General features: G+C 40.3%; 59 protein-coding genes (2 of these 59 only partly in view). 19 read left to right on the top strand and 40 right to left on the bottom strand.

The window, feature by feature from the left end; translation table 11 throughout:
• Positions 1–21, top strand: partial view of a type II toxin-antitoxin system death-on-curing family toxin gene (locus tag FD968_RS01825; protein ID WP_251367601.1) — the final stretch only. The gene continues 351 nt to the left of window position 1, outside the view; 21 of the gene's 372 nt are visible here — the last part of the coding sequence; the start codon falls outside the window, past its left edge; it ends in the stop codon at positions 19–21.
• Between the two features lie 60 nt (positions 22–81).
• On the opposite strand, the gene FD968_RS01820 is transcribed toward FD968_RS01825, so the two are convergent.
• Positions 82–399 (bottom strand): hypothetical protein, encoded by a 318-nt coding sequence (locus FD968_RS01820; protein WP_215367103.1) that lies wholly within the window; start codon positions 397–399, stop codon positions 82–84.
• A gap of 169 nt (positions 400–568) precedes the next feature.
• Positions 569–1,858: a serine hydrolase gene (locus tag FD968_RS01815; RefSeq protein ID WP_215367102.1), complete on the bottom strand. Its 1,290-nt coding sequence runs from the start codon at positions 1,856–1,858 to the stop codon at positions 569–571.
• Positions 1,859–2,036: 178 nt separating this feature from the next.
• Here FD968_RS01815 and FD968_RS01810 point away from each other — a divergent pair, with 178 nt between their 5' ends.
• From FD968_RS01810 to cobA, 3 genes are read left to right on the top strand one after another with little or no spacing between them, the layout of a single operon-like run.
• Positions 2,037–3,764 carry a nitrite/sulfite reductase gene (locus tag FD968_RS01810; RefSeq protein ID WP_215367101.1) on the top strand — a complete coding sequence of 576 codons (1,728 nt, stop codon included), beginning with the start codon at positions 2,037–2,039 and terminating at the stop codon, positions 3,762–3,764.
• Entirely contained in the window at positions 3,761–4,354 is a 594-nt protein-coding gene (locus FD968_RS01805) for a DUF934 domain-containing protein (protein WP_215367100.1), read from the top strand. The genes FD968_RS01810 and FD968_RS01805 overlap by 4 nt, the downstream gene beginning before the upstream one ends.
• A gap of 7 nt (positions 4,355–4,361) precedes the next feature.
• Positions 4,362–5,213, top strand: coding sequence for a uroporphyrinogen-III C-methyltransferase (cobA, locus tag FD968_RS01800; protein WP_215367099.1), 852 nt, complete (start codon positions 4,362–4,364; stop codon positions 5,211–5,213).
• On the opposite strand, the gene FD968_RS01795 is transcribed toward cobA, so the two are convergent.
• A complete protein-coding gene (locus tag FD968_RS01795; protein ID WP_215367098.1) occupies positions 5,136–5,498 on the bottom strand; it encodes a sirohydrochlorin chelatase in 363 nt (120 codons plus the stop codon). The two genes, cobA and FD968_RS01795, sit on opposite strands and share 78 nt — an antisense overlap.
• A 111-nt stretch (positions 5,499–5,609) precedes the next feature.
• On the opposite strand from FD968_RS01795, the gene FD968_RS01790 reads away from it, so the two are divergent.
• Positions 5,610–6,638 carry a calcium:proton antiporter gene (locus tag FD968_RS01790; protein WP_215367097.1) on the top strand — a complete coding sequence of 343 codons (1,029 nt, stop codon included), beginning with the start codon at positions 5,610–5,612 and terminating at the stop codon, positions 6,636–6,638.
• Positions 6,639–6,902: 264 nt separating this feature from the next.
• Positions 6,903–7,385, top strand: a complete 483-nt coding sequence (locus tag FD968_RS01785) for a recombinase RecT (protein WP_215367096.1) — start codon at positions 6,903–6,905, stop codon at positions 7,383–7,385.
• 57 nt (positions 7,386–7,442) lie between these two features.
• Here the strand turns inward: FD968_RS01785 and FD968_RS01780 are convergent, their stop codons facing one another.
• The 3 genes from FD968_RS01780 to tviB form a co-directional block, all read right to left on the bottom strand.
• On the bottom strand, positions 7,443–9,401 hold the full coding sequence (locus tag FD968_RS01780) for a nucleoside-diphosphate sugar epimerase/dehydratase (protein ID WP_251367600.1): 1,959 nt from the start codon (positions 9,399–9,401) through the stop codon (positions 7,443–7,445).
• A gap of 127 nt (positions 9,402–9,528) precedes the next feature.
• Positions 9,529–10,566 (bottom strand): NAD-dependent epimerase/dehydratase family protein, encoded by a 1,038-nt coding sequence (locus FD968_RS01775; protein WP_215367095.1) that lies wholly within the window; start codon positions 10,564–10,566, stop codon positions 9,529–9,531.
• A gap of 2 nt (positions 10,567–10,568) precedes the next feature.
• Complete coding sequence (gene tviB, locus FD968_RS01770) at positions 10,569–11,843, bottom strand: Vi polysaccharide biosynthesis UDP-N-acetylglucosamine C-6 dehydrogenase TviB (protein ID WP_215367094.1); 1,275 nt, start codon at positions 11,841–11,843, stop codon at positions 10,569–10,571.
• A 188-nt stretch (positions 11,844–12,031) separates the two neighbouring features.
• Here tviB and FD968_RS01765 point away from each other — a divergent pair, with 188 nt between their 5' ends.
• The gene (locus FD968_RS01765; protein ID WP_215367093.1) at positions 12,032–13,408 is read left to right on the top strand and encodes an O-antigen ligase family protein; all 1,377 of its coding nucleotides are present in this window, start codon (positions 12,032–12,034) and stop codon (positions 13,406–13,408) included.
• The gene (locus tag FD968_RS01760) at positions 13,386–14,246 is read left to right on the top strand and encodes a hypothetical protein (RefSeq protein ID WP_215367092.1); all 861 of its coding nucleotides are present in this window, start codon (positions 13,386–13,388) and stop codon (positions 14,244–14,246) included. The genes FD968_RS01765 and FD968_RS01760 overlap by 23 nt, the downstream gene beginning before the upstream one ends.
• Here FD968_RS01760 and FD968_RS01755 read toward each other — a convergent pair.
• The 16 genes from FD968_RS01755 to FD968_RS01680 all read right to left on the bottom strand — a co-directional run bounded on the left by FD968_RS01755 (position 14,224) and on the right by FD968_RS01680 (position 29,788).
• A complete protein-coding gene (locus tag FD968_RS01755; protein WP_215367090.1) occupies positions 14,224–15,018 on the bottom strand; it encodes a bifunctional 2-polyprenyl-6-hydroxyphenol methylase/3-demethylubiquinol 3-O-methyltransferase UbiG in 795 nt (264 codons plus the stop codon). The two genes, FD968_RS01760 and FD968_RS01755, sit on opposite strands and share 23 nt — an antisense overlap.
• Entirely contained in the window at positions 15,002–16,312 is a 1,311-nt protein-coding gene (locus FD968_RS01750; protein WP_215367088.1) for an O-antigen polymerase, read from the bottom strand. Before FD968_RS01750 ends, FD968_RS01755 begins: the two co-directional genes overlap by 17 nt.
• A gap of 47 nt (positions 16,313–16,359) precedes the next feature.
• A complete protein-coding gene (locus FD968_RS01745; protein ID WP_215367086.1) occupies positions 16,360–17,208 on the bottom strand; it encodes a class I SAM-dependent methyltransferase in 849 nt (282 codons plus the stop codon).
• Positions 17,199–18,203, bottom strand: a complete 1,005-nt coding sequence (locus tag FD968_RS01740; RefSeq protein ID WP_215367084.1) for a glycosyltransferase — start codon at positions 18,201–18,203, stop codon at positions 17,199–17,201. The genes FD968_RS01745 and FD968_RS01740 overlap by 10 nt, the downstream gene beginning before the upstream one ends.
• Complete coding sequence (locus FD968_RS01735; protein ID WP_215367082.1) at positions 18,166–19,572, bottom strand: hypothetical protein; 1,407 nt, start codon at positions 19,570–19,572, stop codon at positions 18,166–18,168. The genes FD968_RS01740 and FD968_RS01735 overlap by 38 nt, the downstream gene beginning before the upstream one ends.
• A gap of 112 nt (positions 19,573–19,684) precedes the next feature.
• The gene (locus tag FD968_RS01730) at positions 19,685–20,407 is read right to left on the bottom strand and encodes a sugar transferase (protein ID WP_215367080.1); all 723 of its coding nucleotides are present in this window, start codon (positions 20,405–20,407) and stop codon (positions 19,685–19,687) included.
• Positions 20,408–21,316: a transketolase family protein gene (locus tag FD968_RS01725; RefSeq protein ID WP_215367078.1), complete on the bottom strand. Its 909-nt coding sequence runs from the start codon at positions 21,314–21,316 to the stop codon at positions 20,408–20,410. It abuts the gene before it with no gap.
• Positions 21,317–21,319: 3 nt separating this feature from the next.
• On the bottom strand, positions 21,320–22,129 hold the full coding sequence (locus FD968_RS01720) for a transketolase (RefSeq protein ID WP_251367599.1): 810 nt from the start codon (positions 22,127–22,129) through the stop codon (positions 21,320–21,322).
• Positions 22,130–22,888 carry a TylF/MycF/NovP-related O-methyltransferase gene (locus FD968_RS01715; RefSeq protein WP_215367076.1) on the bottom strand — a complete coding sequence of 253 codons (759 nt, stop codon included), beginning with the start codon at positions 22,886–22,888 and terminating at the stop codon, positions 22,130–22,132.
• A gap of 9 nt (positions 22,889–22,897) precedes the next feature.
• Positions 22,898–24,007: a DegT/DnrJ/EryC1/StrS aminotransferase family protein gene (locus FD968_RS01710; protein ID WP_215367074.1), complete on the bottom strand. Its 1,110-nt coding sequence runs from the start codon at positions 24,005–24,007 to the stop codon at positions 22,898–22,900.
• Between the two features lie 18 nt (positions 24,008–24,025).
• Complete coding sequence (locus FD968_RS01705) at positions 24,026–24,844, bottom strand: SGNH/GDSL hydrolase family protein (protein WP_215367072.1); 819 nt, start codon at positions 24,842–24,844, stop codon at positions 24,026–24,028.
• A 306-nt stretch (positions 24,845–25,150) separates the two neighbouring features.
• Positions 25,151–26,380, bottom strand: a complete 1,230-nt coding sequence (locus FD968_RS01700) for an SGNH/GDSL hydrolase family protein (protein ID WP_215367070.1) — start codon at positions 26,378–26,380, stop codon at positions 25,151–25,153.
• A complete protein-coding gene (locus tag FD968_RS01695) occupies positions 26,367–28,208 on the bottom strand; it encodes a carbamoyltransferase (RefSeq protein WP_215367915.1) in 1,842 nt (613 codons plus the stop codon). Before FD968_RS01695 ends, FD968_RS01700 begins: the two co-directional genes overlap by 14 nt.
• Before the next feature lie 13 nt (positions 28,209–28,221).
• Positions 28,222–28,371 carry a DUF5989 family protein gene (locus tag FD968_RS01690; protein WP_215368154.1) on the bottom strand — a complete coding sequence of 50 codons (150 nt, stop codon included), beginning with the start codon at positions 28,369–28,371 and terminating at the stop codon, positions 28,222–28,224.
• A 9-nt stretch (positions 28,372–28,380) separates the two neighbouring features.
• A complete protein-coding gene (locus FD968_RS01685) occupies positions 28,381–28,791 on the bottom strand; it encodes an SxtJ family membrane protein (RefSeq protein WP_215367068.1) in 411 nt (136 codons plus the stop codon).
• Between the two features lie 22 nt (positions 28,792–28,813).
• Positions 28,814–29,788 (bottom strand): glycosyltransferase family 10 domain-containing protein, encoded by a 975-nt coding sequence (locus FD968_RS01680; RefSeq protein WP_215367066.1) that lies wholly within the window; start codon positions 29,786–29,788, stop codon positions 28,814–28,816.
• Positions 29,789–29,805: 17 nt separating this feature from the next.
• Between FD968_RS01680 and FD968_RS01675 the strand changes: the two genes are divergently transcribed.
• Together FD968_RS01675 and FD968_RS01670 are read left to right on the top strand one after the other, a co-directional pair.
• Entirely contained in the window at positions 29,806–30,561 is a 756-nt protein-coding gene (locus FD968_RS01675; RefSeq protein ID WP_215367064.1) for a glycosyltransferase family 2 protein, read from the top strand.
• A 34-nt stretch (positions 30,562–30,595) separates the two neighbouring features.
• A complete protein-coding gene (locus FD968_RS01670; protein WP_215367062.1) occupies positions 30,596–32,992 on the top strand; it encodes a glycosyltransferase family 41 protein in 2,397 nt (798 codons plus the stop codon).
• Positions 32,993–33,086: 94 nt separating this feature from the next.
• Here the strand turns inward: FD968_RS01670 and FD968_RS01665 are convergent, their stop codons facing one another.
• Complete coding sequence (locus FD968_RS01665; protein ID WP_215367060.1) at positions 33,087–33,827, bottom strand: hypothetical protein; 741 nt, start codon at positions 33,825–33,827, stop codon at positions 33,087–33,089.
• Positions 33,828–33,968: 141 nt separating this feature from the next.
• Between FD968_RS01665 and FD968_RS01660 the strand changes: the two genes are divergently transcribed.
• The 7 genes from FD968_RS01660 to FD968_RS01630 all read left to right on the top strand — a co-directional run bounded on the left by FD968_RS01660 (position 33,969) and on the right by FD968_RS01630 (position 40,657).
• Positions 33,969–34,688: a glycosyltransferase family 25 protein gene (locus FD968_RS01660; protein ID WP_215367058.1), complete on the top strand. Its 720-nt coding sequence runs from the start codon at positions 33,969–33,971 to the stop codon at positions 34,686–34,688.
• Between the two features lie 85 nt (positions 34,689–34,773).
• On the top strand, positions 34,774–35,541 hold the full coding sequence (rfbF, locus tag FD968_RS01655) for a glucose-1-phosphate cytidylyltransferase (protein WP_215367056.1): 768 nt from the start codon (positions 34,774–34,776) through the stop codon (positions 35,539–35,541).
• Positions 35,538–36,626: a CDP-glucose 4,6-dehydratase gene (gene rfbG, locus FD968_RS01650; protein WP_215367054.1), complete on the top strand. Its 1,089-nt coding sequence runs from the start codon at positions 35,538–35,540 to the stop codon at positions 36,624–36,626. The genes rfbF and rfbG overlap by 4 nt, the downstream gene beginning before the upstream one ends.
• A gap of 5 nt (positions 36,627–36,631) precedes the next feature.
• The gene (gene rfbH, locus FD968_RS01645) at positions 36,632–37,975 is read left to right on the top strand and encodes a lipopolysaccharide biosynthesis protein RfbH (protein WP_215367053.1); all 1,344 of its coding nucleotides are present in this window, start codon (positions 36,632–36,634) and stop codon (positions 37,973–37,975) included.
• Positions 37,976–37,986: 11 nt separating this feature from the next.
• Entirely contained in the window at positions 37,987–38,808 is an 822-nt protein-coding gene (locus tag FD968_RS01640) for a transketolase (protein ID WP_215367051.1), read from the top strand.
• Positions 38,805–39,725, top strand: coding sequence for a transketolase family protein (locus FD968_RS01635; protein ID WP_215367049.1), 921 nt, complete (start codon positions 38,805–38,807; stop codon positions 39,723–39,725). Before FD968_RS01640 ends, FD968_RS01635 begins: the two co-directional genes overlap by 4 nt.
• Positions 39,725–40,657, top strand: coding sequence for an NAD(P)-dependent oxidoreductase (locus FD968_RS01630; RefSeq protein ID WP_215367047.1), 933 nt, complete (start codon positions 39,725–39,727; stop codon positions 40,655–40,657). The genes FD968_RS01635 and FD968_RS01630 overlap by 1 nt, the downstream gene beginning before the upstream one ends.
• Before the next feature lie 11 nt (positions 40,658–40,668).
• On the opposite strand, the gene FD968_RS01625 is transcribed toward FD968_RS01630, so the two are convergent.
• The 7 genes from FD968_RS01625 to FD968_RS01595 form a co-directional block, all read right to left on the bottom strand.
• Entirely contained in the window at positions 40,669–41,670 is a 1,002-nt protein-coding gene (locus tag FD968_RS01625) for a glycosyltransferase family 10 domain-containing protein (RefSeq protein WP_215367045.1), read from the bottom strand.
• The gene (locus tag FD968_RS01620) at positions 41,667–42,605 is read right to left on the bottom strand and encodes a glycosyltransferase family 2 protein (protein WP_215367043.1); all 939 of its coding nucleotides are present in this window, start codon (positions 42,603–42,605) and stop codon (positions 41,667–41,669) included. Before FD968_RS01620 ends, FD968_RS01625 begins: the two co-directional genes overlap by 4 nt.
• 15 nt (positions 42,606–42,620) lie before the next feature.
• The gene (locus FD968_RS01615) at positions 42,621–43,625 is read right to left on the bottom strand and encodes a GDP-mannose 4,6-dehydratase (protein WP_215367041.1); all 1,005 of its coding nucleotides are present in this window, start codon (positions 43,623–43,625) and stop codon (positions 42,621–42,623) included.
• Positions 43,622–44,311, bottom strand: coding sequence for an SDR family oxidoreductase (locus tag FD968_RS01610; protein ID WP_215367040.1), 690 nt, complete (start codon positions 44,309–44,311; stop codon positions 43,622–43,624). Before FD968_RS01610 ends, FD968_RS01615 begins: the two co-directional genes overlap by 4 nt.
• A gap of 4 nt (positions 44,312–44,315) precedes the next feature.
• Positions 44,316–45,536 carry a DegT/DnrJ/EryC1/StrS aminotransferase family protein gene (locus FD968_RS01605; protein ID WP_215367038.1) on the bottom strand — a complete coding sequence of 407 codons (1,221 nt, stop codon included), beginning with the start codon at positions 45,534–45,536 and terminating at the stop codon, positions 44,316–44,318.
• A gap of 8 nt (positions 45,537–45,544) precedes the next feature.
• The gene (locus FD968_RS01600; protein WP_215367036.1) at positions 45,545–46,327 is read right to left on the bottom strand and encodes a cytidylyltransferase domain-containing protein; all 783 of its coding nucleotides are present in this window, start codon (positions 46,325–46,327) and stop codon (positions 45,545–45,547) included.
• A gap of 76 nt (positions 46,328–46,403) precedes the next feature.
• A complete protein-coding gene (locus tag FD968_RS01595; protein WP_215367035.1) occupies positions 46,404–48,227 on the bottom strand; it encodes an N-acetylneuraminate synthase family protein in 1,824 nt (607 codons plus the stop codon).
• Positions 48,228–48,703: 476 nt separating this feature from the next.
• Here FD968_RS01595 and FD968_RS01590 point away from each other — a divergent pair, with 476 nt between their 5' ends.
• Positions 48,704–49,207, top strand: coding sequence for an alpha-1,2-fucosyltransferase (locus FD968_RS01590; RefSeq protein WP_215367033.1), 504 nt, complete (start codon positions 48,704–48,706; stop codon positions 49,205–49,207).
• A 2-nt stretch (positions 49,208–49,209) separates the two neighbouring features.
• Here FD968_RS01590 and FD968_RS01585 read toward each other — a convergent pair whose 3' ends face one another.
• The 5 genes from FD968_RS01585 to FD968_RS01565 all read right to left on the bottom strand — a co-directional run bounded on the left by FD968_RS01585 (position 49,210) and on the right by FD968_RS01565 (position 54,827).
• Complete coding sequence (locus FD968_RS01585; protein ID WP_215367032.1) at positions 49,210–50,019, bottom strand: hypothetical protein; 810 nt, start codon at positions 50,017–50,019, stop codon at positions 49,210–49,212.
• A gap of 45 nt (positions 50,020–50,064) precedes the next feature.
• Positions 50,065–51,141 carry an acyltransferase family protein gene (locus tag FD968_RS01580; RefSeq protein ID WP_215367030.1) on the bottom strand — a complete coding sequence of 359 codons (1,077 nt, stop codon included), beginning with the start codon at positions 51,139–51,141 and terminating at the stop codon, positions 50,065–50,067.
• Positions 51,125–52,138 carry a GDP-L-fucose synthase gene (locus FD968_RS01575; RefSeq protein WP_215367028.1) on the bottom strand — a complete coding sequence of 338 codons (1,014 nt, stop codon included), beginning with the start codon at positions 52,136–52,138 and terminating at the stop codon, positions 51,125–51,127. The genes FD968_RS01580 and FD968_RS01575 overlap by 17 nt, the downstream gene beginning before the upstream one ends.
• 25 nt (positions 52,139–52,163) lie before the next feature.
• Positions 52,164–53,291 (bottom strand): GDP-mannose 4,6-dehydratase, encoded by a 1,128-nt coding sequence (gene gmd / locus FD968_RS01570; RefSeq protein ID WP_215367026.1) that lies wholly within the window; start codon positions 53,289–53,291, stop codon positions 52,164–52,166.
• 66 nt (positions 53,292–53,357) lie between these two features.
• Positions 53,358–54,827: a mannose-1-phosphate guanylyltransferase/mannose-6-phosphate isomerase gene (locus tag FD968_RS01565; protein WP_215367024.1), complete on the bottom strand. Its 1,470-nt coding sequence runs from the start codon at positions 54,825–54,827 to the stop codon at positions 53,358–53,360.
• A 183-nt stretch (positions 54,828–55,010) separates the two neighbouring features.
• Between FD968_RS01565 and FD968_RS01560 the strand changes: the two genes are divergently transcribed.
• A complete protein-coding gene (locus FD968_RS01560) occupies positions 55,011–55,157 on the top strand; it encodes a hypothetical protein (protein ID WP_215367022.1) in 147 nt (48 codons plus the stop codon).
• Between the two features lie 44 nt (positions 55,158–55,201).
• Here the strand turns inward: FD968_RS01560 and FD968_RS01555 are convergent, their stop codons facing one another.
• From FD968_RS01555 to FD968_RS01535, 5 genes are all read right to left on the bottom strand, one after another.
• Positions 55,202–55,741 carry an HPP family protein gene (locus FD968_RS01555; RefSeq protein ID WP_215367020.1) on the bottom strand — a complete coding sequence of 180 codons (540 nt, stop codon included), beginning with the start codon at positions 55,739–55,741 and terminating at the stop codon, positions 55,202–55,204.
• 154 nt (positions 55,742–55,895) lie between these two features.
• On the bottom strand, positions 55,896–56,174 hold the full coding sequence (locus tag FD968_RS01550; protein WP_215367018.1) for a high-potential iron-sulfur protein: 279 nt from the start codon (positions 56,172–56,174) through the stop codon (positions 55,896–55,898).
• Between the two features lie 156 nt (positions 56,175–56,330).
• Positions 56,331–56,546, bottom strand: coding sequence for a hypothetical protein (locus FD968_RS01545; protein WP_215368153.1), 216 nt, complete (start codon positions 56,544–56,546; stop codon positions 56,331–56,333).
• A 6-nt stretch (positions 56,547–56,552) separates the two neighbouring features.
• Positions 56,553–57,335, bottom strand: coding sequence for a GTP cyclohydrolase I (gene folE, locus FD968_RS01540; protein ID WP_251367598.1), 783 nt, complete (start codon positions 57,333–57,335; stop codon positions 56,553–56,555).
• A gap of 17 nt (positions 57,336–57,352) precedes the next feature.
• Positions 57,353–57,671, bottom strand: the 3' portion of a protein-coding gene (locus FD968_RS01535) for an MAPEG family protein (protein WP_215367016.1). 53 nt of this gene lie beyond the right edge of the window; 319 of the gene's 372 nt are visible here — the last part of the coding sequence; the start codon falls outside the window, past its right edge; its stop codon occupies positions 57,353–57,355.

The raw sequence follows: 57,671 nt of genomic DNA, 5'->3' as shown, positions 1-57,671 counted from the left end.
AGCGTAAGCAAGCCCTCATAGCCCAAAACAATCAAAATCTTCTCTCAAGCAACCCCTTTTTATAATTAAAAAACGATCAAATCACCACCAAGACCAATTGGCCTCATGCTTGTGGCTAGCTTCAAAGACGGGATCAAAATCATGGTTTCCGAGCCATTGCCGCATCACTCTGTCGTTTCTGGTGCGCCGACGCCGATCAAATATCTTGCGATACCATCGCGGCGCCCCACTTCCCATAGTGATTTCTTTGTCAGAGTGAAAGATAGCAATTGCTTTTCTTCCAGCGGGCGAGTGTTGATCATGACGAATACTTGGGCCTCCTTTAATAAATAAGTCCCAATCTTTTAAAACCCATACATATTCATGCCGCTGATTTTTACGTCTAACTGTTCGTGACATAACAAATTCCTCAAATTCTTGTTAAAAAGTTATGTCATATCGATCTCCAGAAATAAATGTGTTGGATAAAAAAATTAGCGCAAGCATTTTTAGTGCTTGCGCTAATTTTAAAGAAGGGAATATCCACTCAATTGGAGTGGTCAGGTTTAGCTGTTCTTATAACTTTTCATTACTTCTCCAATGCGCCATAAATCACAGCATTCAATTGCTCACGATGTACCTTACGTATTTCGCCTGGCGCTACACCCATCATGACCACCACCATTTGTTCTTTAGGGTCTGCCCAAAAGATGGTTCCGTATGCGCCGTTCCAGGTGAAATCGCCAACGTTGCCGTTAATCGCTGACAAGCCTCTATCAGTGCGAACTGCTACACCCAAACCGAAGCCATAACCTACGCGACCTGGCTCAGTACCGCCGACATTATTTTTAATATCTTTGTTTAAGTGGTTTGATGTCATAAATGCTACTGTCTGCGGACCCAATACTTTCTTACCTTCAAGACTGCCACCATTGAGCAGCATTTGACCAAAGCGAATGTAGTCACCCGCAGTGGAATAGGCACATGAGCCACCGCAATCAAATTTCACCTTCTGTGTATGAATATCAACCTTTTGTGGCTTACCAGTAAGCGGGTCAATCGGCAAGGGTTGCGCTAAGCGAGCACGATCTTTTTCAGCCAAGTCAAAAGTGGTATTTGGCATTCCGACTTTATTCCAAATACGCTCCTGCATGACTGCGCCCAAAGGTTTACCGGCAATCTTTTCCTCAATGATGCCGAGCACATCCAAACCAAAACCATAATCCCATGCAGTGCCTGGCTCATAGAGCAATGGTGCACTGGCTAACTTATCAATAAATTCTTGGGCATTGTATTGAACGGCTGCGGGCGCTGAGCCTGCTGGATAAAACTTATGTACTGGTGTTGCGCCACGACCGCCATAAGTGAGACCATTGGTATGGCGCATGAGATCTTGAACAGTAATGGGATTTTTTGCTGATACGGTAGTGAGATTGCCGTCAGCATCAATCTTGCCTACTTTCATGTCTTTAAATTGCGGAAGCCAATTAGAGATCGGTGCATTGAGCGGCAACTTCCCTTCTTCATAAAAAGTGAGTCCGCCTACAGCAGCCATCACCTTAGTCATCGATGCCAAATTAAAGATGGCATCCGTTGTCATAGGTTTGTTGTTGGCTTTATCCAAATATCCATAAGGTTTAAAAATGACTAACTTGCCATTCTTGGCAACCGCCAATACGGCACCGGGCATATTGTTAGCAGCAATTTGATCAGCAAAGAACGCATCAATTCGTTTGAGACCTTCCTGGGTAAATCCTTGGCCAGGAGTGCTACTGAGAGGCAAAGGTGCTTTTGAGGTATCTGCGGCAAAACCTGCACCAGTCGTCATTAGTCCGAAGCTGAGGGCGGCGGCCAAGCCAATTTGTTGGAATTTTTTCATGCTGTCTCCGTTTTTGATGTTTTGGGGCCTAGCTTGCGCCCTCTTTTTTAAGATTTAGGCCTATTGAAGCAGACTTTTAGGGATCGGGGTCTATTTCCAGCCTATATATCTCTAAGTTATATAAGATCAATTTTTAAGTATTTGGATGAATATAGAATAACCCTGACAATCGTGGGCTATGTATAAATATGACCACATTGACCAAACCCTTGTAGATCAGAGGGTTGCACAATTTAGAGACCAGGTGGCTAGGCGTCTTGATGGCAGCCTTGCGGAAGAAGAGTTTCGGCCCTTAAGACTGCAGAATGGCCTCTATCACCAGCGTCATGCCTATATGCTGCGGGTTGCCATTCCTTATGGTCTATTTAATTCCAAACAATTGCGCACCATGGCGCTCATTGCCGAAAAGTACGACCGTGGTTACGGTCACTTCACGACTCGTCAAAACATTCAATTCAACTGGGTCACACTAGAAGACACTCCCGATATTTTGGCAGAGCTTGCCAAAGTAGAGATGCACGCCATTCAAACTTCAGGTAACTGCATTCGTAATATTACGAGCGATGCATTTGCTGGTGTCGCTGGTGATGAATATGTTGATCCACGACCTATATGTGAATTACTCCGTCAGTGGTCAACACTACATCCTGAATTCGCACACTTACCGCGTAAATTTAAGTTTGCCATCAATGGCGCAAAAGAAGATCGCACTATATTGCTTTGCCATGATGTTGGTATTGAACTCAAGAAAAGTCCGAGCATCAATCATGGTGAACTGACTGCAGATATCTATGCAGGTGGCGGTATGGGTCGCACACCAATTTTAGGCTCACTGATCAAAACAGATTTGCCATGGCAGCTACTACCAAGCTACCTCACAGCCCTCTTGCGGGTCTATAACCGCTTTGGGCGTAGAGACAATCTTTACAAGGCTCGCATCAAGATCTTGGTTAAGGCTTTAAGTCCTGAAGAGTTTGCTCGACAAGTTGAAGGTGAATGGATCCATATCAAAAATGGTGAAGACAATTTCACTAAAGCCGAGTGGGATCGTGTTGCAAAACACTTTACCAAGCCTGCTTATAAAAGCTTGCCAAAACTCTCCAATGAGCAAGTGATCAATACCGCTAGTGAAACAGATAGAGCAGCATTTGCAAGATGGTTAGAGCGCAATGTGAAGCCTCATCAAATTCCTGGTTATGCCAGCGTGGTTTTGTCACTCAAACCGCATGGCTCCGTAGCGCCTGGTGATGCCACTACCGCACAGATGTTAGCAATTGCCGATTTATCAGATCAGTATAGTTTTGGTGAATTACGAGCAACCCATGAACAAAACTTAGTATTGGCTGATGTTGAGCAATCTAAGCTCTATGAACTTTGGCAAGAAGCCAAAAGGCAAAAAGTAGCATTGCCAAATATTGGCTTACTTACCGATATCATCGCCTGCCCAGGCGGTGACTTCTGCTCTCTAGCTAATGCCAAATCCCTCCCAATTGCTAAAGCCATTCAAGAGCGTTTTGATGACTTGGATTACCTATTTGATCTTGGTGATATCAGTTTGAACATTTCGGGATGCATCAACTCCTGTGGTCATCACCATGTTGGCAATATCGGCGTCTTGGGTGTCGATAAAGATGGTGAAGAGTGGTACCAAATTACCTTAGGTGGTGAGCAAGGTAATGATGCCGCTATTGGCAAGGTTATTGGTCCTTCTTTCTATGCCGATGAGATTCCTGATGTTATTACTAATGTCATTAATACTTACGTCAATAACCGCAGTGAAGATGAGTCCTTTATCGATGCCTTTCGCAGAATCGGCGTGACACCTTTCAAAGAGGCTGCATATAAAAATAAAGACGAAAGCACCAAGAAAAAAGAGAAGACGCAATCTGCAGGGGCTACATCATGAGCGCCAATCCACAAATCATTGCTGCACATGATCAAATTTTGCATTTCCCTAAAGGTAGCAAACCAATCATCGAGAATAATGAATGGCTTATATGGAGCGGCAAAAATAGTAAAAACAAAGATGAAGGTGCGAATTCAACGCTCCCAGATTTAGAGCACAGCAAAAAGAATGTCTTGGTACCATTTAGTTGGTGGATAGTCCATCACAACGAAGCAAATGTACTAGCAAAAGCGAAAGCAGGTCAGATTGGCGTCTGGTTTGCTGCCGATGAAGATATTCTGAAGCATGCTGACATGATTGAGCAAGGTAAAACCCTATGGCCAGTAGTTGCGGCTCACTTCCCAATCTTCAGAGATGGTAGAAGCTTTAGTACTGCAGCAATTCTGCGTAATCGCTTCCAGTGGACTGGCGAGATTCGTGCGATAGGTGACGTGTTGATTGACCAGCTATTGCAGGGTGCTCGCGTTGGTTTTGATAGCTTTGCACTACGTCCTGATCAAAAGACGGATATCGCTCTAAAGCAATTTGATTTATTTACCGTCACCACGCAAAACAGTTGGCGTGGCAAACGCTCTTTACTGGAAGCTTGAGTCGAGCATGAAAAGCAATCTTCCATCCCTCAGTAAAGTATATTTAGTGGGTGCCGGCCCTGGGGCTGCCGATCTCATTACAGTGCGCGGTGCAAAACTGCTTGAAAAAGCAGAAATCGTATTTCATGATGCTTTAGTAGAGCCTGAAATGCTATCCCTTTGCCCGCAGGCAGAACTTATTCCAGTAGGTAAACGTTGTGGAAAGCTCTCTTCTGCACAGCAATTTATTAATAAGCGTTTAGTCGATGCTGCCCAGAAATACCAAACGGTGATTCGCCTTAAAGGTGGTGACCCGATGCTCTTTGGTCGTGCCGATGAAGAAATACAAGCACTTAAAGATGCGGGCATTGAAGTACAAGTAGTACCGGGCATTACTGCAGCGCTTGCAGGCGCGGCAAGCATTCAACAATCACTGACTTTACGCGGAATCAGTAGAAGCGTTGCTTTTGTAACATTAGCGCAAGGCGCCGAGAACCTGACTGCTGGGCAACCTATTTCCAATCCAAGCGCTGACACTCTTGTCTATTACATGGGACGTAAAGATGCCGCTCAGATTGCACAACAATTAATTACCCAGGGAAATAATGGTAGTACTCACAAGCAAGATACGCCTGTGCAAATTTTAGAAGCCGTGAGTACACCTCGTGAACGTCTTTGGTCTAGCACTCTTGCAGAGTTAGCCGATGGCAACGCAGATGCTTGGTTTGATAGTAGCTCACCAGCCTTAATTATGGTGGGCGAAGCTTTAAGAACTAAAGATACACAATCTGAATCCGAAGACTCAAAGTGCTCTAACGCCAAAGTCGATGATGGCCTGCAAGACAGCCAAGTCTTCGCCAACAGCAGGCGTCGTGCTTAAAGTAATTTGGGGGAATTTTTCCCGACAGGAATCAAGCAATACCGGAAAGTCATTGCGCAGGTGACCACCCTGACCAAAAAACACGGGCACCACAGTAATCTGAGTTGCCCCCTGAGCGCTTAATGCGGCTACTGCCTCATCTAGGGAGGGTTGCATCATCTCTAAGAAGGCCAGCTCAACTGGAGTTCCTGCATGCTGCGCACTCCATAAAGTAGCGAGTCGGTCAAAGGGCTCACGCCAACGAGGATCTCTTGCGCCATGGCCAAAAAGAATGATTGCCTTCATAAATACCTATAAACTCCAATACAAACTCACATCATTAATTAATCTATATTTAACAAGCTTAACCGCAAATGCACAATGGTGTTTTTGTTTCTTCCTAGATAAGGCTCTTTTATGGAACTGCTTCACTCCCTAGCCAGTCAAACATGGTTTATTGTGCTCATGGCTATAGCTCTCATTGGAGGGGTGCTTTCTGCCGTTCATCATGCTGAGGTCGTGGCCCACAAGACGGGTGAGCCCTATGGCGCTCTCATCCTAGCGATCAGCGTCACTATCATTGAAGTTTCTTTAATAATCTCCATGATGCTTACTGGGCATGATGGCTCTGAATTTATCGCCCGCGATGCCGTGTTTGCCACCGTGATGATTGTGATTAATGGCGTGATTGGCTTGTGCATTTTTATTGGAGGCCTTCACCATCATGAAATGTCTTTTCGCAATGAGGGTACAAATTCAGCATTAGCGGTATTAACAGCTTTGGCGACCTTTATTTTGGTCATGCCTATTGTGACCACTAGTACGCCAGGCCCAGACTTTACGAAGAGCCAATTGGCTTTTGCTGGCATTGCCTGTTTTGCTCTATATGCAGCATTTTTATTTTTTCAGACAGTCAGTCACCGCGACTACTACTTACCTAAAACTGAAGAAAAGAAAACTGATATCAACTTTCATGCGCCTAAGCCTAGCAATCTTAAGACTACTGTTAGCGTTGCGCTACTGATAGCCTCATTAATAGTAGTTGTAGGATTGGCAGAACTTCTGAGCCCAGCCATTGAAGCTGGAGTTAATGCAGCTGGGGCGCCTAAGACTATCGTGGGCATTGCCATTGCGATGTTGGTACTTTTACCAGAAGGTTTTGCTGCTGTTCGAGCAGCCAAAGCCAATCGCCTGCAGAGCAGTCTAAATCTGGCTTTAGGGTCTGCGCTAGCCAGTATCGGGCTTTCGATCCCCACAATTGCTGCTATTGCCATTTACTTTAATCTACCGCTCAGCCTCGGTATCAGCACCCTGAATATGACGTTGATGTATCTGACCTTCTTTATTGGCGCACTCACACTCGCCATTGGCAGAACAACCCTATTGCAAGGTGTGGTTCACTTGATCATCTTTTTTGAATACCTGTTCTTAAGTCTAGTGCCCTAATTTAAGTCTAACCTTTAGAAGCAAAGGGGTTACTCACCGTCTCGTCGCTTGGACAAACCCATGAGCATTGATATTTTGACAAACGGATCAGGACCATCACCTTTCTCATAAGCCGCAATAGCTTTGATCATCTGGGCATCATAAGAGGGATGGGCGATACACAAGCCCTACTCCCAGGCAGCATCAATTTGCTCATCATCCAAACACAATGTGACCTCTTTAGCGCATTGATCACAATAGCGCACATTCTCATTTTCAGTGGGCTTGAGCTCTACCCAATTGAGCGGGCAAGCATCGATTAGCGTCAATGGTTGGATTAAGCGGTTGCATAGACACCCCGCTTTTAGCGGCATTACTTTTACTCAATCACCAGAACTCTCAGATTTACAAGATTTACAGAGTCCGCAGACCTCACAAAACACTTGGATGGAGCGCACCATCTATCGGCCTGACGGGATCATGCCAACTACCGTACGCGAATACCTATCTGAAGTACAAAACCAGGGTGAAGTTTGGAAAAAGATGCCAAAAAGGATGCTACGACATAGAGTGCTGCAGCAATGCGCGAGGTTGGCAATGGGGATTAATGTTTGCAACACCAATGAAAGGTCCGACAAACCGAGATCTAAAAATAAAACTATGACGCCAGATCCACATCAACAGGCTAACAAAAAGATAATTCAGGAACCTAATCAGCAATTTAAACACACAGAAAAATTGAAGCAAATGCTGCAATTGTCGATATAACGTTAGCAAACAATCTTCCAGCTACCAAAAGCACAATAACTTTGGATGAGCGTTTGTCTACCCCACTTGTGCTGGGTAGTAACCAGGCACCAACTTTTTGAGAGCATCTTTTATTAACCTGGCATCACCTGTATCTAGCGCCAAAATTAGTTTTTCAAGCTCTTGCTGCAAATGATCCCAAGGCAAAAACTCCTCGTGCGCCTTCATAATTTTAGGGTGAGTGGTTGGCTGTGGATTGTCGCCAATCAATAGCTCTTCATATAGTTTTTCACCCGGACGCAAACCAGTAACTTTGATTTCAATATCACCATATGAAGTTTTTTCATCTTTAACTAATAGTCCCGATAAATACACCATCTTAGTAGCCAAATCATAAATACGCACCGGCCCACCCATATCCAAAACAAAGACATCACCCCCAACAGCCATTGCGCCAGCCTGCACTACCAATTGAGCCGCCTCTGGAATGGTCATGAAATAACGCGTCACTTCGGGATGTGTCAGAGTGATAGGGCCACCTTGAGCAATTTGACTGCTAAAAAGGGGAGCAACCGATCCAGATAAACCCAATACATTGCCAAATCTCACCATTGAAAAAATGGTTGACTGATTGCGCTGGGCTGCAAGATCTGCCATTGCCTGCAAAACCAACTCCGCAATACGCTTGCTAGCTCCCATTACATTAGTTGGCCTTACAGCTTTATCAGTGCTCACCAAAATAAAATTGCTTACATCAAAATCCAAACTCACTTGAGCGGAAACTAATGTTCCAAAAACATTATTTCGAATGCCTTCAGCAGAATTCTGCTCCACCAAGGGAACATGCTTATATGCAGCAGCATGAAAAACGGTATTTGGAAGTTTATCTCTGAAGATTTTCTTGAGCGAATCCTTGTCACGCACAGAAGCTAGATAGGGCACCAATTCAATTGATGGTGCCCTATCAATTGAAGAAACTTGATTATCATCAACCATTGCCAAGCAATCATTGTCAAGGCCAGCGATAACCCCCTTTAATTCCTCATATATCAAATAAAGGGAATGTTCACTGTTATCAATCAGAATTAAGGATTTGGGGGAAAATTTAATAATCTGACGACATAATTCACTTCCAATGGATCCGCCTGCCCCAGTTACCAAAACCGCTTGATCTCGAATATTTTTCTCCAAGAGCTCGACTTTGGGCGGGACTGCCGTCCTACCAAGCAAGTCATTCATATCTAAATCATGCAAATCTGATACCTTGACTTTGCCTGAGGCTATATCAGTAAACCTAGGCAGGGTGCGAACACGAACCCTGCAATCATTTAGCGAGGTAATAATTTCAGATCTTCGATGCGAGCTGACAGAAGGAATGGCCAACAGTACATCCGATACTTCAAGTTGCTGAATAAGACCCCGTAAGTTAGCACTAGAGTAGACAGCGATACCGTTAATTGTGCTTCCCTGCAAATGAGCGCCGTCATCAATAAAGCCCTTACAAATTATTTCATTGTTGCTAGACAAACTCGCAGCCAATTGACGACCCGCTGAACCAGCGCCATAAATTAGCACAACAGATTGAGGAATATGAGATCCCTTTTGATTTACTTTGATGCCGCCCAACCATGATCGCGCCAAATATCGACAAGCACCAATACCAATGAATAATAAGATTGGCTGAATAACGCCGATGGACCTGGGCACACTACCTACCCCAAAGATCGTAAATATGCAGAAAAAAATACCGCTGTAAACAATGAAAGCGCGCACTATTGACGAAAAAGCAATCAAACCGATATATCTAAAAATTGCCCGATATAAACCAAAAGAAACAAAGAGGGGAAAGGAGAGTCCAATAGAAGTGGCGAATACCATCCACTGACTATTTTGGAAATAACCCCACCAATCCAACCGAAGTCCAAACGCTAGCCAAACACTTAATCCACAAATCAACACATCGCAAAATACCACCAAGCCTCGCTTAATCAAGCGAGGCAAACCTAAAAGCGACTGTTTAACTATATTAATTGGCACAAATAATTATAAATTACAGCATTAAAAAACGGTCGAGCCCATTAATTAATGGGAAATTAGCCACTACAAGTAAATCAGGAAATATTCGTGCATGCAACAACAAACATGGCTTGTTAATGCATAACCTCTAGAAATCTTTTAAATACCAATCAGCGGCCAATATAACTCCTTTGGAAACAGTAAAAAGAGGTGAATAACCCAACATTCTTTTTGCCTTAGTGATATCAGCCTGCGAATGCCGAACATCTCCTTTTCTAAAACCCTGATAACTCGGCGTGGTCATTAAAACATCTGGGCGAGCTCTGCTTAAGGCGTTTTTCAATAAATCAAAAAGTTCATTAAGGGTAGTTCTATCCCCAATCGCTATGTTATAAACCTGATCAATTGCTAAATTATTTTCTGTAGTTGCAGCCAATAAATTAGCCTGCACCACATTTTCAACATAGCAAAAATCACGGCTGGTTTCCCCATCTCCATTCACATGAATTTTATCGCCATTGATCATTGCAGCAATCCATCTTGGTATAACGGCGGAGTAAGCCCCTATAGGGTCCTGCCTCTTTCCAAACACATTGAAGTATCGCAATCCAATACTCTGTAATCCATACGTCCTTGCAAATACGTCTGCGTAGAGCTCATTGACATATTTTGTGACCGCATATGGAGAAAGGGGCTTGCCAATTCTTTTCTCAATCTTTGGAAGATCTGGGTGATCCCCATAAGTAGAACTGGAGGCAGCATAAACAAACCGCTTTACCTTAGAGTTCCTGCTGGCAACTAACATATTCAAAAATCCTGCTATGTTCACATCATTCGTACAAATAGGATCCTCAATACTTCGCGGCACGCTACCTAATGCAGCCTGATGCAAAACAAACTCAACTCCGCTACAAGCCAAATCACAATCTTCTAAATTTCGAATATCTCCCTCTATGAAATTAAAATTACTCCATTGCTCTTGCGACACCAATGAATGAACTTCATCTAAATTTTTCCGATAACCAGTAGAAAAATTATCTAGACCAACCACTCTCTGATCAAGCTTGAGGAGTGCCTCCAAAAGATTGCTGCCAATAAAGCCAGCGACACCAGTAACCAACCAAACATGCTGTTCATTTTTTAATCTCTGAAGAAGATCGTCATATGCAGGCAATTTTGCATCCATTTTTAAAGTCGCAAATCACTTTGATTAGCATTAAAAATATATTTCAAATCATAAAGAATGTGCCTTTCTTTTCCCATAGATCTTATTCTCCCAATACCCATCTCCTTAAATTTTTGATGAGCGACTGCCAAAATAATTCCATCATATTTTTCATTGTTTAAATGTGGCAAAATTTTGAGTCCGCATTCATGCAAAGCCTCTTCTGAGTCGACCCAAGGATCGTAGACATCAACTTGACAGTCGTAATCCAAAAGTTCGCGATAAACATCAACAACTTTAGAGTTTCGGACATCAGGGCAATCCTCCTTAAAGGTCAAGCCCATAATTAATACCTTTGCGCCACGCACCTGAATGCTTTGCTTGGTCATTGCTTTAACCATCTGACTAGCAATATAAGGGCCCATGCTGTCATTTACCCGACGGCCAGCCAAAATCACCTCTGGGTGATAACCAATCGCCTGGGCCTTATGAGTTAGGTAGTAGGGGTCTACACCAATGCAATGACCGCCAACTAAACCAGGGCGAAATGGCAAAAAATTCCACTTTGAACCCGCCGCCTGCAAAACCGCTTCGGTATCAATTCTCATTAAATTAAAAATAAGAGCCAGCTCATTAATTAAAGCAATGTTTAAATCACGCTGCGTGTTTTCAATCACCTTCGCAGCCTCAGCAACCTTGATACTTTCAGCCTTATGGGTGCCCGCCACAATAATCTGCCCGTAAAGCATATCAACCAAGTTAGCTACCTCAGGCGTAGAGCCAGAGGTAACTTTCTTAATATTTGCTAGACGGTGTTCTTTATCACCCGGATTGATTCGCTCTGGACTGTATCCAACAAAAAAATCTTTGTTAAATTTAAGGCCAGAGATCCTTTCTAAAATGGGTACGCACTCTTCTTCGGTGCAACCTGGATAAACGGTTGACTCATATATGACAATGTCGCCAACCTTTAAAACTTGGCCGATCGATTGCGAAGCTTTGATAAGGGGGGCGAGATCGGGCCTCTTATGTTCATCAATCGGCGTTGGCACAGTTACAATAAAACAATTGCATACTCGCAAATCTTCGAGATTATTACTAAAAATGAGCTTGTCAGCCCGCGACAGCTCATGAGCATCCACCTCCAAAGTTGAATCAATGCCCGAGCGCAACTCTTCAATACGCCTGAGATTCAGATCAAAACCTATTACTACCCTATTTTTACCAAACTCAACAGCAAGTGGCAGACCCACATAACCCAGCCCAATAATGCCCAATTTCATTTGATCTAGTTTCATATACAAAGATTAACTTTGAGAATAGTGGCAAAAATACCAGACCGTGAATGTCCAGCATACAATCCTTAAAAAATTACTTTAAACACCACAAAGTACGAAGCCTCAACTAAAGCTAAAATCCTAAAAATAAAAGCTAAAATGCTATCGGTCGATTGTATATCAAAATAATTTAAGGCAAAAATATCAAAATGATTAATAGTCATACTATTGACGAAAAAAAATTTAAAATTGACCGTTTTTTTTCGTTTGCTATATTAATAATGGGAATGGTTCTTATTGATACCATTCCACTGCCGAATACAATTGCCATTAGAAATATTTGTCTTTACTTGGGTGCATTTTTTTCCATATATTTTATTTACTCTGAGATAAATGAAAAAAATGCGAGTCTTTTGACTATACCCGCCATTATTTTTTTAATAATTTTATGGGTGATTTTTTTATACTTTTACCATCCAACAATACAGTCACAGCAACTTATAGAACTTAAAAGTTTATGGCCCCGATCTTTTGCGGCCACTATTTTTGGAGTCGGATTAGCTGTGATTTTAATAAGAAAGGTCCATCTAGCAAAAATTTTTTTTATTAACTACTTTGTATTAGCGCTAGTAAATCTAATATCCTGCCTCATAGAAATTTATCATGCAAAAACAATCCCCGTTGTAGATTATTTTGGAATTTTCATTACAAAGGCCCCGGCCACTTACTTTTTAATATTTCCTTTTTTAATAACGATTGGCTATTTGGATAGTCTTATCATGAGATTTTCCAACTTGAAAAATATTTTTCCTAGAATCATAACTACATTAGTTATATTGATATTTTGCATATTTTCTCAATATCTTATGCAAAGCCTAAATGGATTATTAATAGCGTTTGCAGTTCTTTTGATTCAGGCTGGCCTATTTTTAACCACACAAACTAAAATTAAAATCCGAGATAGATTAATTTTGGTTTTGAGCGCCCTAATAATTATCGCCGGATTTAGCTATGTATATTCCACCCAAAACAACAAATTAAAAAATATAATTCTTGACGCACAAGTTGGCTTGCAAATTAACGAATACCCGCAGTGGCGCTACGATAGCCGAGATTCCGGCCTGCCAATTGTGGTGGATGAAAGAACTGTCAATGGAAGCACCTTCTATAGGGTCGCATCCATTAAAAAAGGCTTGGAGATTATCGCCATAAATCCTGCAGGAGCTGGATTTACCTTTCTTCCTTATGGTTACTACTTAAAGCTGGAATATCCAAATGCAAGATCTGACCACACTCACAGCGGGTGGATCGACTATACGCTTGGGGTTGGCATTCCGGGAATGCTTCTCACTTTACTAGCAATTTTATATGGTTTGCATCATGCCGTTTCCAATAGATTCAATCAAGTTGGAAATGCTGACCATCAAATACTTAATTCAATCTCGATGTGGGTATTATTAGGCTTAACTTTACTTTGGACAATTCTTGAGGTAAGTGAAAAAGAATATATTGAGTATCTATTTTTTTCGATATCATTATTTGGCTCTATAGCCTACATTATTCATGAGCAACAACAATATGACTAAAAATGCCATAGTAGTCTTGGCTATAGGTAAAAAATATGAAGAAATACTGCGGTCTCAAAAGCCACAGCTTGAAGCATACGCTGCACGATGTAATGCAAACCTTGAAATTCGCACTGAACCACCTGATGAATTAAATAGAGGCCATTTATTTACACAAAAACTGCTACTCCCTAGCCTATACATTCAATACGAATGGATTGCGTTTTTAGATCTTGATATCGTTATTTCAAGCATAGCACCTTCAATTTTTGACAGCATTCACCCAAACAAAGCATTTGGAGCGGTAATTGATCAAAGAAAATCTAGATGCTTCAGGATGGCCAATAAATACTGGCACCGACAAGAAAGGCTTAACCAAACCGCAGTCGATTTGTTTTATTCCGAAAAAGGATTTAAGCCCCATCCAAAGGTTAAGGCAACAATAAATGGTGGTGTATGGCTTTGCAAGCCCATAGAGATAGCACATATATTTAAGAAATTCTATGAAGAATCAGTACGAAATAATCAAGCGGATTATATTTATGAGGAAATACCAATGAGCTATCTAGCTCACACAAATGACCAATTTTTTCCACTAAACCCAAGATTTAACAAGCAAGTAATATATGAAATTTTTAAATTCGGCGCCCCAATGTACTGGATATGTCGAATTCAAAAAAAAATTAACAAGCGGCTCGAAAAATATTTAGGACTTGGTGAGAATTACTTCATCTCATCTTGTTATAGAAAATTTATCACTCAACTTCTGGGAAAAAATTACATACTGCATTTTTCAGGAAATTTTCCGATTCCAAAAAACTCTAAGAATACGATCTCTAAGAGTTCAATGTCAGACTAATATAAAGTATTTCATAATCAAGATCATTCGCCTGCTCTTTGCATATCGCCTGTGGGGCTATGTAGCGCCCAATAAAATTGCTCTTGTCTTTCAGTACGGGCATCTTACTCAATCTGCCAAAGAAAATTCTCTTTAGAATCCTTTTACCTCGCATAGATTTTGGAATCAAGCCGAAAGATGAGGCAAGCTTTTTTAGCTTTTGCCTAAATTTGAATGAAAGATTTTTGTTTAACGCCGCCAATTCAAATCCACCAGAAACAGTTAATTTCATGTCCAACTCATTAGCGGCATTAATATAAGCAGAAATATCCAGGTAATTTTTGCTAAATTGACTCTTATTAAAGCCTTCAATACTGGGGTTAACGGAGGAAATTAAAATTACTCCATTAGGGTGCAAAATCTCTTTCAGTCTTTTAAGCAATCCAATTGGATCTTCAAAATAATAAATCGCCTCATGTATCATGATCACGTCATATTTAGCCCCTCTAAAATCATGGGACTCAATATCATCATTAAAGAAAACAATATTTGGATTATATTTTTTTGCTACTGAAAGCAAATTTTTATCAATGTCTAAGGCAAATACCTGCTTTGCAACAGAAGCAATTAGTGGTAACCCAGGACCAGATCCACAAGCAACCTCCAAAATGGTCTTCCCTTTACAGTATTCGACCGACCAGAAGTACCTTTGCACAAATCTATCTATCTGCTGCTGAGTAACCAATTCATCTGGAAACTCAGTCACTTCTGTAAAGTTAGTATTTTTTTTCATAAACAACTCTGGAAAGGGCTGAAAATACAATAGTGGAAACAATCAAGCCATTTGCCAAAAACACCGAAGTAATTGATCCAAAATTTATGACCCAAAATAAATAGACGAGAAAACCATACCACGCGCAGGATATCAAAGTCTTTGGCTTAGAAACTATGAAAATATGAAAGCATGAGATTATTACACCTAATATTATTGAAACCAAAATAACTCCCATGTATCCAAAATCACAATATGCATTTGCTATATAAGCTGCGTTATTATGGCCAGAAAAAATGCCACTCGGGTAAAGATATTTATATATCTCATTTTCTAAGTAAAAATTAGGCAGCTTAAATAATTGCAATATAGGCCTTAGTAAAGTTGCTCCATATTGAAAGTCAATAATGTTGCCACAATAGCTAATATAGTTATAAACATCATTTGTGGGGCCCACTACAAGTCTGTTATAAATTTTCACAACAGTCTCTAAGAAGCTATTGTTATAGATTGGCATAGTTATAAATATCGGCACAAGCACGATTGAGCTAAGAGCGAGGATAAATAGCCTGTCATCCTTGAAAAATTTAACCAGGTAGATAGCGATAACTAGTCGCAATAGAAGTGCCGCAAAAGGAGCTCTGGCCATTGTATAAAGAGCGTAATAGCTAATGGTTAAGCAAATAGGTATTGCAATTAAAAGTTTTAATCTTGAGAAATTTTTAATTAAGGATAAAACTAAAATACATAGCACTATAGGAAAGATGGTCGTACGAATAAAAAGTAATGGGTAAAATAAGATGGTGGCGGATCCAAGTCCCCATCTAGGATCTAACCATTTAAAACTTCGCTCCCTCTCAACAACAAAATAATTCTCATCCCCCATACGACCAATCATGTGAAGCAAAGGACCGCCATCTGTTTCCCTAACATACCAAATAATTAAGGGAAGACATACCAAAAAGATGGCTACCGAAATTTTATATACCGCTTGGAGTTGCTGCTTACTGTCTACAATTTCTCCATTTAAAAACTTACTTGTTTCATGTCTAACGTCCTTAGAAAGCATGACTGGTATCGAAATCCCAATCATCAAGAAAGTAACCCCTAATAAGTTTGCGATTAGATACTTCGTAAAATACAATCCTGGTATTACATGCTGAAAATACCCATAATTTTCATCTACCAAACTCACGATCACGCTATCCCCAGCAGGGGGGTTCAGGCAAATCATCACTACATAGGAAGCCACCGTCGTAAAAAGGAAGTTTTTGTAAAAATTTGAAACACCAAATCTTTTAATGAGAAAAGCCATTCCCGCTGAACATACTACTAATAACCACAGATAGTATAGAAATAGATTCATTTTTTATGCAGCTCAAATGTAAACATCCACGAAAGCAATTGGAGCCCCCACACCTTTGTTAAAACTTTATCTAGAAAATTTAAAAAAGGTAATGCTGGCTTGAAAAAAACTCCAGCAATTGAAAGAATATGCCAATATTTTATATTCTTGACATAAAACATTTTTTTAGCGAATTTAATATCAGCCAAAGAGAGAATGTGAGATTTTTCCCATTTGGTTCTCATTTTGGGAGTTAACAGTCTATATGCCTTAATGATAGGGTTATAGTCCAATGCTTCAATGCAAAAAATTATTCCGTTTGGAGCCAATATTCTTTCCAATTCCGGAAAGGCGATATTAAGATCCAAATGATGAAGCATCCCGCTACAAATAATGATGTCAAACGTATTGCTCGGTAAGCCAGTATTTTCAGCATCACTCTGAACAAAAAAAGCGTTATCCAATTGTTTATTCGATGCATCACTCCTTGCGTTTACTACAGACTCCCTGCTGATATCTATACCCAGCGCTAATGATGCCCCACTTTCGGCTGCTAAAATAGCATTCTTACCATCCCCACACGCATAATCCAATACAATTTTATTGTGGGATTTTTCACGAATCCATGACTGAATGTACTTGGTTGAAAGATCTACAGTTGAGTAATATTTTTTATTTCCAGTTAGAACTTCAAATGTATCTCCGGCACCCTCAATTGCAGGATCTGAGTGAGCCCCCCTCCTTCTATAGGCATCATGAAACTCCAACTCCTCAAGCTTTCTATCGTTAAGGCGCAACAACCAACTCTCATTAGAAATTGCATCGAGAGACTCGATACTCTTTAATAGCCCATTCTTCACATCCATGATTTACCCCTTATCACCTGCATTAGACCCAAGAATGAACCTAGACCATAAAAATAGTGTTGTACAAAGAAATATTTTAATACCCGAACTCGCAACAAAAAGTTAAATTTGTTATTAAAAATAGAATAAAACACAATTAAAATTAGATAAAAAATTAAAGGCGCTATTAAGTAGGGCGAAACCAAAAGCGCCATTAGTGGCAATAGTGTTACATAGCAAAAAAAGGAGAGCGGGATATAATGCCTAAGGGAGCCAATCAAGACACCATGCTTCAAGGGATATGTCACCCAATATCCATTGCCTATCACATATTTAAGAAATTTTTCCGGATGAATTTTTGAAAAATAGTTAGCGCGTGCAGAGTTAATTAGTAGGAGGTTATAGCCTTTTGCTACTAATCGTTTATTAAAATCAATATCTTGAGAACGAATTAATCGTTCATTAAATACCCCGATTGAATTGATTGCCTCACTCTTATATACACAACAATGAAGCGTGTCCACGAATACATCATCTGAGGTACCCGTTCTAAATTTTGAATTTCCCACCCCAAAACTTGACCCAAGAATAAATGCAATTGCCCGCCCATTATCGTCGTCGAAGAGATAGCTAGTATTCAATACTGGGCCAACAGCACCCATTTGTATGGTTGAGTACTCAGTATATTTTTTATTGATCTCAACCACAAAGTTCAGCGATAGTGTTGCATGAGCATTCATTGCGCAAATATACTCATATCGAGCGTTTGCAATACCTTTGTTCCACCCAGCCGCTAAAATTTTCCTCTCATTCATAAGGAGGCGAACTGGAGATGCACCTTGATATTTAGAGGCAATATTTATAGTCTGGTCCGTACTACAGCCGTCAATCAGTAAAATTTCATAATCATCATTGGAATATTGCGCATGGATACACGCATTAATAATTGACTCAATACATAATCCAATGTAATTCTCTTCATTGAACGCTGGTATAACGAAGGAAATTTTTCTCATTTTTCAATAACAAATAAAAATTCATAAATAAAATAAATATTCCAAAAAATGATTTATAAAATATTTCAACTTCAAATATCGTTACAAAGGCTATTAAAGTAAAATTTATTATAATCACATTTTTACCCTCAAAATATATTCTTATTAATGGTTTTACAACACCTAAATTTAAATATGTGATGTTAGCAATAAAGAATGCTGTATATGCAGTTATAAAAACCAAAAATGGGACAATTTGAATATATTTTTCACTCAGATTTAATGGGAAAAATAAAATTGCATGGGAAATGACCATAATTACTATATAAACAATTGATGATTTTTCTTTTGATTCGTATATTTCACATATAGGCCTTAATAATATATAACCCAAGTAAACTGGCATAAAATAAATAGCCAATTTTATTGCTCCAGGGCTCTCCCGGATTAACGGTATATTTTCACATAATATAGTGGATATTGATTCACCAAAAAATACTCCAATATTAATGAAAATTAACGCTAGGAAAACTATATAGCCACTCAGTCTTTCCTTATTAAGCGATCCGCTCAATATAATTCCAGCACTTCTTGTTAGTCCTTCAACCATGCTTTCTGAAATCTTTAATATGTAAATAAATATTGAGAAAGATATTACTGCCTTACTACCATATGTTATCGCCGTGAAGAGTGGTATTGTCAAAAATATCAAATTGTGTTGAATAATATTTGTAATTCTATGAGCTATTCCAGATAAAAAATAATCTTTATACGGAATATTTTTTTTTATTTTTAATCCCGATAAGCTAATAAATAGAATTTTGAGGAATTTTTTGTCAGATAAGAAAAATAAGCATCCTAAATATGAAAATATATTATAATAAATAAATTGACTACTATTAGAAAATAAATAGAGTAAAAGTGGAATTAATCCGATTGCAATTATTTGAATTAAATCAGATTGAATGGAGCTTAGAGAACCCCTGACATAAGAGTAATAAATAAGATAAATACTATAGGGGAGCAACAATAAGCAATAGACCAATAGCTCTGAGTTACCAATTTCAATAACTCCCATGTAGCGCAGAATTATCATGACAACAAGCATGCCCAACGAGATAACTAAACATGCGGGCATCAACAACAAAATTAGGGCCCTTGTTATGTCGCCTCCATCCCCCTTCCCAGCATATGCGCTTACAGCTCTGTGAAACACCCCGAGTGTTGCAATAGGTTCTGAAAACGAAAAAAGCCTTCTGAGTAGTAAGTATGCGCCAAATTCAGCCGCATGCAACCTATCACCTGCAATTTTTATAGCTCCAAAAATTGCAATTGCAGTTATGATCGAACTGAAAGTAGAGACGAGTAATCTCGTTGTATTAAATTTCATCGCAACTATTGACTGGTTGACAGGATCTCTTAAATTGATTTTTCACTCTTGATGACAAAAAACAAAAGTTAATCGATCGAAACTTGGTGGCTCCCCAAGATATGCCAAAAAATTAAAGGTCATACCCACCTTCAGGTGGTAAGACCAATGCAATAGGACCGTTGCGTGCAGCAGTTTCAACCATGAATCTATTACTTGTGAGTCCACCAACAACCTTAGACGTCAAACGAAGACCAATCGCCCTGTTAACTATGGCCAATGCAGTCAAAGCTACTATCAATAAATAAAGAAAGATCCTTGGGGTGTGATTCACATAAAGTAATGCATATCTGCTCTTCCAAGGTCGTATTATTAAGTTGTAATCGGCATCTGGATCTGTAGAATTTTTTAAAATATCACCTTCGTCTGCAAAAATAATAGAAGCTAAATCTGTTATTCCAGGCCTTAAAAGCAGTAAGTTCATCTCATATTCATTGTAAAAATTTACACCATCTCTTACTTGAGGTCTTGGACCAACAAGACTCATATCGCCCTTAAGCACATTAATAAGTTGCATTACCTCATCTAATTTATATCGCCGGATCACTCTACCAATAGATGTAATTCTTGAATCATTTATTGACGTTGAATTTACGCCCGTTTTTTCCGCATTTGCAACCATTGATCTCATCTTGTACATCAAGAAATCTCTTCCCGAGCGCCCAACACGCTTAGCAAAGAAGATTGGGTTCTTAAAATCTTGCAGATATACGAGAAGTAGAAATACTACCAAGACTGGACTTAACAGCAAAAGGCCAAACAAAGAGATTGCAATATCGATGAGCCTAATTAACATTTACCATGCTCTTAATTTATCAAAAATTGCACTAGCATCAATATTGCCAACGCGCCTTAAATATGCCTGATCCCCAACCTCAGAAATGTACCCTCCAAATATTGAAAATCTTGCCCATTTCAATATCACTATGTTTGAATCAAATAGGGTATTAGCAACTATGCTGGAAAGCCCAGAATCGTTAAAGTGCTCTTCTACTATTGCAATTTTTCGAGATTTTTTCGCAATTTCACACAAGACATTAACATCCAGCGGTCTAATTTTGTAAATGCTATAAACCGAACTTTTAACGCCAATAGAGTCCAACATTTGATGGGCAAGCATGGCCTCACTAGTGATTCCACCAGTAACCAGAATTGAAATTCCCCCTCCATCTCCACACATCAAATTTATTCCATTGCCAACAGGCACCGAGGATTGCAGCTCAGCCTTCGCTTTGTCCAATCGGAGATACGATGGACAAGACTCCATTAACTGACTCTTCATGGAATCCCTAACTTCATCTATTGTCGAAGGGCTGTATATATTAATCCCCGGAAGCGCATGCATAACTCCAATATCCTCTAGGGCATGATGGGACATTCCAAGCTGTCCATAACTAAACCCAGCACCAACTGTAATAATTTTCACATTAGCTTGATGATAAATAACATCATTTCTAATTTGCTCCAAACATCTAATGGTTGGAAATACTCCAATTGAATATACGTAGACCAATTTACCCGAAAGTGCTAGTCCCGCAGCCACCCCCATCATATTTTGCTCGGCTATCCCCGCGTTAATAAATTGCTTTGGATTATTTTTGATAAATCTATCAAGAACGCCAAATCCAAGATCGCCTGTAATTAGTATTAAGTTTGGATCTTTTTGCGCAGCTAGATCCAATTCAGCAATAAAAGTATCCCTCATTTCTTAATCTGAATTTATCACTTCATTAACCGCGCTAGCATACTCATCTCCCTGGGGGGATCTGTAATGCCATAAAACACTATTCTCCATAAAAGAGACTCCTTTGCCCTTGATGGAGTGGCATATTATGCATCTGGGCTTATGCATATCAGAGGGAATTTTAAATGCTTCATACAACTCTGAGTGCGAATGGCCATCAACCTCAATCACGTCCCAGCCAAAACTTTCCCATTTTTGCCTAAACGGCTCAAGACCCATAGTATTTGCTACAGTGTCCAAGCTTTGTAACTTGTTGTAGTCAATAATTGCAGTTAGCATATTCAAGCGGTAATGGGAAGCAAAGAGCATGGCTTCCCAATTTGCCCCCTCATCACACTCACCATCGCCTAATAAGCAATAAGTGTTGAATGTCTTATTGTCCAATTTTCCTGACAGCGCTATTCCACAAGCCACCGAAAGCCCGTGGCCCAATGAGCCAGTTGAAAACTCTACGCCATCTACATTCTTATGCGAAACATGGCCGCTTAACCTAGAACCATTCTGGTAATGTGTTTTAAGTAGATCCACTGAGAAGAAGTTACTTTCAGCTAAGGCAGCATAAACGCCTGCACCAGCATGCCCCTTGCTTAAAATAAACCGGTCTCTATCCACATATAAAGGGTCATCTGCCCTAACCCGCAAAATATTGCCATATAAAACTCCAAGCACATCAGCAATAGATAGAACCGAACCAATATGGGATCCTCCCCCGAGATTAGCCATCTCTAATGCTCTTAACCTAATACTTTTTGCAAGGGCCTTACTTTTATTCACTTATTCACCAATGACAGCAAAACCTATATAAGGATCAAAATCTACGCGTTGAATTTTAAGGTTATTAGCCCCAAGAACATCAACCATTGCTCTAGTCTCTCCAGGCCACAATGGATTATCCAATTCATCAAAAGCAATCACCGCACCTTTTGGCATCAAAGGAATAAAGTTTTCTAGGGCAACTTTTGTTGGTCCATACAAGTCGAAATCCATAAACAATAGACTAACTAGTAAATGCGGGTTTTGCCTTACGAATACAGGTATCGTTTTCTCCGCATCCCCCCTTACAAGCTGCAGCTTATTGATATGCCCCAAAAATCTTGTACCATCAGCTATCTTGGCAAGTTCAATCAACTCATTTTCAGAATCAGAAAACAAGTCTCCTTGTTTAATCTGAGATGCGATACCTACATTATCAATATCATTAACATTTGGAAACCCTGAAAATGTATCAAATCCATAGATTCTTCTAGTTAAATTAACCGGCTCAAGTATCGAGGAAAATTTAAGCCATGAAGTTATGCCAAACCCTCTAAATACTCCACACTCCACAATAGAACCCTTAACTGGCAAAATCTTTTTATAAATCTCATACAGTGCTAAGAATCTAGTTAAATTTTGCCGTCTTACGTATTTTGGAAAATTTTCGAGTTTTATCTCCCAAGGCTCAGGATTTCTATCAAAACATGATTTATTTTTAATGGCCTCGTTTTTCTCGGCCTCCGTTCTAAGGCCTGCTTCTGGAGCAACTATCTTCATATTCAATCACTATCTTCTATAAAAAGTTAGAATTTGTTCGCAAATATAACTAATATCCTCATTTGATAATGAAGTATTCATGGGTAACAGCATATACCGACGACTCATTAATTCAGTCATTGGCAAGTCTTTATTTAAACCAAGCGAGGGATACTGATGGATTACTTTGCCCCCCCATTGAATAATAGTTTTAACACCTTGCACATCCAAGTATGCCCTTAATTCATCCCGACAATTAGCTTCAATTTCATAATTCTGAAAAATGTCAAAGTGATCACCATCCGAAGGAGGCGGAGGAAGCTTTAATGCTTCAAGTCCATCCAAAGAGCTATGGTACAGAGCAGCAATCTCTCTCCTACGCTCAATCTCTTTGGAGTAATGCTTAAGTTTGTATCCTAAAATTCCCGCCTGAAGATTATCAAGTCTTGAATTAAACCCCCACTGCATAACCTCACCACTTGGATGACGTCCATGGTCTCGAAGAAGTCTAATAGAATCGGCAATTCTTGAATCATTTGTAACTACAGCCCCACCATCACCAAATCCACCCAAGGTTTTTGAAGGATAAAAACTAAAGGTCCCTGCTACGCCAAATGTTCCAGCAAACTCTCCCTTGAATTTTGCCCCCAAAGCTTGGGCAGCATCTTCGATAATGATTAGACCATTCCTCTCAGCAACATCTTTAATCTCATTCATTTCTGCTACACGCCCATTTAATTGAACTGGCATGATTGCTTTAGTCTTTGAGGTAATTCGGTGCTCCAAATCGCTCGGATCCATTAAGTGGGACCAATCACATTCGACCAAAACCGGGGTTGCCCCCACATGAGCAATGGCAGCAGCAGTTGCCACAAAAGTATGTGATGGCACCAAAACTTCATCACCAGGGCTTATATTACTAGCCTTTAAAGCTAGAATTAATGCCATAGTTCCATCCGCAACACCAAGTGCGTATTTAACACCAAGATAGCGAGCTAGATCGCTTTCAAAGTTTTCCAGCTCTTTTTGCATAATGTATCTACCGCCCGAAAGAATTTCATCAATCAGCGGAAGCAAATCTTTTTTTTGACGCTCATACAAGACAGGGTAATTAAAAAATGGAATTATTTTAGAAGTCATATTTAATGGTGCAAAAAATTATTTAAGTGGGTAGATATAATCATAAATTTTATTAGCAATTAATTTATTTCCAGCTTCATTATAATGCCTGGGGTCTGCATAAAAATTACCGGCTGGTGGGGCGATTGCGGTAATATCAACACAGAAATTGACTTTTGAGCAAAATTTTCTCAAATCCTGATAGCGGCGATTAATTTCCAACAGATATTCCGGACTCATCTGCCCATAAAGCAAATAATCGCTACTTAAAATATCATGTGGAATCTGCCCATTCAACTGCATTATAGGCTGGAGAAAAACATAATATTGGGCGCCAAGCTCTTTTGAAACTTCATGCATTATTCTAATGTTCCCATACCACTGCTGACCCGCAGAGATTTCTTTTTGCCCCTCCAGATAAAATAAATTTTGAACTTTGTAAAAGTTGGGGGTTAAAGTTTTTTCAGATATATACCAAATCAGGGACATGAAACTTGGGAAATAAGTTGCTTTACTATCTACATTCTGCTTTACATACCTCTCAGAAGAATACATTGTGTAATGCAACCAAGTCCAAAATGGAATCTTTCCCTCAAGCCACACCGGTAGCCCCCCATACCCCTTTGTATCATTTATCCCATTCAAGGAAATTACATACTTGATATCCACATTTAAGCGTGGGGCATCCATTAGAAGTTTGAGTAGCTCCTGAGAAGATCCGTACCCACCAACGCCTCCATTTATAACCTGCAACTTTTTTCCAGATCTCTCAAGAAGTCCATTTAAGCAATATGGCCAACCATTGCCACGACTAAACTGCTGATAAAAACCATACTTTGTAGAGCCCCCTAGAGCCAAAATAGCGTCCCTGTATGATGAATTTCCATAGGCTACAAAAGGGCCAATAACCCGCCCTCTTTGAACAACACAAGAATCATAGTCATGCTAATGACCGTAAAAAAGGATGGGTTCGCATTTTCATGCAGGCTTTTGAAGATAGGTCACGCTCAATACTCGAGACATACATCCAGCCCACACTTTCTTTACCAAGTAACAACCGAGCAACAAAGGCGGTTGTTTCAACGCTAATTAATATTGCAATTGTAATTAAAACATTTATTAAGATGATTTTAATAGTCGAAAATTTCAAGATCATCCCCACTGTTAATGACTCCACTTCCGAAGCCTCTGGCTATCAATTACCGGCGCAAGAATTCTCGCCACCTCCTTACACCCCTCAACGTTATAGTGAATTGAATCGTAGAAAAAACGTCCTCCATCTACCCTATTTCCATTCAACGAGTCAGCCAAATCAAATGTATTCGCACCCGCTCTTTGAGCAGCCTCCAAATAAATGCGATTGAGTGATTGATAAAATTTAACTGCACTACCCCCCCAAAAAGCGACCCCATCCACAACTACCGGAACACGAAGGTCGAGATAGAATGACTCTTGACTAGCTCCATAAGATGAACTTTCGCTGATAACTAATAATTTGGAGTTATTTTTTTTAACGGCTTGATTAAAGACTCTTAAATTCTCAGTTGCTTGTTCGGAAAACTTATAAAAAATTTTATCTGGAAATTCCGTGTCGCTAGCAACAACCAATTGATGCGCATTCTCTTTATCTTTTTTTACTTTAAGATAATTTTGCGTAACATTACCTAACCCATGAAAGCGCTTACTCATCAGGAAATCTTGATAGGATATTCTCACCTGCGACACAAGCTTACATATAGCCAATCGTTCACTACATCGCTCCAGCTTAGATCTATCACCGTAAGTCTTCAAATAATAGTTTTTTAATTTTTCGTGATAGCCCCTAATTGACAAATTCTGATGGACTTCACTAAATCTATTCCCCCAACTAAAGTCGTTAGTGGCAGTACTAAGAACCACAAGATCAAAATGCATTCCTAAATTTTCAGTTAGGTACTTATAACCGTAATATGCATCTACAGAGTTAGCGCCAGACTGACCGGCATTGAAGGTGCGGACAGATCCAAGCTTATTGAGAAGCTCAACCCAACGATACCCTTCAGACACATAAAGAGCTTCAACGGTGCTGCTACCTATAAATAAGACTTTAAAATCATCGCGCCCTACTAAATCTGGCTCGATAAGATGTCTATTGCTGGTTCGAAAAATTGAATATGTTGCATTTTGATATAAGCCACGAATATCATAGACAATATCTAAATTTTTCCCCCAAAGTCTATTGCCGATCAGAACAGAATTTCTAATAGACTCAATATAATCTGGCGCTGGTTTTAATTCAACAAATTTTCTTGCAATAAATTCACAAAAAATCAAGGTCAAGCATAAGCTTAATATGCAAATAATTGCATTCAAAATATAGCCCCAAAAAACTACTCGCCCCCTAATCCAATTCATAACTAGTCTTGTAATCAACACTCAACGATTGCGATTGTCTTGGCTTTTCCAAAAATGCATTACCCACCACCAACACGTCTAACTCAGTTCCCATAAAGCATCTAAAGGCATCGGTTGGCGAACAAATAATAGGTTCACCGCGGACATTAAACGAGGTATTTACTAACACAGGGCAGCCTGTAAGCTCTTTGAAGTTTTTAATGAGTTGGTAATAGCGAGGATTAGTTTGCTCATGGACTGTTTGTACTCTTGCCGAATAGTCCACATGGGTTACCGATGGAATGGATGAGCGCAGGATATTGAGCTTTTCAATGCCAAATAAAGCCTCTTCTTCTGGGGTCATGGTGCGTTGCTTAGATTTAGCAACATCAGCCACGAGCAACATATAAGGACTATCAGAATCTAAATCAAACCACTCGGAGACATCTTCTCGCAATACGCTAGGCGCAAAAGGTCTAAATGACTCACGGTATTTGACTTTGAGATTAAGTAACTTTTGTATGGTGGGTGATCTTGGATCAGCCAAAATACTTCTACCGCCTAATGAGCGTGGGCCAAACTCCATGCGACCATTCATCCAACCAATCGCCTTGCCATCAGCCAGTACTTGAGCTGTCTTTGCGATTAACTCCTCAGAAGTATGGCTCGTGTAAACAGCGCCGCATTGGGTTAATTCTTTTTCAATTTGCGCTTGACTAAACTCAGGCCCAAGGTAAGAGCCCTTCATGCCATCTAAAGCATTTTGATCAACCACTCTTGGTTGATTGAGCATGATGTAGTAAGCACCTAATGCAGCGCCCACAGCGCCGCCCGCATCACCAGCAGCCGGCTGGATCCAAATATTCTCAAATACTTTTTCACGCAAAAGTTTGCCATTGGCTACGCAATTAAGTGCTACACCACCAGCTAAGCACAAGTTCTTCTGTCCCGTGCTCTTGGCAATTCCTCTAGCCAATTTGATAACAACTTCCTCAGTAACTGCTTGTACTGAGGCGGCCAAATCCATCTCACGTTGGGTAAGCTCAGACTCAGGTTGCCTTGGAGGACCACCGAATACCTCATCGAACTTTTTACTGGTCATTGTTAGACCAGTGCAGTAATTAAAGTAGCTCATATCCAAGGCAAACGAGCCATCTTCTTTAATATCAATTAAGTGTTTTTTAATCAGATCTGCGTAAATCGGCTTGCCATAAGGGGCTAAACCCATCACCTTATATTCCCCAGAGTTCACTTTAAACCCTGTGTAGTAGGTCATAGCGGAATACAGCAAGCCTAAAGAGTGTGGGAAATGAATCTCTTTAACTACTTCTAACTTATTACCATTTCCAATAGCCAGTGAGGTTGTAGTCCATTCGCCCACGCCATCCATAGTTAACACAGCAGCAGATTCAAAAGGAGATGGAAAAAAGGCGCTAGCGGCGTGACTTAAGTGGTGCTCCGAAAAGAGCAGGCGATCTTCCCATTTGATGTCTTTGCCCCATAAATCTTTAAGAGCATCGGTAATGACTGTCTTTTGAAAGAGCTTGTCTTTTAGCCACACGGGCATAGAAGTAATAAAACTACGCAGGCCCTTTGGCGCAAAAGCTAGATAGGTTTCTAGTAAGCGCTCAAACTTTAAAAAAGGTTTGTCGTAAAAAACAATGTAATCGACTTGAGCAGGTGTAATCCCTGCTTCTTTTAAGCAATAACCAATAGCGCGATCAGGAAAAGCCGAATCATGTTTTTTACGGGTAAAGCGCTCTTCTTGTGCTGCAGCAATGACTTGGCCATCACGCACCAAGCAAGCGGCAGAGTCATGGTAATACGCCGAGATGCCTAAGATATACATTGGCAAATATGATTTAAAACAGCGTGTAGATAAATGGGGCCAATACGGAGCCTTGAGCAAAAATCAATAAAGCGCCCAATAACACCATCACAATGATGATGGGCAATAGCCAAAGCTTTTTACGCTTATTTAAAAATGACCACAGCTCTTTTAGAAAGCCCATCACAAATCCTTAGAATTGATTTTTAAATGAATCTGGCTCAATGGGCTCCTTGTCCACCCAATAGCTAGCAACCTGACGTTTTTTTAATAACAACGCATCCCTGCCAAAAAGGCGGCCAATTAAGGCAACTGGGACAATCACTACAAAAAAGATAGTGCTCAAAACAATTGGGCTAACCACTTTTCCTAAAAACAGACTTAAGGCAAACCAAGCTTTATTCAGGGGTGCTAAAGCTGATGGGATAAAAATGGTGACTAGAGCGAAAATAATAGATAACGCTATTGAAACAATTGCCAACAATGAGGAATGTTTCCACTGGAAAAATGCAGAAGCCCCCGCAAATATTGCGGCAAATAACCAACCAAACTTTTGGTTGGAGGGGATATTTAAAGTGTGGTTCATATTAAATTCTTTATACAAAAGACACGTATTGTATTAATTATCACCTATAACTGCCCGACAAAATACCTGAGCTCTTGAGAAATTCCTTTAACCCCATAGTGCTTGGCTGTCCAATTATTAAAGGCTCCCCAGCAAATTCATTAAGTATCGAATTATCAATAAAACCTTTTTTACTTAAAGCTGAACGCTCCTCAATATTTTTTCTTAAATTCATGACTGCGTTTAAATTGAAATCAACACTTGCTGCCTCATCAACACAAGTAATCGGCAAACACCCAGCCGCAAATGCTTCTGGAATTTTCTCGGTCACATACCCTGGATAAACCCCATTTTCCGGACACAAATTAAAAGAATATTTTTCTAAGATTTCTTTTTTAGAAAACCCACTTCGATGATGATCTTTGATTGTCCGGTCAAAATAAGAACCCATGCCATCAACGGGCATATGTTTTTTTAATATCTCATAGCAACTTGCTCTTGGTGCACGCAAATGCGAAGTGATCAAAACTGCCTTTTGTGGTCTTTTTAAAAATTGATCACCCAACGGAGCCTGCAATCTATCTAACTTCAGCAGCTCTCCGTAACGTGGATTTTTATTGCCCACGATACCCTCATGGGACCAGTCAATTACCTCCATCCAATACGGAAGCCGAAAATGCCTATCTGATTTCACATTCAGATCATGAGAAATAGAAAAATCAGCTTGAATGTGATCATATCGTAAATTCTCAGCGGTATGAAATAGCGTTACTGGAGGCAGCTTTCTTTTGGATAACTCTTTTTCAACCCAACCCACCCATTGCCCAGCTTTTGAACGCCAAGATCTAGGCAACCAGCGCAGACGCGGCGCATTGACATCATAAAAAGAGCCGTAAATGAGCAAATCTGCCCAAACTGGGCTTACCCAGTCAATCTTGTAACCCAATGATTGGATAATCAGCGGCATCAGGCTGGTACGATAGTCGCTAGGGGTACCAAGACAGGCAATCCGTATCGTTTTTCGACTTCTATACATGTCATCATTCTATAGCTATGAACCTATACAGCATCGTCATTACGACCTTTGATCAGCGCTTTGAGCCCTTCTTGGTGCCCTTAATTAGCTCTATTAAAGCCTTACGACCCCAAATTGAAATCATTGTCATGGTCAATGGTCCAGCAAAAGGGTCTTTTAATGGCACCTACCGTAGCAAACTCTTGGAATTTCTAGCGGGTCAAGCAAATTGCTACCCAACGCTGTTTCCCAACTTTCAGGCCTTGGCTAAGCTCTGGAATCGAGGGGCCCTTACCGCAACTAACCATCGTATTTTGATACTAAACGATGATCTCGCAATTAATTTCATAGAATCTTCAAACTTTTTTGATCATCTTGAAAGCGAATTAGGGAATCAACCTCATGCATTTAGGATCAATGGTAGCTTCTCCCATTTTGTGGCAAGTAAAGAAGAATTAATCAAAGTCGGCTTTTTTGATGAGCGCTTATTAGGCATTGGCGAAGAAGATGGTGATTTTGTCTGGCGCTACCACGAAACCTATGGCCGAGAAATTCCTTCGATAAATATTCCTGGCATTGGAAATATTCAATCAAAAGTGGCCGATGAGGGCTTTACGAAAGGCATTGGCCATTACTCGAAATTTAATCGAGATTTCATCAAAACCCAAAAGTACCAAGAGGTACTCATCGGTGGATTCAAAGGCATGTTTGATAAGCGCTCTAAAAAAAGATTGTCCGATGAAAAGCAATACCCTTATGAAGATTTTTATCTAGATAATATTCATAAACTTTAATTACAAAATATCTTTATACGCACCCCTTACCTCTATGCCCTCTTTCGAATTAGCTAAAAGTGCCTTTTTAAGTGGGCTAAGCCTTTTAGAACAGCAGCAATTTGCACAAGCTGAAGCAGCCTTTAGAGAATCGCTCGTTCATGCACCTGATAGGCCTTCCACCTTAATTAATCTATCCATCACCTTAATCAACCAACAAAACTTTGATGAAGCAAAACAATTACTTGAAAAATTGCTGCATATTGAGCCAGATAATCCAGAGGCCTATTTCTATTTAGGGCTTGCTAACAATCATCTCAACCTAATTTCAGATGCCATCAAATACCTTGATAAGGCTACTGAAATGGCTCCACAATTTTTTGATGCCTGGCTACTAAAAGCCGACCTATTTGATACTCAGCAGTTGCCAATGAAAGCCCTCACTTGCTATGAAGCGCTCGTAGCCATCAAACCTGACTTTTTGCTGGCATGGAAAAATATGGGCTTTTTGCTAAGCGAACTCAAGCAACATGAGCAAGCAATTAACGCATACTCTCAAGCTTTAAAGCTGGATTCAAATGATGCTGATATTCACTTTGCAAAAGGCAATGCCTTGTCTGAATTAGGACGCAGTGATGAGGCACTGAGTTCACTGTATCGAGCAATTCAATTAAATCCCAACCATGGCAAAGCCCACTCTATTTGCGGCATCATCTTGAGCCGGCAAGGGTTGATTGAAGAAGCTCTGTGCTCCTATCAAGCAGCTTTAACTGTAGAGCCACAGGACTTTCAGACGTGGTCCAATCTAGGAGTTACCCTTCACGCTAACAATAAACCAGATGAAGCATTAGTTGCATATGACAAAGCTGTGAGTATTAATCCTCAATATGCTGAGGCCTGGTCCAATAAAGGCATTGCCTTAAATGATTTAAAACGCCATGAAGAAGCATTAGTTGCCTATGACAAAGCAATCAGCATTAATTCCAAATATGCTGAGGCCTGGTCCAATAAAGGCATTACCCTTAATGATTTAAAACGTCATGAAGAGGCTCTAGTTACCTATGACAAAGCAACTAGCATTCATGAAAATATCGATTACTTACTTGGTACACGCTTGCATACCCAAATGCAAATTGCGGACTGGGTAGGCCTTGACCAAAGATTGGCGATACTCAAGGAAAAGCTTGAGCAAAGTCTGAATGTGGCACCACCATTTCCACTACTTTCGTTAATAGAAAGTCCAAAACTTCAACAGCAAGCTGCGCGGTCTTGGATTAAAAAGAAAGCGCCTGTAAATTCCAGTCTTGGGCCAATTTCTAGAGAGCTAAAGCGCGGCAAAATTCGCCTAGGTTACTTTTCTGCGGACTTTCGCATTCATCCAGTTGCGCTACTAATGGCTGGCGTATTTGAGCATCACGATCGCAGTCAATTTGAAGTCTTTGGATTTTCTTATGGCCCCAAGACCAATGATGAAATACGAGCAAGGCTTGAAAAAGGATTTGATCAATTCATTGAAGTTCACGATCAAACAGACCAAGAGGTGGCTAAGCTTGCTAGGGCACATGGTATTGATATTGCCATCGACTTAACGGGACTCACTCGCTTTAGTCGGCAAGGTATTTTTGCCCATCGAGCCGCACCAATCCAAGTGAACTATCTAGGCTATCCAGGTACGTCTGGTGCTGGTTATTTTGACTATTGTATTGCTGATAGTACGCTCATCCCCGAGGATGAAGCGCAGTACTATGAAGAAAAAATTGTTTATTTACCGCACACATACCAAGCAAACGATGATAAACGAGCTGTGTCCTCCAAGGTATTTACAAGAGAAGAGTGTGGACTACCTCAAGATGCATTTGTATTTTGCTGCTTCAACAATAACTACAAAATTACACCCACTATTTTTGCGATTTGGATGAATATTCTCCAAAGAGTAGAAAAAAGCGTCCTCTGGTTATTTCAAGACAATCCAATGGCAGCCAAAAACTTATTGTCAGAAGCAGTAAAATGTGGCATTCCTAGCGATCGAATTATTTTTGCAAAACACATGTCGCCTGCCGATCATTTGGCACGCCATCGCTTAGCAGACTTGTTTCTAGATACCCTTCCCTATAATGCCCACACCACCGCCAGTGATGCATTGTGGTCTGACTTACCCATCATCACAGTATTAGGAAATGCTTTTCCAGGAAGGGTTGCTGCAAGTCTATTAAAAGCCATTGGACTACCCGAGCTGATTACCCAAAACCCTAAAGAATATGAAGAGTTAGCAGTAAGCTTGGCCACGAATCCAGCAGCATTGCAGCAGATAAAACAAAAGCTAATTGCCAATAAAGCTAAAGAGCCACTATTTAATACAGGCCTATTTACTCAAAATCTTGAAAAAGTCTACGCTACGATGTACGACCACACATTCAATAGCAATCCAATAGAGCCAATTGATATTAAATAAAATATCCAAAGAATATTAATAGAGCACTCAACTACTATTTGCAGAAAATCTTAAATTTCTAAATTTAAAATCGTGGTGAGCGTATTGTTGCACGTTAGTATTCAACGAGTCTCCATGGTAGGCGCCTAGTAAATTCACCAAAGGTTTTTCTAACTCGATGATAATAAATAGGGGGATGATTGAGCCCATAAAATATGCTTTCAATTACATGCACAAAAGCAGTATCTATACTGTGAATTTCTTTGGCACCCAATATCAACTGATTCCAATCAAATATGTTGTTGGTTAATGCGTGAACCTCAATAATCTTCATATCATCAGGATTGGGGATATTCAACGGGTAACTGACCATTCCAGATTCACGGTTGCAAACCAAAATATAGGGTTCATTTTCTGAGTTCAATTGGTTAAAAAGCAAACTTGATTTTGGGCCGGGCGGAACACTTCCATTGACCCACCGTAAATTAAAATCAATCTGATGCTGCTCATAGAAAAACTCATCGAAACGCTTTACATCTACATTATGAATACCAATTGGCAAATATTTTGAGTTAAGAAACCCTGCAAGCTGCCTCGCCTCTCTACCGCTCTCTACCGCAAATAAGTAAACGTTATCCAAGTCTTGAAACATCCATGCTAACGACTGGTAGCAACGATGAAGGCAGGCATAATAAAACTTCACCTTTGGATGACGTTTTGATAGTTCTCTGACAAGCCCCAGACAAATAATCCCGTCGCCAAGACCCAAATGAGGCTCCAGCACAACGACATCATTTTTCCTGGGAAAAATCAAATTTTTGATAGCGCGCTTAACGTTGGTATCACGAAACTTCATGAGTTTGCTGATTTTCTATATGAATGCCGCTGGGTCGAAAAAGATCTTATTTATCAAAAGCGAGAGCCACTATAATAGCCGTCAGTAGTATTAGCTGATTGATACAATTATAAATCTCATCATTTTATTCCGCCGAAATACATGTTTCCAGTACCTACTATCGTCATCTCGCTAAAGAGAGCGCAAAATCGCCGAAAGAATGCAGAGAGGGAATTGTTAGATCAGGGTGCTGATTGGGAGATATTGGATGCGATTGACGGACTAAAACTTCAAAATACTCCACCAGAGTACAACGAAAAGAAAGTTTCAAGATTACTAGGATTTCCGCTCACGCTCTCTGAAATTGGATGCTTTTTATCCCATAGAGAAGCTTGGTTAAATTGTATTGAAAAAGATCAGACTGTTTTAATACTAGAAGATGATTTTGTTCTGGCTCCAAGTATTAAAGAAGCCATTTCTTATCTGCTAGAGAATCAAGCCTGCTGGGATGTCGCAAGACTACAGGGTCTTACCAAAACAAGTCACACTGTCATAACAGCATCTGATAATTTTCAAATAGTTGCAAACAAGGATGATCCATTGGGTGCAACTGCATACCTCTTGAAGCCTTATTCTGCCAAAAAATTACTGGTTGATTCACATGAAATTTATGAGCCTCTTGATCACTTCCTAGAGCACCATAAAAAACATGGTCTCAGAATGGTGGCCATAAAGCCCTACCCAGTTTCCACAAATGGCTCTGAATCTACGATTTTTGATAGGCCAGATAGAAAATCAATCTCTGGGTCTAAAAAAATGATGCGCAGTATTTGCAGGGCGTTTGATCGACTTTTTAACCCCTATCCTTGGTTCCCCAAATAAATACTTGCCTATAGGGCATTTAAATATTAAATTCATTTGGTAATTCAACCATACTCAATGTGATTTAAATCACAAGAAAAATTCTATGAAAGCAGTTCTTTTGGCAGGTGGTCTGGGCACCCGAATTTCTGAAGAGACCAACCTGCGCCCAAAACCCATGATTGAGATTGGTGGCAAACCGTTACTTTGGCACATCATGAAAATGTATTCCAATCATGGGATTCATGACTTCATTGTTTGCTGCGGCTATAAGGGATATTTAATTAAAGAATATTTTGCAAATTATTTTCTACACATGTCTGATGTCACTATCGATATGAGCAAAAATTCAGTAGAAGTCCACCAGCAATATTCTGAACCATGGAAAATTACTTTAGTTGATACTGGGGAAGCTACACAAACTGGCGGACGACTAAAAAGAGTTAAAGACTATTTAGATGGCGACTTTTGCATGACCTACGGCGATGGAGTGAGCTCGATTGATATCTCTTCATCTATTGCATTCCATAAGCAACACGGTAAATTAGCCACCATGACTGCGGTTCAACCTCCTGGCCGCTTTGGATCACTAAATCTCGATGGGACAAAAATTACCTCCTTCCTGGAAAAGCCTCAGGGTGATGGTAGCTGGATCAATGGCGGTTTTTTTGTGCTTAACCCAAAAGTAATTGAATTGATTGGCGGCGACAATACCGTCTGGGAAAAATATCCGCTTGAAAATTTAGCACAAAATAATGAGTTGCAAGCCTTCTTTCATAAGGGTTTCTGGCAGCCCATGGATACTTTGCGCGACAAGAATCAGTTAGAAGAGCTCTGGGCCTCTGGTAGCGCTCCGTGGAAAACTTGGTCATGAACCTAGCGAGTGTCGATCCTCAGTTTTGGAAGGAGAAATCTGTGTTTCTGACGGGGCATACCGGCTTTAAAGGGGGATGGTTAGCTCTATGGCTCAGCTCTATGGGCGCAAAAGTCACTGGATATGCGCTTGATCCAAATACTTCTCCAAACTTATTTGAAGCACTGTCCCTAAAAACAGCTCTAAATCACTCCCATATTGCCAATATCTGTGATTTAGATCGCTTGCAAAATGCTTTAACTACCTGCAATCCCGAAATTGTCATTCACATGGCTGCGCAACCTCTAGTGCGCTACTCCTATTCCAACCCCGTTGAGACTTATATGACCAATGTCATGGGGACTGTTCATGTTTTAGAAGCAATCAGAAAATCAGATAGCGTGAGAGCAACTGTAGTTGTCACCACCGACAAATGCTACGAAAATAAAGAGTGGGTATGGGGCTATCGAGAGAATGAACCCATGGGAGGCTTTGACCCTTACAGTAACAGTAAGGGCTGCGCTGAACTAGTGACCTCAGCCTATCGCCAGTCGTATTTCTCAAATCCAGCCGGCAATCCCAATAGAGTCGCTTCTGCAAGAGCGGGCAATGTCATTGGTGGAGGGGACTGGTCCGAAGACCGCCTCATCCCAGATGCACTCAAGGCATTTGAAGCAAATACGACTCTAATGATTCGCAATCCGCTAGCAACTAGGCCATGGCAGCACGTCTTAGAGCCTTTATCTGGATATCTAATCTTGGCGCAATCACTTTATCAAGATGGTGACAAATACAGTTCTGCCTGGAATTTTGGCCCTCAAGATCGGGATAATCGCTCTGTTCAAGAGGTCATTACCTCTTTATGTAAGCAATGGGGATCAAATGCAAAATGGCAACAAGATGCTAGCTCTCAACCCCATGAGGCCGGCCTATTAAAACTCGATTGTTCAAAGGCTAGCCAGCAATTACGATGGGAGCCCAAATGGAATCTCGAAACTGCTATTGAAAAAATTATCCAATGGCATAAGGCATATCTAGCTAAAAAAAATATGCAAGCCATCACACTCGGTCAAATTGATCAATATATCAACACGAATAATTCTTAATTTATATGAACATACAAACCATTGATGCTAAAAAATTAGAGCAAGAAAAGTTACGTAAGCAAATTGCTCAATTAGTTGATCAGTACGCTAGCTTAGAGTTCTCCGAAAAAGTCTTTGAGCCCGGACAAACTGCTGTGCCACCTTCTGGCAAACTCATTGGCGCGCAAGAGCTCAAGAATATGGTTGACGCCTCTTTGGATGGCTGGCTAACTACTGGTCGCTTTAATGACTTATTCGAGAAAAAACTAGCGGAATTTATTGGAGTGAAGCATGCTATTACGGTGAACTCTGGTTCTTCTGCCAATCTCGTTGCCTTCTCCACTCTGACCTCCCCCAAGTTGGGCGATAGAGCAATCAAACAGGGCGATGAGGTTATTGGTGTTGCGGCAGGCTTTCCAACAACCGTTAACCCCATTATTCAATTCGGGGCAGTTCCAGTATTTGTCGATGTTGATCAATACACCCACAATATTGATGCATCCAAAATTGAAGCAGCAATTAGCCCGAAAACTAAGGCAATTATGCTGGCCCACTCTCTTGGAAACCCATTCAATTTAGATGTAGTCACAGCTATTTGTAAAAAGCATAATCTTTGGCTAGTGGAAGACTGTTGTGATGCACTTGGTACAACTTATAAAGGTCAAATGGTAGGCACATTTGGTGATATAGCGACTTTAAGTTTTTATCCAGCACATCACATCACGATGGGGGAAGGTGGTGCGGTATTTACTAACAACTATGAACTCAAACAAATTGCTGAAAGTTTTCGCGATTGGGGGCGAGATTGCTATTGCCCTCCGGGTAAAGACAATACCTGCGGTAAAAGATTTTGCTGGAAATTAGGTAACCTACCTGAAGGTTACGACCATAAGTACACCTATAGCCACCTAGGCTATAACCTTAAGATCACCGATATGCAGGCAGCTTGCGCTTTAGCGCAATTAGAAAAGGCACCAGCATTTATTCAGGCTCGCAAAGACAACTTCAAATTTTTAAAAGAGCGTCTTAGTACTTGTGAAGAATTTTTACAGCTTCCCGAGATCACCGAAGGATCAGACCCTTCTTGGTTTGGCTTTCCGATTACCGTAAAAGAAGGCTCCCCAGTCTCTCGACTGGATCTGACTACCTATTTAGATCAAAACAAGATTGGCACACGCTTGCTTTTTGCCGGTAATCTGACAAGACAACCTTATATGGTGAATGCCAAGTATCGCGTTAGCGGAGAATTAATCAACACTGATAATGTCATGAACAATACCTTTTGGATTGGCGTGCAGCCTGCACTGACTCCAGAAATGCTGGAATTTGTGGCGAGTAAAATTGAAACCTACTTAGGTCTAAACTTCTAACCGACCACCCCATGACCAATCTAAGTAAATCCTTTCATGCTACCGATTTGCGCAAAACCGTGCTGGATATGGCGTATGCAGGAGCTGCAGTGCACATTGCTTGCGCCTTCTCCATTATTGAAATCCTAGCAGTTTTGTATCGTAGCCACTTACGATATCCAGATAACAAGCCCAATTCTGCATTACGTGATTACCTTGTTCTAAGTAAGGGGCATGGCGTCATGGCGCAGTATGCCTGCATGCGTGAACTAGGTTGGCTATCAGAAGATGCTTTTACTCAATATTTTTCTGATGGTAGTGATCTAAAAGGCTTGTCTGATTCTCGTATTCCCGGTTTAGAGGTCACTTCGGGCTCGCTTGGTCACGGCTTCTCAGTGGGCGTCGGACTTGCTTTAGCAGCGAAATTAAAAAAGACCGATCAAAAAGTTTTTGTCCTTGTGGGTGATGGAGAAATTAATGAAGGGCCCATTTGGGAGGGTGCCTTATTTGCCGCACATCATCAGTTAAATAATTTCATGGTGATTGTGGACGAGAATGGCTTTCAGGCAATGGGGCTCACCGATGAGATTCTCAACTTGGGGTCTATTGAAGAAAAGTTTGCGAGCTTTGGGTTTGATGCCATCTCTGTTGATGGTCATGATGAGGCAGCACTTGATGCCGCCATACAAACGCTCATGCAAAGAAATCCTCATCAACCTAAGGCGCTCATTGCAAAAACCATAAAAGGCAAAGGAGTGCCTTTTATGGAAAACAATAATGCCTGGCATTACACGCGCTTAAATGACTCTAGCTTTGAAGATGCTATTGCAGCCCTCAGCAAGGATACCAAATGAGATCGGCCTTTTCCAATGCGATAGTGAAGCTAGCCAAAAATGATCCTCAAGTGTTGCTGCTCACAGGGGATCATGGTTATGCCCTGTTCGACGAGTTCCGCAAAGAGTGCCCAGACCAATATATCAATGCTGGAATTGCAGAACAGAATATGGTTGGGATGGCTGCTGGTCTTGCCAAGGCTGGATTTAAGCCTATTGTTTATGGCTTGAGCGCCTTCATCCCCATTAGGGTCCTAGAGCAAATCAAATTAGACGTAGCTCACGATGATTTGCCCGTCATATTTATTGGTGATGGTGCAGGCTTTGTGTATAGCCACCTAGGCACTAGCCACCAATCCACAGAAGATATCGCCTGCGTAAGAGTCATCCCCAATCTTTCTGTTTTCTCTCCGGCCGATGCTTTTGAGTTAACGGCCTGCATGGAGTCAGCCTATCAATCGAATTCTGCTATATACATTCGGATGGGAAAATCTGATCGCAATGCGGTGCATCCATTACCGATTTCTCTGAAAATTGGAGATTTGGTTGCAATCAAAAAAAATCTAGATTCAACCTTAGCTTTTATTGCGACTGGCTCGCTTAGTTCAACCGCATTAGCCTTAGCTAAAGCCCAATACCCTAATGCCTCAGTATGGAGTGTCCCCTATATTAAGCCAATCAACGCAGAACAAGTTATTGGTATTTGTAAGCAACATCAAAAAATCGTTACCTTTGAGGAGCACTCCATATTCGGCGGTCTGGGGTCAACGATTGTAGAAATCAGTAGCCAGTACAGTCCTAGTCATATCTTAAGAATCGGGGTTGAAGATTGCTTTTCTAAACACTGCGGATCTTATGAGTATCTACTTAAAGAGCATGGCTTAGATGAGAGTGCAATCAGCAAAAAAATTAATCGATTTCTTAAAGCAGTCTTCTAATGCGTATTGCAATACTTGGGGCTACCAGTGAAATTGCCAGGGATTTAATAAACTCTCTTAGGGTTAATAAAAAATATATCTTAAGTCTATTTTCACGAAGGCCAGCTGAATTGGTGTCTCAACTAAGATACTCCAGCCCAATAAACATCCCAGCATCCTACAGTCTTACTGAATTCTCTACCTCAATGAAATTTGACGCGATTCTTAATTTTATTGGGGCAGGTAATCCGAAGCTCATTGCTGATTTAAGTGATTCGTTTGTTGGATTAACCCAAATATATGATCAATTAGCATTGGATTATTTAAAGATTCATCCGCACTGCCGTTATATTTTTATGAGTAGCGGATCAATTTTTGGTGGTAATTTTGATAAGCCAATCGAGGCATACACCACTGTCCCAAAGTTAAATGCTGATTCAGGATCAAATCAGTGGTACCAAAATGCTAAGCTGGCAGCAGAAGTTGCACACCGAAAACTAACCGATAATCCAATTACTGACCTGCGGATTTTTAACTACTTTAGCCATACTCAAAGTATTGAATCTCAATCTCTGATGGCGAATATTGCTAAATCATTAGTGAATAAATCGATCTTAGAAGTTTCTCCAGAGCCTATTATTCGAGACTTTTTACATCCTGATGATTTTTGTAGACTAGTAACTAGCATCTTAGAGGCGCCGCCTGAAAATCGGGCTATCGATTGCTACTCTAAAGCACCTATATCCAAACATGACCTTCTAGAGGGCCTGTGTAACCAGCTTGGCCTACAATACAAATTCAGCAATGTCTCATCAACTCTGAATCCAACGGGCGTCAAATTACACTACTACTCTAACAATAGGTATGCCCAAAAACTGGGCTATGAGCCAAAATACTCATCTCTTGACGGAATTACTTTAGAGCTTAAGGTCCTACTGAAAGATATGAAATAGAGTGAAACATCCTAAGTAATAGTATTCACTAGCCGATTTACGTAATACTTAGCATCAAAAATTTCCATCTTAGGGCCTTGCAAGAATCGCTGGATAGATTCTTGATATCGTAAATATCTTTTAGCATCGATCGCTTTTAGAAAAGCATAAAGCTCTGAATTGTCACTAAAGAGTCTTCTATCAATAAAACACTCCTTCGGAATATATTCGCCTACATTATCTGCGCCCCAATATATTGGGACACATCCCGCCATCATTGCATCAAATATCTTTTCAGTGATGTAGTTTTGGAGATTTTTAGTATTCTCATAACAAAAAGCAAATTTAGAAACTGAAAAGATGCTTGTCTTGTCTTCCACTGACCCATGAAAACTTGGGAATGGTTTATATCCATAAAGTTGGGAGCGTAGCCTATCAATACGTCTGCGCAATTTTCCTACCTTGGTGAAGGCTGGGCTTGGTTTTTCCCATCCCAGCCCATACAGTTGAAAATCCTCTGGATGATACGACTCGTACCATTTGATTGTGGCTAATCGCTCTTCATATAAATCACCAGGAATTGACTTAGGGAATCGCTTGTTAGCATTAATCAAGGTGCTAAATATCGGGCGCTGATCGAATTCCTTAAATGGCAAGATCCGCAATTCATTTGGTACCATCAGCAAGGTATGGTTTGATAAATCGTTTAATTTAGGATTCCAAGAAAAAACTTGATTAAATTGCTTGCAATACTCTAAGTCTGCATTCATTACATTAATGAATGGATTTTCAAGCGAAAGCAAATATTTAGAACAAGAATGTTTCTCAAGGACTTGACCTTCAACATATATCTCAAATGAGATTGGCTTTCCGATATTGATATCAGGGGTATTAATCTCAATACCTTTATTCATAAAGGTATCTCGCAAGAGCCTCATCAGATGAGTGGAGCCATATTTATGCGCTGAGTCAACAAAAGAAAATTGGGAATTATTCCGGTGGCCTGCTGCAAAAATATTAGCGTATCTCATCATAATTTATTCGAGTAAAAATCAGAGAGTGTTTGAATTTTATAACTCATTTTTTTAATTAAGGCGGTAAAATTATTCACCATGAAATTAATATTCCATTGAGAGCAAATTAAATAATCTCTCAAAATTTTATTTCTACCAATTTTTTGAAATAGGTTGCTATCTAATAAGATTTTTTTGTATAAGAACCTACGATAGTGAATCAAAATAATCGATTCTGAGCAGATTTTGTGAGTCTTCAAAAATCTCAAAAACTTTAATCGATCGCTCAAAGATTCAGTCTTACTATCATTTGTATCATGTAATCGATAGATCATTGATGGCTCATTAATCCAAACTATGTCTCCTAATTCTGCATGCATCAACAACCATTGAACATCTCCGTATTTTCCGGCATTTAAATCAAATACCAGATGGTCTTTTTTTTGATAAACATAAGATGGTAATGGGGCAATTCCCATTTGGTGCCTTGCAAAATATCGACTACCTAAAGCAATCATATCAATTGGGCCTACATATTGCGTAGAAGCTTTAAACGCAAGACCGCAAGGTAGACCATCTGCTTGAATTATTGCGTTTGCACCATACGCAATGGCATCCGGGAAATGAGAATGCGCGCGCCAGAACAACTCCACAAAATTTGGCAACATCACATCATCATCGTGAAACAAGGCAAAATATTTTGTATCCACCTCTGAAATGCAAGCATTAAAATGCTCTAACGCAGTTAAATTGCCTGATCGCCTTACGTATTTAACCGCATTAGAAATCTCCATCACAATAGCCCCCAAGCCATCGCTTGTTGAGTTATCAGAAATGATGATTTGATAGTCTGGGCAATTTTGATGCAAAACAGATCGAATAGCTTCTTGCGCCTGCAAGTGTCGATCTCTAGTAACGATATATATCGATAATCCATTTCGTATTTTTTGTTGCATGTTCAAAGTGGCTTATCAGCAAAAATGGGGCAATTCGCTGCTGTAGCCTTTCTCATTTGAGTGGTAACTCTGCATCTCGAAATCAATCATCAACTTTACCATTAGATGAAAATCTATAGCAGATTTCCAACCAATTTTTTCTAACGCTGCTTCAGGATTCCCACAAATAGAGTGCGGTTCATATGCACGCAGCAAAGAAGGATCAGACATTACATGAGCACCCCAATCTAAATCAAGCATGCTAAATGCAGCTTCTACAATATCTCGAACACTATGGGTTTGCCCTGTACATAGGCAAATATTTGCAGGATCTTCAATAAAGGCCAATCGATGCATTGCCTCCACATACGACGGCGCATAACCCCAATCTCTCTTGACTTCTAAACTTCCAAGAATTAATTTCTCATTGCTGCCCATTTTAATTTTTACTGCAGCATCAATAATTTTTTTAAATGCGAAATTTTTATTGCGACGAGGCGATTCATGGGGAAATAAAATTGCATTAACAGCATGGATATTTTTTGCAATACGGTATGCATCGACCATGGTATGACCTAACAGTTTTGCACAACCGTAAGGGTTATAAGGCTTTACTAAAGATTTTTCACTTAAGCGAGATTGGCTATTCGGATCGAAAATTTCTGAGCTAGAAGCATTAATGAACTTAATCTGCTCATTTGTTGCGACTATTGCCTCAAGAAACCTAGTAACGATTACTCCTTGACTATGAATGGTTTCTTCTACAGACGACCATGACCTACTAACAAAAGATTGGCCCGCAAAGTTATAAATTTCATCTGGCTGAATATCATTGAGAATAGTAATGATGCTATCTAGCTCATAGGTAGAATGCTTCAAGACAAGTTGCTCACCCAAGTGCTGTATATTTTGAGTTTTAATAAGCTCGGCATCCCTGGTTAGTCCAAATACTTTATAACCTCGGCTAATAAGCCATTCAGCCATATAAGACCCATCCTGACCGCCCACCCCAGAAATCAGAGCAACCTTTTCTTGATTCACCAGGCTGTCCATCCACCATCAATCGGATAAATACCCCCCGAGCAGTAACTAGCACCCTTAGACAAAAGAAATTCTACAATCCCAGATATTTCACCTAGCTCCATCATCCGCCCTATTGGTGCATTCCTGGAATAGCGCTCGACAAAATCCTCTGGCTGATTTGCATAAACCCCACCTGGTACAACGCAGTTGACTCTAAATTTTGGTCCCGCATGTACGGCAAGATGTTTAGTTAACTGAATTACTGCAGCCTTTGAAACACCATAACCTATAAATTTTTCACCGTCGGGATACATATCCTTTCTAGGTGAACCAAGCCCATAAATCGAAGAAAAATTAATGATAGTGCCTAAATCTTGGTTTCTAATGTACTCTCGGCAAACTGATAATAGTGCAACTACATTGACATCTAATGTTTTTTTAAAAGCATCCAGATTAATACCTAAAAAATCAGTTTCTTTTCTATCAACAGTAATGCCGTCATTAATTGCAAACAAATTTACTAAATGATCTGCATGATTGTTTTTGAACCACTCTTTTACAAAATTTTCATTACACAGGTCATGTCCTAATGCGATATCAACCTCTAGAACTTTATATCCAATCGACTCTAGGGATTTAGTTACGGTTTTGCCAATCAAACCAGCTGAGCCAGTAACAATTACGGATCCTAACTGAGCGTTCATAGTTTTATTTAAAGGTTCGAATTACTTTGGACAATATTTCAGCCTTCTTCTCTGCAAGACCTAAATCCCTATAATTTGTTTTAAATTGCATTAATTTTGGCTGTAGACTCTCGGCCACAGGACAAATCCCTCTTTGATAGCTCACTGTTTTATAGATTTCGGGGCAGCGACTCTCAAATTGTCGATTTGCAACCATTGGTTCGAGATACGGGACCATCCATGCTGAGTAAATACCATCACCCCCTTGTTTTACATATTCTGCGCGAAAATCTTTCCAAGAGATGCCAACACTTTCTTGGCCCTGATAAACCGCACCTAATGTGTAATAAGAATTGGTATAGCCTTCTGGTGTAGATTGCGGAATCAAAAAATTACACTCCCGCATGACCTCAATAAACATTTCAGCACTTTTAATTCTCAAGTCAACCAAGTGCTCAACTCGCTCCAACTGAGCTAAAGCGACTGCAGATCCAAACTCACTTAGTCGATAATTCCAGCCCAAAATATCATGGCGTAAATAATCAGGATTTTGAAATACCTCTTGATTTAATCTAGTTCTACCCTCTTCTGCGCGCAAGTTCTTAAAACCATGCCCACCAATTTTTCTTGCTTTCTCAGCTAATATTTCTGAGTTAGTGGTCAAAATACCACCCTCTCCACAAGAAAGATGCTTTGTAGTTTCGAAACTCCAAGAGGACATATCGCCAAAGGTCCCTGCCATTTTTCCATGAACTGTGCTGAGCATGCATTGAGCGTTGTCTTCAATTAAAGCTACATTGTGACGATCTGCAATTTCTCTTAAACGAGGTAAGTCTGGCGGAAGACCATATAAGGAAACTGCAAGTATTGCTTTTGTCTTATTGGAGATCTTTTTTTCAACATCATCTGGGTCTATATTGAATGTATCGCGCTGTATATCGGCATATACCGGTATAGCGTTGGCATGCAACGTTGCTGTTGTGTCCATAATGACGGTCATCGCCGGAGAAATAACCTCATCACCAGGCCCAACACCAACAGCCTCTAAAGCCGCGTGCAAGGTTGCAGTGCCAGAGTTAAAGGCAACGCCATATTTCACTCCAAATTTATTGGAAAAGGCCTTTTCTAAAGTCTGTGTCCAGCCGCCACTTGTACCAGACCATGATTCGGCTTTTAGAACTTTTTCAAGATACTCAAGCTCATTACCAAGGTACTTAGATGGATTGGAATAATTTTCAGTAGTCATAATTTAATTTATTTAATAAGATGCTGATATTGGGGTTTTAAAACTAGCTGCGTTTTTTCAACTTGATTGGCAGCCCAAACATTATTAAAAAAAGAATTGATTGCAGTCACTTGTGGATTTGAATCTAAGTACTCAAGTACTTTTACTAACGGCATTTCGGGAAATTGATCATATAGCGCATCATAAACTTTGGCAAAAAAATCAAAGTCTTCTTGATAATCAAGAGTAATCCGTACATTTTTCAGCATATAAGGGCTCAATTCACCGGCCAGCTCTTCAATACTAAAAAGACCAGTCTGAGTAAAATATACCCACATCATTTCAGTATCATCGGAATCTTTAATTTCACACACCCTCTCCAATGCAGAAGTGCGAATACCATAAGTGAACGCACCAGGAATTACATGAGATGACTGTATAAAATCTGCACTGCCATTTCTAAATTGATTAAGGGCAAGATCATTAAGCTTTGGCTCACAAAATAGATCATCGCCATCTGCTGTAACAAAGTAGTCAACCCCAAACTGATGTGCTGCCCCCAGCCATCGTGAAAGCTTATCCATTACACTTCCCCGAAAAACCTTAGCCCCGCATCTATTCGCAATCTCACAAATTTGATCATCCTCGGGTAGATTCGTTGTGCAAACAATGACCAAATCGGTTGCGCTTGCTTTTTGCGCCCTCTCTATCACCCGCTCAATAGTGGACTTACCCTTAATCTCCATTAATGCTTTACCAGGCAACCTGGATGAGCCTGATCGTACAGTAACGAAAACAGCACCTTTTGTCATTCCAGGCCTCCTCAATAACCCAATATCAAATTAAACTCTATTTAAAACAGATAATACGCAAGTGCACTTCTTAATCTTAACTCCCAAATAAGTGATACAGAGATTCAAGTCCCTTAGCAAAACCGGCTCCATGATTTAAATGACCTTGCCATACTTCGATTATTTTAAGGCAATCATATTCAATAGCAGCAGCTAAAGCCGGCAAATTTTCAGGGTCGCCCTCACCAAAATGCAACCCCTCTCCATCTATTCCATTTGCATCAGCCAGATGCAAATGTTTTATATTATTTTTTAAGGTCTCAATCATCGTAAGTCGATCCATGTCACCTAAATTAGCACCCATACATAGGTGACAAATATCCATACATATTGGCATTTGATGTCTCAAAATATAATCAACATCTCTTTTATGATTCATCGCATGTAATTGAACCGATCCCCCAAAATACCAGGCAACCGGAGGAAGCCATTGGGGCATTATTAAAGCTCCCTTGTCGCGATATCCACTTAATAGCGCATTATGTTGCTCATAAAACTGCGCAAGATTTTCATGTACAACTGAAAAACTGCCAACAATTGGCACGTCTCTTCCTGTCAGATCTTGCAATGCCATTGCAAAATCAACAGTTCTCTGCAAAATGACTTTACTATCTCTGGCCTGCTCTTGATCCAAAGAAAATGGATCCATTAATTGTCGGGAATTAATATAGTCGGGGAGATGTATGCTATACAAATCACTCTTATCAAAGTCGCTGGTATTCAATGAGCTTTGCAACTCACCAAATGATAAGTGAAATTCAAAAACATTGACTGGGAATTGGGCCTTCATCAGTCCGTAATCATGGAGCCGAACTGGTAATCCAATTTTTTTACTCTTGGCAAACTCTATCGCCCCAACTGAAATTTTTGCATTCTTCTCAAATACAGATAGATTAAGCACGTCTCCAGCCTTAATAGACTTGATAGGATGGCGGCCAATATATTTACCTATCTCAGATCTATCCATACCAACTCTGGGGGAACGCAATACCAGCTGATCGTAAGTAACCAATTCATCCGGATGGATATCAACTTTTGAGTAATAAGATCTACCCAAATTCTGAAGATTTAATAACTCGCCTTGATTAGGAATCCTAGCGGCATTTCCAGCCAATATAAATTTCATATTTTCAGCAAAAAAAGTTATTCTCTTAAACTCTTCTGGTGTTGAACTCGTAGAATGATCAAGCCCAAGAGCCGACTTATCAAATGTAATATGCCGCTCAATAGTAGTTGCTCCTTTTGCCATTGCAATAAGACAAACTTCCCAATTTTCATCATGGCTGGAGTACCCAAAATCTCGCGACCATTTATTTTTAAGATAGTCTAAATAGCCTAGCTTCGCATTGAAGATTGACAGAGGATAGTTTGAAACACAATGCAAGGGGATCCATTGGCGACCCTTTAATTGGGCTAAAGCTAAATCAATCTCTACCTCTGAGTGGCAGCCAAGGGATACATAAACTGGTTTATCAAAATCAAGCAAAGAATTGATTAAAGCTGTATTGGAAAGCTCTACAGATGGAATTTTAAAAAAATCAAACCTTTCAATATCGTCAGCAAAGTCTAAGATATCCATCTGCTCAAAAAAACTAATGCCAACCTGAATATTTAGCTCATGACCCTTTTCAATGAGCTTAACGATACTTTTTGGAGAAAGATAGTTCTTCTTAATTTCATTGGAAATAATTTCATCGCCAATTTCAGAAGCTCGATCTGCATAAGCATTATCTAAGTTGCGATACTGAAACTTAACACCATTAACGCCTGAGTTAGCTGCTGCAACTAATAGCGCTTCTGCAATCTCATATTGACCATCGTGATTAATTCCAATTTCTGCAATAATATTAATATTTTTCAATCTGAGTTATTCCGTAGTAATTTACATGCTACTCTTGATTATTATCGCCTAAAAGTAAATGATAAATCGACATAGCTGGTCGTTATTTATTCATAATGCCGCTAGAAGTAAGGCCATATGGTGAGATAAAATAACCTAACACTCAAGTATCCTTGACGCCCATGATCTTCTTTCGCAAAAAAAATGATGTTAATGCACTAGAAATTCTTTTCGAGGGGGGTCTTGGCGCTCAAATTCTCCAAGCTGCCACTTTTTTTGATACGCAGCAGTCAGGTCAAATAGTCGCATCTAATTTTTCCTATTTTAAAAGCGATGAGGTAAATTTTAGTCGCAATAAACAAGGCTAAAAATTAGAGGAGGTATTTATAAAAAGGCCCTGGAACCTCGATCTATTTAATATCACTATTAATAATATTGAAAAATGCAGCAATAATTCCACAAATATCAAAAAAGTAACCGCAAGCAATGCCTTCGTTTTGGAACAAGGGATTAAGGCTCTTAAGAAAAATGAGATTAAAAAATTATTTAGTCCTCAATCTGGAAAATTAGGCGCCGATAATTCAATCATTAGTCTTGCTGAACCATTTATTTGCGTACATATGCGAAGGGGGGATTACTTAAAAGTAGCCACTCATATTATTAGCGACAATGAATTCTTAGGAATTGCAAAAAACTTTAATAGCCTTGTAAAAACTGCTTTATTTATAAGTGATTCGCCAATCGAACCAAATTTCCGAAAAAGCCTACATGGTTATTTTGAATCTACACATTTTCTCGATTCAATTGACCCCTTATACGCGCACGATCTCATGCGTAAGGCGACTATTTTAATTTGCTCTAACAGCACCTTCAGCCTAACTGCCGCATTACTAGGAGAAAATAAAATAAAAATCATTCCCAAAACTTGGTTTGATAAAAAGAATGGGGTGGAGTTACAAGAATTAATAAACTCTAATTGTGACTTTCAAGTATTAGCGTAGCACTATCTTCTTTCAGAAAATAATTCCGATATCTCTAAATTCTCCAAATCAATTACAGAGTAAGTAGATTCAACATTTAGATTTTTTATATGAACTCCTTTTTTCTCCGCAATATGACGAATGGTAAGAAGATCTCTCAGAATCTCATTTCGATCAATGTCAAAATAGGTAACGTCTGGCGCTACACCTCCATTGGCATAACCTAGTCTGTAATCCAAATCCACTCCAACAAAATAAACGGGGTTGCACCCAGCAATGATTGCCAAAGAGATTTGGTGGAGTGCAACTGTATTTCCTGTGCCATAGCGTATTTCGCTGCCAAGAAAGTTCGCCAAATACTCCTGTATGGTCAATCTACCCGGAATAATTTGATCACAACAGATTTTCTTGCGGGTTAACCTCCTCTTAAGGATCTTGTAAGGCTTAAGACGTCGCTCGCTACATGGACTCCCCTGAAAATGTCTTTGGTCATAAGGCAGTACAGGAACATCTATATTTTTTTCAATCCACGTGCGTTCGGTAACATCAGCGCTATCAGCATAGATAAGTGCTCGCAACTGATCTTGTGATTTGCCAATCTTCTTGCATTCAGTTTGTATGTTGATGTCTGCATTTGCCATTACCCAATAATCTGGAATGGTTGAATACATGTTATACCAATCATTGCATCCAAATATAATGCCATTAGCGGCCCTAAAGCTATCTAAATATGGTTTTACCTTATTTAAACTAGGTCCATGAGCAAGCACTAGCGCCGCTTTGCCAGTATGAGAATTTTCAAAATCTTTTAGAGATAGCCAGCGAAAAGTCATGTTTCTCCAATCATAACGAATAAAATATAAAACATATTTCTTGAGTTATTCACCTAGCAATACGGTCTTTGCAATCGGAATTTTTAGGATCAACCAAGAGATTAAAATACTTAACAACAACGCAGTAACGATTGGCGGAGAGATATTTAAAAAATAGTGGTGTATGACATAAATTCCTAAAGAAAGTTTGCCGCAGATGATTAGGAATGGATAGATAAGCCTAGGCTTTCTCTTAAAGATTTCATCTGTAATATCGATAGCAATCAAAATCCCACAAATTGCTACAAATGCAGAAAAAATATAGCGAATGAACGGTTCCTGAAAGAATAAATAGGAATTCGGAAGGATGTGGTCTAGGCTTGACCTGTGCCAGAAACTAACACAAAGGGCAAATATTAAGAACAGAGGCAGGCGACTCCATTTCAGTTGGATGGGATAAATACATTTATAAAACCAAATTCCAAGTACAAAATAATTGAAATAAATTTTTAATAGCCCTAAACCAGCAGCGTGCGAGCTGTAATGCTTTAAAAATAACCAAAGCAAAAAAATGCTAATAAGTTGCCATTGGCCTGACTTAATTATCTTTATAAATCGATCAGACAGTAGCCCAAACTGATTCAGCAATGCATATATGGCAGCATAGACAAGCTGAAATAGACAAAACAAAAAAACGCAGTAAAAAATACACAGCAAAAACCATAAAGAAGAATCTGGCCTACGAAACGCCAAAATTAAATCTGGAAATACGCTATTGAAACCCTTAAAAAAAATACTGTTAATGACTGTCCAGGCAAGAAATGGCAACAGAAGCCTAACGGCAACCTTGCTCATTCGAGCCTTAAAAGCTATCCACGTTCTGCGGATTCCTTCATCAATAGTATTAGGGTCATACCATAATGAAGCCACGGCCCCAGATAAAAAAACAAAAAGGGGCATATGAAAAGAGTAGATGATTCGAAACAATAAAGAATCATCAAATTTAGCTGACCCTTCTTGAATAGTGTGCCCTGCAATTACGAGAAGTATCCCGACACCCTTTGCAAGGTCTAAAAAATCATGTCTCATGAAAATTGAGGGTTTTGTATTAACTCCTTTTTGAGTCTCAAAAAATTGAGTCACCTAGACCCCCATCTCTATTTTCATTTCTCTGAAAATCTGTGTAGGCAAGATAAAGTCCGTCTTCTAATTGAACACCAGGATTCCACCCAAGATGCTTTAAGAGATTTGAGTCCATCCATTTTCGTGGCGCCCCATCAGGTTTACTTGGGTCAAAATTGATTGCTCCTTGATAACCTGTTGCTTTAGCAATAGCTTGGGCTAGCTGTGCAATGGTGATGTCACTTCCAAAACCAACATTAATATGGCTTTGCATTGGTACTGTTTGTTCGTCATAGATAGCCTTATCTAATCCCATGACAAATACTGATGCGGCAGCCATATCATCCACATACAGAAACTCCCGACGTGGAGTACCTGTACCCCAAATCACTACCTCAGGAGCATTGCTCACTTTAGCCTCATGAAATCTTCTGATTAAAGCTGGAATCACATGACTGTTTTCAGGGTGATAGTTATCGCCTGGTCCGTACAAATTAGTAGGCATTACCGAGCGGTAATCAATCCCATGGCTTTGACCGTACTGACGGTTGTAACTTTCACACATTTTGATGCCTGCAATTTTGGCAATCGCATAAGGCTCGTTCGTTGGCTCTAATTTCCCCGTGAGCAAGGCATCTTCACTCATAGGTTGGGGAGCTAACTTCGGATAGATACAGCTTGAGCCCAAAAAGAGAAGTCTTTTAATGCCACTCTTAAATGCCTGATGAATGACATTGTTTTGCACCATCAAGTTGTCATAAATAAATTCAGCAGGAAAGGCATTGTTCGCATGAATACCGCCGACCTTGGCTGCTGCTAAATACACTTGATCTGGCTTTTCTTTCTCAAAGAATGCCTGTACTGCAGCCTGATTCGTTAAATCCAGTTCAGCGTGGGTTCTCGTGACAATATTGGTGTAGCCCTGAGCTTGCAAATTGCGCACAATGGCAGAACCCACCATACCGCGATGACCAGCTACATAGATTTTTTGATTTTTTAGGTCCAAATCAGAACTCATACTTTTCTTTGGTTGATGATTTCTTTTAGTTTTCTTTACCAACCGATACTGAGTAGCCATGCTTTGCCAGCAGCGCATGCTGCTTGGCCTTCTCAAGATCACTGGCTACCATTTCTACAATCATTTGATCTAAGGTGATTTCTGGAACCCAGCCGAGTTTTGTTTTTGCTTTAGTTGGATCGCCTAAGAGGGTTTCAACTTCCGTTGGACGGTAGTAGCGCGGATCAATTTGTACGATCACATCACCTACTTTTAAAGCCGGGGCTTTGTCACCGTCAATAGAAGCAACGATCGCTTTTTCACTCTCGGCAGCACCTTCAAACTTGAGCGTAATACCCAATTGTTTAGCACTACGGATAATAAATTCACGAACAGTGAACTGTACACCTGTAGCAATGACAAAATCTTCTGGTTTATCTTGTTGAAGCATGAGCCATTGCATGCGCACATAGTCTTTAGCGTGACCCCAGTCACGCAGAGCATCAATATTGCCCATGAACAAACACTTCTCTAAGCCTTGAGCAATATTGGCCAAACCACGAGTCACTTTTCGGGTTACAAAAGTTTCGCCACGTCGCTTGGATTCATGATTAAACAATATGCCATTACACGCATAAATTCCATAAGCTTCGCGGTAATTTACTGTGATCCAGTAAGCGTACATCTTGGCGACTGCATAAGGACTACGTGGATAAAAAGGTGTAGTTTCTTTTTGTGGAATCTCTTGCACCAAACCATAGAGCTCAGAAGTAGATGCTTGATAGAAGCGAGTTTTTTTCTCTAACCCCAAAATGCGAATTGCTTCTAGCATACGAAGGGGGCCAATGGCATCGACATCAGCAGTATATTCAGGAGACTCAAAAGAGACTGCGACATGAGACTGCGCGCCCAAGTTATAAATCTCATCTGGCTGACATTCTTGAATAATACGAACTAAGTTGCTGGTGTCCGTTAAATCACCGTAATGCAAAATCAAATCTGGGTGATTAATGTGTGGATCTTGATAAATATGATCAATGCGCTCAGTATTAAAAGAAGAAGCGCGGCGCTTAATCCCATGAACAATGTAGCCCTTTTCTAGCAAGAACTCTGCTAAATAGGAACCGTCTTGGCCAGTGATGCCGGTAATCAAAGCAACTTTTTGTTTACTCATAATCTCAACTCTCTACTCTTTGCGTATTTCAATCTCTATTTGTTCTGCTATAAATTAGCTTATACCTTAGCTTCTACCATAGGTATCTTCAAATCTCACAATATCATCCTCGCCCAGATAACTGCCCGACTGGACTTCAATAATTTCTAGCGGGGTATTGCCGGGGTTGGCCAAGCGATGCTTCTGGCCTTGAGGAATATAAGTGCTTTGATTCTCTGTGAGCGTAATCACTTGATCACCATTGGTAATCTCAGCTACGCCTTTGACCACAATCCAATGCTCTGCACGGTGGTGGTGCATCTGCAAAGAAAGGCTTGCGCCAGGCTTTACTTGAATACGCTTGACTTTAAAGCGCTCACCCTCATCCACACTGTCATACCAACCCCAAGGCCGAGACACTTTGCGATGGAGGTTTTTCTCTTCCCGCTTTTGAGCCTCTAGTTGCCCAACAATATTTTTGACATCTTGACTATTTTTTCTATCAGCCACCAACACCGCATCGGCGGTTTCAACAATGATTAAATTTTCGATACCAACAGCACTAACTAAGCGACTGCTCGCATGCACTAAAGAGTTTTTTGAATTAGTAAGCAGCGTATCGCCACTAGTGACGTTTCCATCTGAATCCTGCTTGCCAACTTGCCATACAGCATCCCATGCACCTAAGTCATTCCAGCCGGCGTCTAGCTCGACCATCTGAATAGGAAAATGTGAGCCAGGGCATTTTTCAATTACAGCGTAGTCAATAGACTCACTGGGGATGGCATTGAACAGGTCTTTTTCAGGGCGAATAAAGACAGCATCGCCAGAGCTATCCATTGTTTTGGTGCTCCAAGATTTTTGAGTGGCTTCCAAGATATCAGGTCGATAAGCCTCTAAAGCAGCCAACCAAACACTCGCCTTTAATACAAACATGCCGCCATTCCAAAAGAAGCCGCCCTCTTCTAAATACTTTTTAGCAGTTTGCGCATCTGGCTTTTCGACAAAGCGCTCAACGGTATATCCGGTAGATTGATCATGACTTTTGTTGCCTTGAACTTTAATGTAGCCATAACCAGTCTCTGGTGTTTTAGGAGTGATGCCCAGAATAGCGATGGCACCCTTCTGTGCAATCTCGATTGCTTTTGCTAATGTCGCAGAAAATGCAGTGGGGTTAGTGACGGTTTGATCTGCAGGCGTTACCACCAAAATAGGATCATTACCCTGCTCTTTGGCATACAAAGCGGCAAGCGTTAATGCAGGGGCAGTATTACGGCCAGATGGTTCAAGCAATAAGGATGCAGAAACATTCTTTAGCTCACGCAATTGATCCAGCGCCAGAAAGCGATGTTCTTCATTGGTCACAATGACTGTTTGACCCAAGGAAATATTTTTGCCTTCTACCGCATGAATGCGCCCAATAGCCTCTTGAAAAAGACTTTGCTGAGCATCATTGCCAGACAGAACCAAAAACTGCTTAGGAAAACCTGAGCGAGAAAGCGGCCAGAGACGAGTTCCAGACCCTCCACAGAGAATTACGGGTAAAACTTGCGTCATGGGCAAATAGCTAACCTTTTGAATATATTCTGCAATTAACTGATATTTAAACTATTAGCTGTAGATTTTATCGCTTTATCGGGCGCCAAAACCTTTTATAAAATAGGCGCTAAAACCAATAAAAGCGCAAGATAGCGCAAGGGCAATAAAAACGTTATTAATAATTAGCCAATAGGAGCCAAAATGACCGGTAGCAATATCCCAAAAATCAACGTTCGTAACTCTGTAAATGAGTGTGCCCAGTCACTGAAAAAAGAAAATGTGGGCAAATACCAAAATTACGGCATTAAAGATTGCATCGCTTCAATCGCCGCCACTAAAATTAAATAAATTCATTGGGTGGCTTTTAGATAAAAAATAGGCCCAATTAGAGATTAATTAGGTCTATTTGGGTACTTTTTGCCAGTCAGGTTGCTATACATTCCTGCGGCGATGACTAAAAGCACTGAATCAACCATGACTGGAAAGAAGGCATAACGGTAATGCGTAACGTGCCCCAACACTGCAATTAAAGCAACGGCTGCTGCAGGTGGATGCAGGCATCGTAAGATAAACATTCCCAAGATGGATAGGCTGGCTGCAAGTGGCATGGCCAATACAGAATCCGGAATCACAATAGCGGCAGTAATGCCAATCAGAGCAGATAAAGTATTGCCAGCAATCACGGCCCATGGCTGAGCCATTGGACTCCCAGGCAAAGCAAAAACCAACAAAGCACTTGCTCCCAATGAAGCCATCAACCACTCATCAATGCCAGTCAGCTCACCCAGTAATTTGGCAATAGCGAAGACCAAAAACAAACCCAGAAGCGACCCTACGCTTGATCGAAGACGCTCGGTCCAGCTCACATAAGGCTGGTCACCCCCAAAATAAAAAGCGCAGCGTTGTATTAGGTGCTTGATGGTGCGGTTCATTTTTAATTTTCTTAAAGTCTTTAGCATTACCGATTACAACTCATCATAAAGCCTTACTGCAAATACAGGGATTTTCTATATGCAATAAAAAAGACTGCCGCAGCAGTCTTTTTAAATGAGGTAAATATTCACCTCATATATTTATTAAGCTAGCTTAAGCTTTCTTGGCCCAAGCACTGCAATGGGCTTTAGCAGCCACTTGCTTACCAGCGAATAAAGCACAACCACCTGCGGCGGAATCTGGTTTGCCTTGGTAGAGAGCGCAATTAGCGCAATTCTTGCCAGCAACGTCAGAGACTGCAATATACTTCAAAGCCTTGGCTTGTGGATCAGATTCAGCAACCATTGCTTGAGCTTGAACTTTACCGTTCAATGCCAAAGTGCAAGCACCAGCAGCGGACAAAATCATAAATTGGCGACGACTATTTTTCATGGGTTCTCCAAAAAGTAAAACGATCAGCAGTAAGAATCTCTAAAACTGTGCTGATCATAGTGGAGATGATTTGGACTTGCTAGAGTGCACATAACCCACTGATTTATATACAAATATAGATGAGAATTATTCTCACCAAATAAGTTATCCCGGAGATTAGCGCCAACCTTTTAAATTCATGCAGCCCTCCCATTGGCGGATATGCACCCCAGAGCCAGCCTCTGGATAGTCCTCTCTACATTCTTTGAGATCTTTACGAAAATTAACAGCATTATTTTTACTGGGGTCTACATTTTTATCGGGAATAGAGGCGCATGCTGCAAGCATACCCACCGACAAGATAAGATTGATGTAAAGGCGTATACGACGCACGCTAGATTACTTACGATCAATTAATGCTAAAAACTCACGACGTAGATTAGAGTCTTTTAAGAAAGCTCCACGCATCACGCTATTAATCATCTTGGAGTCACGATCTTTTACACCACGCCATTGCATGCAAAAGTGATCAGCGTCCATCACTACAGCAACACCAATTGGTTTAATCTTTTTCTCGAGCATGTCAGCCAACTCCACTACAGCCTCTTCTTGAATCTGGGGTCTACACATGACCCACTCAGTTAATCGCGAGTATTTGGATAGGCCAATTAACGCAGACTCCTTACTAGGTAGAACGCCAATCCAAATGCGGCCCATGATGGGGCACAGATGATGAGAGCATGCACTTCGTACGGTAATGGGGCCAATAATCATGAGCTCGTTTAAGCGACTCACGTTCGGAAATTTCGTCAAGGTGGGTTGCTCAACGTAACGACCATTAAATACTTCTTGCACATACATCTTGGCTACGCGCTGGCTGGTATTTCTGGTGTTGTGATCATTCTTAGTATCAATAACTAGACTCTCTAATACAGCCTGCATCTTTTCAGAAACTTCATCAACTAAACGCTCTAGCTCGCCTGGTTTAATAAAAGCAGCAATATTGTCATTTGCATGAAAGCGCGCTTTCTGCGCCTCAATACGGCGACGGATCACAACTGAGAGCGGAAGACCGGACTCGCCTCTCTTGTTGGTAGATTTTTTAACTGTCGATTTAGTAGTCACAGATTTCTTTGTGACCTTCTTAGCCGATACTGAATTGGATGTTTTTTTGGTTGCCATCTTGAGGATTATCTTATTTAGATCTGGAAAAATATTGCGACGACACAAATTAAACCCAACAACCACACGATTGATCTTGTGCTGGGCCAATTAGCGATATAACAAATTAAATATGCAATACGAGCAATGACAAAGCCAATCGCAAGTAAATCGATCCTTGCTTGCGGTGCATTATTGATGGAGGCGATGATCACTGCCGCAAAAAAGAGGGGAAGAGACTCAAAAAGGTTGGCTTGAGCAGCGTTAGCCCTGGCCCTAAAACCGGTTTGCTTAGCGAGCCATTGCCTTGGCATACTGTTGTCGTATTGATCAAAACCCTTTTTGGCGATGCCGGCT

Source organism: Polynucleobacter sp. AP-Titi-500A-B4 (assembly GCF_018688095.1).
In the GTDB taxonomy this organism is placed as follows: domain Bacteria; phylum Pseudomonadota; class Gammaproteobacteria; order Burkholderiales; family Burkholderiaceae; genus Polynucleobacter.
This window is presented reverse-complemented; position numbering and strand designations above follow the sequence as displayed.

Bases quoted from the DNA above. Each gene is read 5' to 3' on its own strand.
- FD968_RS01620 (WP_215367043.1), bottom strand. From the start codon at position 42,605: ATGCAACAAAAAATACGAAATGGATTATCGATATATATCGTTACTAGA.
- FD968_RS01805 (WP_215367100.1), top strand. From the start codon at position 3,761: ATGAGCGCCAATCCACAAATCATTGCTGCACATGATCAAATTTTGCAT.
- FD968_RS01760 (WP_215367092.1), top strand. From the start codon at position 13,386: ATGAGCAACAACAATATGACTAAAAATGCCATAGTAGTCTTGGCTATA.
- FD968_RS01730 (WP_215367080.1), bottom strand. From the start codon at position 20,407: ATGTTAATTAGGCTCATCGATATTGCAATCTCTTTGTTTGGCCTTTTG.
- FD968_RS01715 (WP_215367076.1), bottom strand. From the start codon at position 22,888: ATGAAGATAGTTGCTCCAGAAGCAGGCCTTAGAACGGAGGCCGAGAAA.
- FD968_RS01610 (WP_215367040.1), bottom strand. From the start codon at position 44,311: ATGAACGCTCAGTTAGGATCCGTAATTGTTACTGGCTCAGCTGGTTTG.
- FD968_RS01735 (WP_215367082.1), bottom strand. From the start codon at position 19,572: ATGAAATTTAATACAACGAGATTACTCGTCTCTACTTTCAGTTCGATC.
- FD968_RS01575 (WP_215367028.1), bottom strand. From the start codon at position 52,138: ATGAGTTCTGATTTGGACCTAAAAAATCAAAAAATCTATGTAGCTGGT.
- FD968_RS01810 (WP_215367101.1), top strand. From the start codon at position 2,037: ATGTATAAATATGACCACATTGACCAAACCCTTGTAGATCAGAGGGTT.
- FD968_RS01675 (WP_215367064.1), top strand. From the start codon at position 29,806: ATGAACCTATACAGCATCGTCATTACGACCTTTGATCAGCGCTTTGAG.
- FD968_RS01765 (WP_215367093.1), top strand. From the start codon at position 12,032: ATGATTAATAGTCATACTATTGACGAAAAAAAATTTAAAATTGACCGT.
- FD968_RS01625 (WP_215367045.1), bottom strand. From the start codon at position 41,670: ATGATGAGATACGCTAATATTTTTGCAGCAGGCCACCGGAATAATTCC.
- rfbF (WP_215367056.1), top strand. From the start codon at position 34,774: ATGAAAGCAGTTCTTTTGGCAGGTGGTCTGGGCACCCGAATTTCTGAA.
- FD968_RS01695 (WP_215367915.1), bottom strand. From the start codon at position 28,208: ATGTATATCTTAGGCATCTCGGCGTATTACCATGACTCTGCCGCTTGC.
- FD968_RS01665 (WP_215367060.1), bottom strand. From the start codon at position 33,827: ATGAAGTTTCGTGATACCAACGTTAAGCGCGCTATCAAAAATTTGATT.
- FD968_RS01710 (WP_215367074.1), bottom strand. From the start codon at position 24,007: ATGACTTCTAAAATAATTCCATTTTTTAATTACCCTGTCTTGTATGAG.
- FD968_RS01640 (WP_215367051.1), top strand. From the start codon at position 37,987: ATGACCAATCTAAGTAAATCCTTTCATGCTACCGATTTGCGCAAAACC.
- FD968_RS01550 (WP_215367018.1), bottom strand. From the start codon at position 56,174: ATGAAAAATAGTCGTCGCCAATTTATGATTTTGTCCGCTGCTGGTGCT.
- FD968_RS01660 (WP_215367058.1), top strand. From the start codon at position 33,969: ATGTTTCCAGTACCTACTATCGTCATCTCGCTAAAGAGAGCGCAAAAT.
- FD968_RS01725 (WP_215367078.1), bottom strand. From the start codon at position 21,316: ATGAGGGATACTTTTATTGCTGAATTGGATCTAGCTGCGCAAAAAGAT.
- FD968_RS01700 (WP_215367070.1), bottom strand. From the start codon at position 26,380: ATGAATTGGATTAGGGGGCGAGTAGTTTTTTGGGGCTATATTTTGAAT.
- folE (WP_251367598.1), bottom strand. From the start codon at position 57,335: ATGGCAACCAAAAAAACATCCAATTCAGTATCGGCTAAGAAGGTCACA.
- FD968_RS01565 (WP_215367024.1), bottom strand. From the start codon at position 54,827: ATGACGCAAGTTTTACCCGTAATTCTCTGTGGAGGGTCTGGAACTCGT.
- rfbG (WP_215367054.1), top strand. From the start codon at position 35,538: ATGAACCTAGCGAGTGTCGATCCTCAGTTTTGGAAGGAGAAATCTGTG.
- FD968_RS01820 (WP_215367103.1), bottom strand. From the start codon at position 399: ATGTCACGAACAGTTAGACGTAAAAATCAGCGGCATGAATATGTATGG.
- FD968_RS01605 (WP_215367038.1), bottom strand. From the start codon at position 45,536: ATGACTACTGAAAATTATTCCAATCCATCTAAGTACCTTGGTAATGAG.
- FD968_RS01815 (WP_215367102.1), bottom strand. From the start codon at position 1,858: ATGAAAAAATTCCAACAAATTGGCTTGGCCGCCGCCCTCAGCTTCGGA.
- FD968_RS01635 (WP_215367049.1), top strand. From the start codon at position 38,805: ATGAGATCGGCCTTTTCCAATGCGATAGTGAAGCTAGCCAAAAATGAT.
- rfbH (WP_215367053.1), top strand. From the start codon at position 36,632: ATGAACATACAAACCATTGATGCTAAAAAATTAGAGCAAGAAAAGTTA.
- FD968_RS01795 (WP_215367098.1), bottom strand. From the start codon at position 5,498: ATGAAGGCAATCATTCTTTTTGGCCATGGCGCAAGAGATCCTCGTTGG.
- FD968_RS01555 (WP_215367020.1), bottom strand. From the start codon at position 55,741: ATGAACCGCACCATCAAGCACCTAATACAACGCTGCGCTTTTTATTTT.
- FD968_RS01775 (WP_215367095.1), bottom strand. From the start codon at position 10,566: ATGGATGCAAAATTGCCTGCATATGACGATCTTCTTCAGAGATTAAAA.
- FD968_RS01750 (WP_215367088.1), bottom strand. From the start codon at position 16,312: ATGGCTTTTCTCATTAAAAGATTTGGTGTTTCAAATTTTTACAAAAAC.
- FD968_RS01670 (WP_215367062.1), top strand. From the start codon at position 30,596: ATGCCCTCTTTCGAATTAGCTAAAAGTGCCTTTTTAAGTGGGCTAAGC.
- FD968_RS01630 (WP_215367047.1), top strand. From the start codon at position 39,725: ATGCGTATTGCAATACTTGGGGCTACCAGTGAAATTGCCAGGGATTTA.
- FD968_RS01680 (WP_215367066.1), bottom strand. From the start codon at position 29,788: ATGTATAGAAGTCGAAAAACGATACGGATTGCCTGTCTTGGTACCCCT.
- gmd (WP_215367026.1), bottom strand. From the start codon at position 53,291: ATGAGTAAACAAAAAGTTGCTTTGATTACCGGCATCACTGGCCAAGAC.
- FD968_RS01690 (WP_215368154.1), bottom strand. From the start codon at position 28,371: ATGGGCTTTCTAAAAGAGCTGTGGTCATTTTTAAATAAGCGTAAAAAG.
- tviB (WP_215367094.1), bottom strand. From the start codon at position 11,843: ATGAAACTAGATCAAATGAAATTGGGCATTATTGGGCTGGGTTATGTG.
- FD968_RS01755 (WP_215367090.1), bottom strand. From the start codon at position 15,018: ATGAAAAAAAATACTAACTTTACAGAAGTGACTGAGTTTCCAGATGAA.
- cobA (WP_215367099.1), top strand. From the start codon at position 4,362: ATGAAAAGCAATCTTCCATCCCTCAGTAAAGTATATTTAGTGGGTGCC.
- FD968_RS01745 (WP_215367086.1), bottom strand. From the start codon at position 17,208: ATGGATGTGAAGAATGGGCTATTAAAGAGTATCGAGTCTCTCGATGCA.
- FD968_RS01790 (WP_215367097.1), top strand. From the start codon at position 5,610: ATGGAACTGCTTCACTCCCTAGCCAGTCAAACATGGTTTATTGTGCTC.
- FD968_RS01585 (WP_215367032.1), bottom strand. From the start codon at position 50,019: ATGACTTTTCGCTGGCTATCTCTAAAAGATTTTGAAAATTCTCATACT.
- FD968_RS01560 (WP_215367022.1), top strand. From the start codon at position 55,011: ATGACCGGTAGCAATATCCCAAAAATCAACGTTCGTAACTCTGTAAAT.
- FD968_RS01600 (WP_215367036.1), bottom strand. From the start codon at position 46,327: ATGACAAAAGGTGCTGTTTTCGTTACTGTACGATCAGGCTCATCCAGG.
- FD968_RS01740 (WP_215367084.1), bottom strand. From the start codon at position 18,203: ATGAGAAAAATTTCCTTCGTTATACCAGCGTTCAATGAAGAGAATTAC.